At 65.1% G+C, this 56,904-nt stretch carries 53 protein-coding genes (2 of these 53 running past the window's edge); 25 read left to right on the forward strand and 28 right to left on the reverse strand.

Annotation, left to right across the window (positions count from 1 at the left end; genetic code table 11):
• On the reverse strand, positions 1 to 117 hold the beginning of the coding sequence (locus tag ABB29_RS01785; protein WP_057656907.1) for a molybdopterin molybdotransferase MoeA. It extends 1,152 nt beyond the left edge of the window; 117 of the gene's 1,269 nt are visible here — the first part of the coding sequence; the start codon lies at positions 115 to 117; its stop codon lies off the left edge, out of view.
• 233 nt (positions 118 to 350) lie between these two features.
• Between ABB29_RS01785 and ABB29_RS01790 the strand changes: the two genes are divergently transcribed.
• Positions 351 to 1,358, forward strand: a complete 1,008-nt coding sequence (locus ABB29_RS01790) for an NAD(P)-dependent oxidoreductase (protein WP_057656908.1) — start codon at positions 351 to 353, stop codon at positions 1,356 to 1,358.
• A 69-nt stretch (positions 1,359 to 1,427) separates the two neighbouring features.
• Here the strand turns inward: ABB29_RS01790 and ABB29_RS01795 are convergent, their stop codons facing one another.
• Positions 1,428 to 2,879, reverse strand: coding sequence for a glycoside hydrolase family 30 protein (locus ABB29_RS01795; RefSeq protein WP_057656909.1), 1,452 nt, complete (start codon positions 2,877 to 2,879; stop codon positions 1,428 to 1,430).
• Between the two features lie 306 nt (positions 2,880 to 3,185).
• On the opposite strand from ABB29_RS01795, the gene ABB29_RS01800 reads away from it, so the two are divergent.
• The gene (locus ABB29_RS01800; RefSeq protein WP_057656910.1) at positions 3,186 to 3,611 is read left to right on the forward strand and encodes an organic hydroperoxide resistance protein; all 426 of its coding nucleotides are present in this window, start codon (positions 3,186 to 3,188) and stop codon (positions 3,609 to 3,611) included.
• 84 nt (positions 3,612 to 3,695) lie between these two features.
• On the opposite strand, the gene ABB29_RS01805 is transcribed toward ABB29_RS01800, so the two are convergent.
• From ABB29_RS01805 to ABB29_RS01815, 3 genes are all read right to left on the reverse strand, one after another.
• On the reverse strand, positions 3,696 to 5,354 hold the full coding sequence (locus ABB29_RS01805) for a prealbumin-like fold domain-containing protein (RefSeq protein ID WP_170185832.1): 1,659 nt from the start codon (positions 5,352 to 5,354) through the stop codon (positions 3,696 to 3,698).
• Positions 5,355 to 5,635: 281 nt separating this feature from the next.
• Positions 5,636 to 6,256 carry a DUF4136 domain-containing protein gene (locus tag ABB29_RS01810; protein ID WP_083487342.1) on the reverse strand — a complete coding sequence of 207 codons (621 nt, stop codon included), beginning with the start codon at positions 6,254 to 6,256 and terminating at the stop codon, positions 5,636 to 5,638.
• Between the two features lie 103 nt (positions 6,257 to 6,359).
• Positions 6,360 to 7,241 (reverse strand): LysR substrate-binding domain-containing protein, encoded by an 882-nt coding sequence (locus ABB29_RS01815; protein WP_057656913.1) that lies wholly within the window; start codon positions 7,239 to 7,241, stop codon positions 6,360 to 6,362.
• A gap of 84 nt (positions 7,242 to 7,325) precedes the next feature.
• Between ABB29_RS01815 and ABB29_RS01820 the strand changes: the two genes are divergently transcribed.
• The 4 genes from ABB29_RS01820 (at position 7,326) to ABB29_RS01835 (ending at position 9,349) form a co-directional block, all read left to right on the forward strand.
• A complete protein-coding gene (locus ABB29_RS01820) occupies positions 7,326 to 7,916 on the forward strand; it encodes a LysE family translocator (RefSeq protein WP_057656914.1) in 591 nt (196 codons plus the stop codon).
• Between the two features lie 5 nt (positions 7,917 to 7,921).
• A complete protein-coding gene (locus ABB29_RS01825) occupies positions 7,922 to 8,464 on the forward strand; it encodes an NADPH-dependent FMN reductase (protein ID WP_170185833.1) in 543 nt (180 codons plus the stop codon).
• 149 nt (positions 8,465 to 8,613) lie between these two features.
• Positions 8,614 to 8,841 (forward strand): putative cation transport regulator ChaB, encoded by a 228-nt coding sequence (gene chaB, locus ABB29_RS01830; RefSeq protein ID WP_057656916.1) that lies wholly within the window; start codon positions 8,614 to 8,616, stop codon positions 8,839 to 8,841.
• A gap of 91 nt (positions 8,842 to 8,932) precedes the next feature.
• Positions 8,933 to 9,349: a CBS domain-containing protein gene (locus ABB29_RS01835; RefSeq protein ID WP_057656917.1), complete on the forward strand. Its 417-nt coding sequence runs from the start codon at positions 8,933 to 8,935 to the stop codon at positions 9,347 to 9,349.
• A gap of 80 nt (positions 9,350 to 9,429) precedes the next feature.
• Here the strand turns inward: ABB29_RS01835 and ABB29_RS01840 are convergent, their stop codons facing one another.
• The 3 genes from ABB29_RS01840 to ABB29_RS01850 all read right to left on the reverse strand — a co-directional run bounded on the left by ABB29_RS01840 (position 9,430) and on the right by ABB29_RS01850 (position 13,458).
• Complete coding sequence (locus tag ABB29_RS01840) at positions 9,430 to 10,257, reverse strand: LPS-assembly protein LptD (RefSeq protein WP_157062453.1); 828 nt, start codon at positions 10,255 to 10,257, stop codon at positions 9,430 to 9,432.
• Between the two features lie 303 nt (positions 10,258 to 10,560).
• On the reverse strand, positions 10,561 to 12,879 hold the full coding sequence (locus tag ABB29_RS01845; RefSeq protein ID WP_057657105.1) for a GH92 family glycosyl hydrolase: 2,319 nt from the start codon (positions 12,877 to 12,879) through the stop codon (positions 10,561 to 10,563).
• Positions 12,880 to 13,095: 216 nt separating this feature from the next.
• The gene (locus tag ABB29_RS01850; RefSeq protein ID WP_057656919.1) at positions 13,096 to 13,458 is read right to left on the reverse strand and encodes a hypothetical protein; all 363 of its coding nucleotides are present in this window, start codon (positions 13,456 to 13,458) and stop codon (positions 13,096 to 13,098) included.
• Between the two features lie 301 nt (positions 13,459 to 13,759).
• Between ABB29_RS01850 and ABB29_RS01855 the strand changes: the two genes are divergently transcribed.
• On the forward strand, positions 13,760 to 16,696 hold the full coding sequence (locus ABB29_RS01855; protein ID WP_057656920.1) for a sensor histidine kinase: 2,937 nt from the start codon (positions 13,760 to 13,762) through the stop codon (positions 16,694 to 16,696).
• A gap of 2 nt (positions 16,697 to 16,698) precedes the next feature.
• Entirely contained in the window at positions 16,699 to 17,331 is a 633-nt protein-coding gene (locus ABB29_RS01860) for a response regulator (RefSeq protein WP_057656921.1), read from the forward strand.
• Positions 17,332 to 17,345: 14 nt separating this feature from the next.
• On the opposite strand, the gene ABB29_RS01865 is transcribed toward ABB29_RS01860, so the two are convergent.
• Positions 17,346 to 17,846 carry a hypothetical protein gene (locus ABB29_RS01865; protein WP_057656922.1) on the reverse strand — a complete coding sequence of 167 codons (501 nt, stop codon included), beginning with the start codon at positions 17,844 to 17,846 and terminating at the stop codon, positions 17,346 to 17,348.
• A gap of 413 nt (positions 17,847 to 18,259) precedes the next feature.
• On the opposite strand from ABB29_RS01865, the gene ABB29_RS01870 reads away from it, so the two are divergent.
• From ABB29_RS01870 to ABB29_RS01880, 3 genes are all read left to right on the forward strand, one after another.
• Positions 18,260 to 19,090, forward strand: a complete 831-nt coding sequence (locus ABB29_RS01870) for an alpha/beta fold hydrolase (RefSeq protein WP_057657106.1) — start codon at positions 18,260 to 18,262, stop codon at positions 19,088 to 19,090.
• 99 nt (positions 19,091 to 19,189) lie between these two features.
• Complete coding sequence (gene wrbA, locus ABB29_RS01875) at positions 19,190 to 19,789, forward strand: NAD(P)H:quinone oxidoreductase (protein ID WP_057656923.1); 600 nt, start codon at positions 19,190 to 19,192, stop codon at positions 19,787 to 19,789.
• A gap of 443 nt (positions 19,790 to 20,232) precedes the next feature.
• Entirely contained in the window at positions 20,233 to 21,390 is a 1,158-nt protein-coding gene (locus tag ABB29_RS01880; RefSeq protein WP_057656924.1) for a low temperature requirement protein A, read from the forward strand.
• Positions 21,391 to 22,043: 653 nt separating this feature from the next.
• Here the strand turns inward: ABB29_RS01880 and ABB29_RS01885 are convergent.
• The 11 genes from ABB29_RS01885 to ABB29_RS01930 all read right to left on the reverse strand — a co-directional run bounded on the left by ABB29_RS01885 (position 22,044) and on the right by ABB29_RS01930 (position 33,130).
• Positions 22,044 to 22,703 (reverse strand): hypothetical protein, encoded by a 660-nt coding sequence (locus ABB29_RS01885; RefSeq protein ID WP_057656925.1) that lies wholly within the window; start codon positions 22,701 to 22,703, stop codon positions 22,044 to 22,046.
• Positions 22,704 to 22,770: 67 nt separating this feature from the next.
• A complete protein-coding gene (locus tag ABB29_RS01890) occupies positions 22,771 to 23,322 on the reverse strand; it encodes a hypothetical protein (protein ID WP_057656926.1) in 552 nt (183 codons plus the stop codon).
• Between the two features lie 43 nt (positions 23,323 to 23,365).
• The gene (locus ABB29_RS01895; protein ID WP_083487344.1) at positions 23,366 to 23,854 is read right to left on the reverse strand and encodes a YciI family protein; all 489 of its coding nucleotides are present in this window, start codon (positions 23,852 to 23,854) and stop codon (positions 23,366 to 23,368) included.
• 107 nt (positions 23,855 to 23,961) lie between these two features.
• Positions 23,962 to 24,531: a cupin domain-containing protein gene (locus tag ABB29_RS01900; protein ID WP_083487345.1), complete on the reverse strand. Its 570-nt coding sequence runs from the start codon at positions 24,529 to 24,531 to the stop codon at positions 23,962 to 23,964.
• Between the two features lie 302 nt (positions 24,532 to 24,833).
• Positions 24,834 to 25,340 (reverse strand): REP-associated tyrosine transposase, encoded by a 507-nt coding sequence (locus ABB29_RS01905; protein WP_057656929.1) that lies wholly within the window; start codon positions 25,338 to 25,340, stop codon positions 24,834 to 24,836.
• A gap of 127 nt (positions 25,341 to 25,467) precedes the next feature.
• The gene (locus tag ABB29_RS01910; protein WP_057656930.1) at positions 25,468 to 26,136 is read right to left on the reverse strand and encodes a hypothetical protein; all 669 of its coding nucleotides are present in this window, start codon (positions 26,134 to 26,136) and stop codon (positions 25,468 to 25,470) included.
• A gap of 72 nt (positions 26,137 to 26,208) precedes the next feature.
• Entirely contained in the window at positions 26,209 to 26,775 is a 567-nt protein-coding gene (locus ABB29_RS01915; RefSeq protein ID WP_157062454.1) for a DUF4410 domain-containing protein, read from the reverse strand.
• A gap of 1,021 nt (positions 26,776 to 27,796) precedes the next feature.
• Complete coding sequence (locus tag ABB29_RS16000) at positions 27,797 to 29,077, reverse strand: AAA family ATPase (RefSeq protein WP_083487346.1); 1,281 nt, start codon at positions 29,075 to 29,077, stop codon at positions 27,797 to 27,799.
• Positions 29,078 to 29,250: 173 nt separating this feature from the next.
• Complete coding sequence (locus tag ABB29_RS01920; protein WP_057656932.1) at positions 29,251 to 30,042, reverse strand: TSCPD domain-containing protein; 792 nt, start codon at positions 30,040 to 30,042, stop codon at positions 29,251 to 29,253.
• A gap of 129 nt (positions 30,043 to 30,171) precedes the next feature.
• Positions 30,172 to 30,798, reverse strand: coding sequence for a hypothetical protein (locus tag ABB29_RS01925; RefSeq protein ID WP_057656933.1), 627 nt, complete (start codon positions 30,796 to 30,798; stop codon positions 30,172 to 30,174).
• 178 nt (positions 30,799 to 30,976) lie between these two features.
• Positions 30,977 to 33,130 carry an adenosylcobalamin-dependent ribonucleoside-diphosphate reductase gene (locus ABB29_RS01930; protein WP_057656934.1) on the reverse strand — a complete coding sequence of 718 codons (2,154 nt, stop codon included), beginning with the start codon at positions 33,128 to 33,130 and terminating at the stop codon, positions 30,977 to 30,979.
• A 514-nt stretch (positions 33,131 to 33,644) separates the two neighbouring features.
• Between ABB29_RS01930 and ABB29_RS01935 the strand changes: the two genes are divergently transcribed.
• Positions 33,645 to 35,084 (forward strand): Do family serine endopeptidase, encoded by a 1,440-nt coding sequence (locus tag ABB29_RS01935; protein WP_057657107.1) that lies wholly within the window; start codon positions 33,645 to 33,647, stop codon positions 35,082 to 35,084.
• Positions 35,085 to 35,636: 552 nt separating this feature from the next.
• Here the strand turns inward: ABB29_RS01935 and ABB29_RS01940 are convergent.
• On the reverse strand, positions 35,637 to 37,067 hold the full coding sequence (locus ABB29_RS01940) for a sugar porter family MFS transporter (RefSeq protein ID WP_057656935.1): 1,431 nt from the start codon (positions 37,065 to 37,067) through the stop codon (positions 35,637 to 35,639).
• A gap of 635 nt (positions 37,068 to 37,702) precedes the next feature.
• Here ABB29_RS01940 and ABB29_RS01945 point away from each other — a divergent pair.
• The 7 genes from ABB29_RS01945 (at position 37,703) to ABB29_RS01975 (ending at position 43,067) form a co-directional block, all read left to right on the forward strand.
• Positions 37,703 to 38,104: a hypothetical protein gene (locus tag ABB29_RS01945; RefSeq protein ID WP_057656936.1), complete on the forward strand. Its 402-nt coding sequence runs from the start codon at positions 37,703 to 37,705 to the stop codon at positions 38,102 to 38,104.
• 12 nt (positions 38,105 to 38,116) lie between these two features.
• Positions 38,117 to 38,644 carry a hypothetical protein gene (locus ABB29_RS01950; RefSeq protein ID WP_057657108.1) on the forward strand — a complete coding sequence of 176 codons (528 nt, stop codon included), beginning with the start codon at positions 38,117 to 38,119 and terminating at the stop codon, positions 38,642 to 38,644.
• On the forward strand, positions 38,641 to 39,063 hold the full coding sequence (locus ABB29_RS01955) for a hypothetical protein (protein WP_057656937.1): 423 nt from the start codon (positions 38,641 to 38,643) through the stop codon (positions 39,061 to 39,063). The genes ABB29_RS01950 and ABB29_RS01955 overlap by 4 nt, the downstream gene beginning before the upstream one ends.
• 213 nt (positions 39,064 to 39,276) lie before the next feature.
• Complete coding sequence (locus ABB29_RS01960; protein WP_057656938.1) at positions 39,277 to 40,398, forward strand: AI-2E family transporter; 1,122 nt, start codon at positions 39,277 to 39,279, stop codon at positions 40,396 to 40,398.
• 67 nt (positions 40,399 to 40,465) lie between these two features.
• Positions 40,466 to 41,215: an HAD family hydrolase gene (locus tag ABB29_RS01965; RefSeq protein ID WP_057656939.1), complete on the forward strand. Its 750-nt coding sequence runs from the start codon at positions 40,466 to 40,468 to the stop codon at positions 41,213 to 41,215.
• The gene (locus ABB29_RS01970) at positions 41,212 to 42,588 is read left to right on the forward strand and encodes a leucyl aminopeptidase family protein (RefSeq protein ID WP_057656940.1); all 1,377 of its coding nucleotides are present in this window, start codon (positions 41,212 to 41,214) and stop codon (positions 42,586 to 42,588) included. Before ABB29_RS01965 ends, ABB29_RS01970 begins: the two co-directional genes overlap by 4 nt.
• Positions 42,589 to 42,689: 101 nt before the next feature.
• Complete coding sequence (locus ABB29_RS01975; RefSeq protein ID WP_057656941.1) at positions 42,690 to 43,067, forward strand: nuclear transport factor 2 family protein; 378 nt, start codon at positions 42,690 to 42,692, stop codon at positions 43,065 to 43,067.
• Between the two features lie 13 nt (positions 43,068 to 43,080).
• On the opposite strand, the gene ABB29_RS01980 is transcribed toward ABB29_RS01975, so the two are convergent.
• The 3 genes from ABB29_RS01980 to ABB29_RS01990 form a co-directional block, all read right to left on the reverse strand.
• Entirely contained in the window at positions 43,081 to 43,935 is an 855-nt protein-coding gene (locus ABB29_RS01980) for a bile acid:sodium symporter family protein (RefSeq protein WP_057656942.1), read from the reverse strand.
• A 326-nt stretch (positions 43,936 to 44,261) separates the two neighbouring features.
• Entirely contained in the window at positions 44,262 to 44,864 is a 603-nt protein-coding gene (locus ABB29_RS01985; RefSeq protein WP_057656943.1) for a response regulator transcription factor, read from the reverse strand.
• Positions 44,865 to 44,931: 67 nt separating this feature from the next.
• Positions 44,932 to 46,107, reverse strand: coding sequence for a sensor histidine kinase (locus ABB29_RS01990; protein ID WP_057656944.1), 1,176 nt, complete (start codon positions 46,105 to 46,107; stop codon positions 44,932 to 44,934).
• A 276-nt stretch (positions 46,108 to 46,383) separates the two neighbouring features.
• Between ABB29_RS01990 and ABB29_RS01995 the strand changes: the two genes are divergently transcribed.
• The 6 genes from ABB29_RS01995 to ABB29_RS02020 all read left to right on the forward strand — a co-directional run bounded on the left by ABB29_RS01995 (position 46,384) and on the right by ABB29_RS02020 (position 53,484).
• Complete coding sequence (locus ABB29_RS01995; protein ID WP_057656945.1) at positions 46,384 to 47,637, forward strand: efflux RND transporter periplasmic adaptor subunit; 1,254 nt, start codon at positions 46,384 to 46,386, stop codon at positions 47,635 to 47,637.
• 274 nt (positions 47,638 to 47,911) lie between these two features.
• Positions 47,912 to 48,601 carry an ABC transporter ATP-binding protein gene (locus ABB29_RS02000; RefSeq protein WP_057656946.1) on the forward strand — a complete coding sequence of 230 codons (690 nt, stop codon included), beginning with the start codon at positions 47,912 to 47,914 and terminating at the stop codon, positions 48,599 to 48,601.
• Between the two features lie 11 nt (positions 48,602 to 48,612).
• Positions 48,613 to 49,773: an ABC transporter permease gene (locus ABB29_RS02005; protein ID WP_057656947.1), complete on the forward strand. Its 1,161-nt coding sequence runs from the start codon at positions 48,613 to 48,615 to the stop codon at positions 49,771 to 49,773.
• 117 nt (positions 49,774 to 49,890) lie between these two features.
• Positions 49,891 to 51,204: an ABC transporter permease gene (locus ABB29_RS02010; RefSeq protein ID WP_057656948.1), complete on the forward strand. Its 1,314-nt coding sequence runs from the start codon at positions 49,891 to 49,893 to the stop codon at positions 51,202 to 51,204.
• Positions 51,205 to 51,206: 2 nt separating this feature from the next.
• Positions 51,207 to 52,271, forward strand: a complete 1,065-nt coding sequence (locus ABB29_RS02015; protein ID WP_170185834.1) for an alpha/beta fold hydrolase — start codon at positions 51,207 to 51,209, stop codon at positions 52,269 to 52,271.
• A gap of 115 nt (positions 52,272 to 52,386) precedes the next feature.
• Positions 52,387 to 53,484, forward strand: coding sequence for an alpha/beta hydrolase (locus tag ABB29_RS02020; protein ID WP_057656950.1), 1,098 nt, complete (start codon positions 52,387 to 52,389; stop codon positions 53,482 to 53,484).
• A 21-nt stretch (positions 53,485 to 53,505) separates the two neighbouring features.
• Here ABB29_RS02020 and ABB29_RS02025 read toward each other — a convergent pair whose 3' ends face one another.
• The 4 genes in view from ABB29_RS02025 to yedA are tightly spaced (at most 46 nt apart) and all read right to left on the reverse strand, a layout consistent with a single transcriptional unit that may run on beyond the window.
• Entirely contained in the window at positions 53,506 to 54,117 is a 612-nt protein-coding gene (locus tag ABB29_RS02025; RefSeq protein ID WP_057656951.1) for a nucleotidyltransferase family protein, read from the reverse strand.
• Positions 54,114 to 55,076 carry an XdhC family protein gene (locus ABB29_RS02030; protein WP_083487352.1) on the reverse strand — a complete coding sequence of 321 codons (963 nt, stop codon included), beginning with the start codon at positions 55,074 to 55,076 and terminating at the stop codon, positions 54,114 to 54,116. The genes ABB29_RS02025 and ABB29_RS02030 overlap by 4 nt, the downstream gene beginning before the upstream one ends.
• A gap of 46 nt (positions 55,077 to 55,122) precedes the next feature.
• Positions 55,123 to 56,052 carry an EamA family transporter RarD gene (rarD, locus tag ABB29_RS02035; RefSeq protein ID WP_057656953.1) on the reverse strand — a complete coding sequence of 310 codons (930 nt, stop codon included), beginning with the start codon at positions 56,050 to 56,052 and terminating at the stop codon, positions 55,123 to 55,125.
• Positions 56,049 to 56,904: the 3' portion of a drug/metabolite exporter YedA gene (gene yedA / locus ABB29_RS02040; protein ID WP_057656954.1), read on the reverse strand. The gene runs 44 nt beyond the window's last position; 856 of the gene's 900 nt are visible here — the last part of the coding sequence; the start codon falls outside the window, past its right edge; its stop codon occupies positions 56,049 to 56,051. Before yedA ends, rarD begins: the two co-directional genes overlap by 4 nt.

Here is a 56,904-nt window from a genome sequence, read left to right on the forward strand (position 1 = left end):
GGCCCGGATCGATGTCGCCAGCAGTTGTCCAAGTCCATCACCGGTGGCGCATGTGCGCTCGTCCAGCAAGGTCGCGGCGGCCAGCAGCTGCGTTAGTGCTTGTGGGTAATCGATCACGGCAACCTGTCCTGATCCGCCAGCAGCCGATGGCGTTGGGCATGGACACGTCGCAACAGGATGGATCGAAAGATGCGATTGCGCGCCAAGAGCAGCAGCCTCGCTGGGGATGTTGCCGCCAAGTATCACACCTGGCCGGCTTGTTCGCGAATGCCGCGGTCGCGACTGTCAATCGGTTCGCATGTACATATCGCCATGTAATATCGCCAGCATCGAGATGCGCTGGAGCCGCCGTGAGCCTGTTTCCGCTGTTCGCCAATCTGCAGGACCGGCCGGTGCTGGTGGTCGGTGGTGGCGAGGTCGCCAGCCGCAAGATTGAAGGCCTGTTGCGGGCCGGCGCCAAGGTCCGCGTGCACGCCCATGAGCTGGCGGCGGAACTGCAGCAGTGGCTGCAGCAGGGGCGCCTGCAGCGACTAGAGGGCGCGTTCGATCCGGCCTGGATCGATGATGCCTGGCTGGTGGTGGCGGCGACCGATGATGCGGCTTTCAACCGGCAACTGGCGCATGAGGCCGAGCAGCGGCTGCGTATGATCAACGTGGTCGATGACGCCGCACTGTCGAGTTATCAACTGCCGTCGGTCGTCGACCGTGGCGCGCTGCAGATCGCGGTGTCGTCCGGCGGTGCGGCACCGATGCTGGCGCGGCAACTGCGCGAGCAGCTGGAAGCGCAGCTGGATCATTCACTGGCCGATTTCGCCGATCTGTTCGCCCGCCATCGCGCCGCCATCCGTGCGCGACTGCCGGATCTGGCGCGGCGCCGGCAATGGTTCGAGCACGTACTGCAGGGTCCGATGCAGGCGATGCTGGCGGCCGGCCGGACCGCGCAGGCCGAAGAAGCTTTTCTCGAGGCACTGCACAACCACCAGCAGCTGACCCGTCGCGAAGGCCGGGTGGTGGTGATCCCGATTCGCGATCCCGACCCCGGCCTGCTGACCCTGAAAGCCCTGCGTGCCCTCAATCAAGCCGACGCCTTGCTGGTCGATGCCGGCATCGCCGAACCGATCCAGTTGCTGGCACGGCGCGACGCACATCGCTTGCCGGTGCTGAGTGATCGACAGGCATTGGCTGCGCGGATGAGCCAGCAGGCGCAATCCGGCGATTGCGTGGTTTACCTGCATGATGCCGCCGCCGACCCGGGCGACAGCCGCGAACTGATCACCCGGCTCGCCGCCACCGGTGTGCCGTTGCAGGTCCTGCCGGCAGTCACGCCGTGGCGTGATCCGCCGGTTGCTGGACCGTAGTGGATCATCCCCGGTAGCGCGCAGCGGATTGGGCGCTACCGCCTATCTGCGCGAGCGCGCGATCCGCCGTTACTGGACCAGGGTCTGGATCGCGTGGGCGGGAATGGTGACCTGGGCCGAGCGCTCGCCGACGTAATAGTTGTAGGTAATCGCCTGATCGCTGGCATTCATGACCACCGTGCTCAGGCTGTTGTCGTCATTGAGGAACGACGTCGTCAGCAGGTTGCTGCGACTGGACACCGCGCTGACCCGCCGGGCTTCGGGGCGAATGAACTTGGAGAAATGGCCGATGTAGTAATAGCTGGGCGTGTAGATCAGTTCACCGCTGTCGGTATCGGCATGGATCGGCGAGAAGCAGAAGTTGCCGACATGGTTGGGACCACCGTGCTGATCCAGCAGGATGTTCCAGTCGGTCCATGCCACCGCGCCATGATTGAGGTCGTTGATGATCGCACTGCCATAGCGCTCGCCGTTGGGCCAGTACTGGTAGCGGGTCGGGTCGAACTTCTCGATCGCCGCCTCGGTCAGCATCAGCGGCTTGTCGGGATAGGCCTCGGCGACCGCGGCGACGTTTTCGTACATCGGTTCAAACCCGGCCCAGGTCTCGTACCAGTGGAAGCCCATGCCCCAGGCGTACTTGGCCGCTTCCGGGTCACCGAAGATGGTGTTGGCCCGGTGCACCATCATGTCGCGGTTGTGGTCCCAGACGATGATTTTCTTGTCCGCGTAGCCGGCCTTGTGCATGGTCGGGCCGAGGTGGTTCTTGAGGAAATCGCGCTCTTCCTCGGCGGTGTACAGCATCGACTCCCAGGTCTGGGTCGCCATCGGCTCGTTCTGCAGGGTGATGCCCCAGATCAGGATGCCTTCCTTTTCGTAGGCGGCGATGAACCTGGTGAAGTAGCGTGCCCACGCATCGGCATACTCCGGCAGCAGCGCGCCGCCCTTGAGCATGTTGTTGGTGGTCTTCATGAATGCCGGCGCGCTCCACGGGCTGGCATACAGGCGCAGGCTGCCACCGGCGGCGGCAATCGCATCCTTGATCATCGGGATCCGGTACTGGCGATCGTGGTCGATCGAGAAGGTCTTCAGATCCTTGTCGCCCTCTTCGATGTAGGTGTAGCTGGCGCTGGCGAAATCGGAGCTGTGGATGGTGGTGCGCGCAAGGGTGTAGCCGATGCCGTCCTTGCGGTCGTAATACGCCTTCATGAATTCGGCCTGCTTGGCCGGCGACAGGGTCGCGAACACCTCGGCGCTGGCATCGGTGATCGCGCCGCCGATGCCCATGAAGGTCTGGAACTGCTTGTGCGGATTGACGAAGATCGAATTCTCGACCTCGGTCAGCGGATGACCGGCGCGCAACTCGACGCTGCCGGTGCGGCTCAATCGCTGGTCGCTGCCTTCGGCGGTGGTGTAAATGGTCACGGCGTCCTTTGCGCTGGCCGGAGTGGCTGCATGCAACGCCGGCGTGGCGGTCAGTACGGCGCCGAGCAGCAGCGCCGGCAGGATGGTGGATTGCGTCATGGTTCCCCTCGCGTGTGTTCGAAAACAAGTGCATGCGTCACGGCGGGCAGCATCGAGCAACATCCGCCGTGTCACATTCTTGACAGCGCTGTCATATAGCGTGGTGGCAATGGCCTTGTCAAACCACCCGCGCCGCGCCCGCCGCATCCTCGCGCAGGCGCCGTCAGCGCGAGCGATGCGCGCCCGCGAAGGAGGACTTTTATTGCCCTGCAACGTGGCGATTGCGCATCCGCAAGCCATGCGGCTCGCCCGGCGGCCCCGCGACCGGCTACCCTTTGCGTCCACCCCGCATCGAAGGTATCCCACATGAGCCTGGAAAAAGTCCTGTACACCGCCACCGCAACCGCCACCGGTGGACGTACCGGCAGCGCCGAATCCTCCGATGGCGCATTGAAGGTCAACCTGTCGACCCCGCGCGAACTCGGCGGCGGCGGTGGCGACGGCACCAATCCGGAGCAGCTGTTCGCGGCCGGATATTCGGCCTGCTTCATCGGCGCGCTGAAGGCTGTTGCCGCGCAGCAGAAGATCAAGGTGCCGGACGATGTGTCGATCACCTCCGATGTCGGCATCGGTCCGATCCCGGGCGGTTTCGGCATCCAGGTCGCGATGAAGATCTCGCTGCCCGGCTTCGAACGCCAGGCCGCCGAGGAACTGGTCGCCGCCGCGCACCAGGTGTGCCCGTACTCGAACGCTACCCGCGGCAACATCGACGTCACCCTGACGGTGGTCTGAGCAGCGGCTACCGGTGACGGAAATGCCGCCCGCGGGCGGCATTTTTCTACCGATGGGAAAGCAGCGCCCACGCGACGAAGGGAATCACGGCAGCAGGCAGCTGTAGGTCAGCGTCACCGTCTCGTCGGCGTTCAATGTCCCCAGGGTCAGTCCCGCGCCCAGCAATGCGTCCACGGTGTACGGGCCGTTGCAGGCGTCACCGCTGCAGATCACCTCGTTCGGATTGCCCGCGCCGGGGCAGACCAGAGCGGCATCGGGCTGATCGGTGACCACTGCGTTGCTGACCGGATCCAGGCCGACGTTGCTGACTTCCAGCATGAAGCTGAGCGATTCACCGGGGCTGATGGTTTCGCTAGCGGCGCGCTTGATGATGTTCAGGTCGTTCACCACCGCGCGCTGGTTGATGAATATGCAGGTCAGGTCGTCATTGGCCTGCGGCGTTACCGTGAACGTCACGCCGCTGCCACTGAAGTCGGCGGTGCCGGTCGGCTCGGCGTTGGTGCAGGCATAGGTGCTGGTGTAATTACCCGCATCGGTAGCACCAGCGGCACTCTCGCTGAAGGTATAGGTCTCGCCGGCGGTGGCCGGCCCCAGCGTGGCCAGCCCCGATGCCACACTGCCTGCGCCGGTGGTGGTGGTCGAATCGGAACCGGTGCTGCCCTGGATACTCAGCAGGAACTGATCCGATTCGGCAAAACGGCCCGATGGCAGCTGTTTTTCCAGCCGTAACACCGGCAGCGAGGAATTGACGAACGTGCAGGTGATGATGTCGTTGTCGCCATAGCTCGGGCCCGCAATCGTCAACGTCTGAGCGGACAGCGTCGCCGGGATCGCTGCGCCGTCCTGGTCAACGCAGCTGGCTTCGCGCAGTTCGAACGAGGCAGCCACCGATTCGGTAATCGTTATCGCATCGCCGGGGCTGGTGACCTCGAACGTGGCCGACGTGGCTGGATTGGACGTGGTGGTATCCAGGCTGAAAGCACCGACACCGTTGCTGCCGCTGAAGGTGAACACGCCGGTGCCGGGATTGGATGACTTGGCGACCACCACCTGCGCACGGCAGTCCTGCAGCGCCGGCTCGCTCTGCAATGAGCTGATCTGGCTGAGCGGTACCGCGGTGAAGGCCGCGCCGTCGATGCTCCATTCCATCGATACGCCATAGTTGTCGCCACCATCGGAGGTGGCGATGGCAAAGCGCACCCACTTGCCGAAGTTGGTCGCCGCCACCGTGTAGATAGTGTTGACGCCAATGAACTGGCGCTGGTAGCCGACCTTGCGGTACGAGACCTGGCTGAGATCAGCCGCGTCACGGGTCAACAGGCTGCCGCTGGTTGCCAGATGCAGCGTATTGAACTGCTCGTAGGTATTCGGCGCGCCTACCCGCAGGCGAATGCTCTGGGCATCGCACGGCAACGCAAGATAGCCCTGGATGGTCTGGAACTGTCCGCTGTCATTGTCCAGATCGATCATCGAAAGGGCGCTGCCGGTATTCACCACTCCGCTGAACGTCGGTGGCCCGTTGTCCAGCGGGAAATCGCCGCTGAGCGCCGGACTGGTGCCGGCATCATTGCGATGCGCGGTGGTGCTGGTATAGAAGGCATCGCCGTTGGGCAGTTCCGGCAGGTCACGCTGCCACAGGTCATAGGCCCCATCGCCACCGCTTTGCGCCAGCGCGTTGCCGATGCCCACGAGCTGCAGCGACAGGCCAAGCAGCAGCATCCATGCCCAGTGGCCCGGAAGCATCCGCCTGCATTCAAAACAGCGCTTGCTCATATGCCGTTTACCTCGTCCTGAAGTGTCGCCAGTCACGGCGACGAGCTACGTCATTGCAGCGAATGCTGCAGATGTTTTTCCTGGCCATTCCCGGGGCGCGATGCGGGGCAGGAACAAGACTACAACAGCGCTGGCATCAGCCCAATGAAGATGACCGCCTGGCTGATGGCGACCACATCAAAAAGCCGTCGATGAAGACGGCTTCAGATGTTGCTGGATGCATCGGCAGGGGTGGCCGTGCACCGGACCACTCACGGCGTTGCCGGTGCCCTCGGCAACTCGACCAGGATTTCCCTGGCGACCCGGTCCAGCGACACGCGGCTGGCACGATTGGCCTTGGCGGTGCCTTCATCCATCGCCCGCCAGACCACCCGCAGTGAAGTCCGGTCGATCACTTCGACCATCAACCCGGCCTGGATTTCGTCCGAGCTCTTGACCTTCAACACCGGCTCGCCGTTGCCATTGCGGGTGACCAGCTGCGAGCAACCATCGCTGGTGCATTCCAGCGATGCCTGGCGGGTGTCCGCGGAACCGTAATCGTGGACCACCGGCTGCTGCACATCCCGCACCCCGGCGCGATAGGCGATCAGCACATCGGCTTCGCTGGCACCGACCAGCTGGTAGCCCTTGGCCTTCAACTCCGCATCCAGCGCCGCCTGCATTTTTTCGCGGAACTGCGGCGTGCTCACCCGCTCATCCTGCTCGGCGGCGGTGGTAGCGGGGCTGGTCACCCAGGCGTAGCGGCTGCCCGGCAGCGCGACCGCGGACTTCTCGACCGTGACCTGATCATGGCCTTCATGGGCCAGCAGCGGTGCCGACATGCCGGCGGCCAGCATCAGGACGAACAACGCGGAGGGGCGGATACCTGCCATGGGGGAAAGTCCTTGTCATCAATAGAGGGGCGAGATTATCACAGGCCCTGGCGACGCCTGTCCGGCGCTGCCGCGCCCAGCGGCCGCCCCGGCGAAGCCTGGTTCAGGCGCCCTGCTGGTCAAGCCACTGCAGGAAGCTGCGTACTGGCGGACGCCTGGCCGACGTCGGTCGGACCACTGTCCAGTAGGCCTGCGGCAACGGGATTGCATAACGTCCGAATGGCATGACCAGGGTGCCGGCATCCAGTTCACGCTGGGCCAGGCGGCGGCGCACCAGCGCGACTCCCAGGCCCTGCGCGGCCGCTTCAATCAACAGATGCGATGCCGGCAAGGATTGACCCCGCTGCACGTCCAGATCCGCCGGACCCAGTTCATCGCGCCAGCGGCCCCAGGTCGCATTCGGGTCCTGATCGTGCAACAGCGGCAACTCGCGCAGACGCTTCAACGGCCAGGGCAGACGCCCGCGCAGCAAGACCGGGCTGACCACCGGCACCAGCGCGTCGTCCATCCACGGCCGGGCATGCGGCCACGGGCCGTTGCCCATCCGCAACGCGACATCGACCGGATCCCGTTGCACATCCACCAGCGCACCGCGCACCGACACCGAGACAGCAATGCGCGGATGGCGCTGGCGAAAATCAACCAGCCGCGGCAACAGCCAGCGCGCGGCAAACGAGTCGGTCGTCGATACCAGCACTTCCGGCGACGCAACCTGGCGGCTGCGCACATCGAGTGCCGCCCGCAACTGTGCGAAGGAAGCCTCCACCACCCCGGCCAGATCCTGGCCACGCGCAGTCAGCCGCATCGGCGCGCCGGGATGCGCACGTGGCTCCAGCAGCGGCTTGCCGATTGCGCGTTCCAGTTCATCGATGCGCCGACTGACCGCGGAATGGGCGATGCCCAGCGCGCGCGCAGCCGCACGCACGCCACCGTTGCGCACCACGGCGTCGAAAGCGGCCAATGCCTGCAAGGGAAGTTTCTGCATGGTCTAGCCATTAGACCATGCCGGTACCGGCACGGCACCTGCGCCAGGCCGACACTGGTGCCCTGATGATCACTCCGAGCCACCATGAGCGCCGTTGCCGCCCTTGTCCTGATTGCCACCATCACCCCCGGGCCGAACAATCTGGTGCTGCTGCACAGCGGCCTCAATCGCCCGTTTACCGCTGGCGTACCGCTGATGCTGGGCACCATCGCCGGCGGCTGCGGCATGTTGTTGCTGGTGTCGCTGGCGATGTCGCTGGCCGGTCCTTCGCTGCAACCGTTACTGCCGTGGCTGAGTCTCCCCGGGGCCTGCTTCCTGCTGTTCATGGCCTGGCGTCTGTGGACCGCGTCGACCGCGTCAACCGCCACCGCCAGCGACGACATCGCGACAACGGCCACTGGCTTCTGGTCGATGGCGGGTCTGCAACTGGTCAATCCCAAGGGCTGGGCGTTCCTCGCCTCGCTTGCTGCAATGAGCGTTGGCGCCGTCAGCATGAGCATGACCATCGCCGTGTTCGCGATCATCAGCCTGCTGTCATCACTGACCTGGCTGCTGGCGGGGCGATTGCTGCAGCGCCTGTTCGCCTCGCCACCCGCGGCGCGTCTTCTGAACCGCCTGATGGCCGCATCGTTGCTGGCCATGGCACTCCTGCTTCTCCTCCATCACAGGAACTGATGACCATGCGAATCCTTGCCGTCTCTGGCAGCAGCCGCCACGACTCGTTCAATAGCCGCCTGCTGCAGGCCGCCGCCAACTGCATCGACGAAAACGCGGAAGTGCAACAGGCGCCAGCACTGGCGAGCTTGCCCCATTTCAACGAGGACGAAGAACCGGCGATGCTGCAATCGGCCAGCGTGCGTGCGTGGATTGATGCGGTCACCAGCAGTGACGCGCTGATGATCGCAACGCCCGAGTACAACCAGTCGATTCCCGGCATGCTCAAGAACGCACTGGACTGGCTGTCGCGTACCCCACAGACGCGTCAGCTGGAAGGCAAACCGGTGGCGTTGATGGGAGCGACGGTCGGCCCCTGGGGTACCCGGCTGGCGCAGGCCCATCTGCGCCACGTGCTCGGTGTCATCGGCATGCAGGTGGTCGGCCGGCCGCTGTACCTGGCCCATGCCGGAAGCCGGCATGATGCCGACAGCGGGCAATGGGACGCGCCACTGCAGGCGCAGGTGGCGCAATGGTCCGCTGACTTGCTGACGGCGATAGCGCGTTAACAGGGCGTCGTTAACCTTGCAGATGGTTGCCGCCGGTGGGGCGCGGTCAGCTGGAATCCGCTGCTGTTGAACCAAACCTTCATCGCGGTTTGCCGCCGCCTTAATGCCGCCGGGTCCATGGTGGAGTTCCCGCCAACAGGAGGAGCGCCATGCCGTACGAGCGCATCAGCGACCTGCCCGACTCGGTCCGCGACAACGTGCCCCGGCACGCCCAGGACATCTACAAGGAAGCGTTCAACAGTGCCTGGCAGCAATACAAGGATCCGGACGACCGTCGCGACGATGCCAGCCGCGAGGAAGTCGCCCACCGCGTCGCCTGGTCCGCGGTCAAGGAGAAATACCAGAAAGGCGACGACGGCCACTGGCACGCCAAGTAGCACGCAGCCAAGTAGCAGGCCAGCTAGAACGCAAAAGAATTCCCACCCACACCGCAGCGGGCCGACCGCTGCAACCGACCAAGGAGTCGCAATGAAAATCGCTGAAATCATGAGTGTTGATGTCGCCCTGGCGTCGCCCGAGCAGAGCCTCAAGCAGGCCGCTGACATCATGTTGTCCAAGGACGTCGGCTCGTTGCCGGTCGGCAGCAACGGCAAACTGGTCGGCATGCTGACCGATCGCGACATCGTCATCCGCGGTGTGGCCCAGGGGCTGGGGGCCGACGCCAGGGTCAGCGAGGCGATGAATGGCCAGGTGCGCTATTGCTACCAGGATCAGGACGTTGACGAAGTCGCCCGCAACATGGCCGAGCTGCAATTGCGCAGGATGCCGGTGGTCAACCGCGAAAAAGATCTGGTCGGCATCGTCTCGCTGGCCGATTTCGCCCACAGCGGGCAGAACGCATCGGCGGAGGATCTGATGAAAGGGGTGGCCGTCCCGCATCATTGAACACGGCCTACGCGGTGCTGGGCGCGGCAGCAAAAAAAGGCGGGCCATGGCCCGCCTTTTTCATCGCTCATCCGACCGCCTCAGAAGCGGTAGACAGCCCCAATCCGGGCGCCTTCCTGGGTGAAGTCAAGGCTGCCGGTGAAGTCGTTCTTGCGCAGATCGGCGTTGACCTTGTTGGCCATCACATCGACCCAGAAGCCGAAGCGTTGCCACGGGAACCATTCAACCCCGACCCGGCCATAGGTGACGTCGGCATCGACATCGTTGATATCGGCCTGGAAATAACCGACATCGGCGGAAATGCGCCAGTCTTCGGCCGGGGTCCAGCGCCAGCCAGCGCCGATCGCCGGTGCCGGCACGTCGCCGGACACGCTGCGATCGAATCCGGCACCGGCACTGTTGCCGTTGGCATCCAGTTGCAGGTCGATGCCCAGATCCAGGCTGTACCAGACCACGCCCAGTCGCGGGCCCAGCGCCCAGGTGTCGTGCGATGCCGCCCACCAGACGTAGTACAGCTCGTAGATATCCACATCGCGGTGGGCGCGCACGGTCGCGCTGGCCTGGTAGGTCACGCCATCGAAGGTGATGTCGCGATCAAGCTGCTTGCTGGCACTGACATCGTCGCGGTAATAGGCGGCGCCGAACTCGTGGTGCTCGAATGGCCGCCAGGTGACCCCGATCAGGTTCAGGGTGTTGTCCTGGTCCAGGCCCAGATCACTGTCCAGATTGATGCGGGTGCCTTCGCGGCCATCACCGGCCACCGCTACATCGGTATCGAAACGGCTGGCGTAGCCGCCCAGCTTGACGCTGAACGTATCCAGCGGTTCCACCGCCAGTGCAGGCAGCGTGCTCGACAGCAGGGTCGCGGCCAGCGCCGCGCGCAACATGTTTGATTCCAGTATCGACATGGCATCTTCCTTTTAGTGGTCCTGGCGCCCATGCCGCCGGCGGCGCCGGCGGAGGCATTCCCTTGCTGTCGATAAAGTAGCACCGAAACCGCGCCGGCGCATGGGCTGGCGAGGACTGCGCGGACGCTGCGACAGCTCGGTCGGGCAGCAGCCCGGAATCGCTGCGCATGGCCAGCAGTTGCCTGGCTGCCGGGCACCGGCTTGTCGTTACCGGTGCGGACGAAACCGGTCAGCCTCGCCGGGCAGCACCCGCCGCGGCAGCCCGGGCGGATCTCTGTTTGCCCGCTCCAGCACGTGCATGCCTCAGCGCGACATCGAATACGGACGCTCGCCGCCATCGCTGGCCCATTGCCTGTCCGGCTGCGCCTGCATGCTGAAATGCAACTCGCCGCCGGCCATGATTTCCTCATGCCGCAGGTACGCGCGGGTCAGCGGCTTGCCATTGAGCATTGCCTTGCCGATATACGGATGGGCATCGTCGAGGCCTTCGGCCACCACCGTGAAGTGCTTGCCATTGGGCAGGTTGAGGGTCGCCCGTGGCAGGAATGGCCGGCCGATCACGTACTGGTTGCTGGCCGGCGTCACCGGATAGAAACCGAGCGCGGTGAACACGTACCAGGCCGACATCTGGCCCAGATCGTCATTGCCGGCCAGTCCATCCGGGCGCGCCGCGTACTGGCTGGCCATGATCTGGCCCAGCCGTTCCTGGGTCCGCCATGGCTGGCCCGCATACGCATACAGATAGGCGACATGGTGGCTGGGTTCGTTGCCGTGCGCGTACCAGCCAATCAGGCCGGTGATGTCTTCCATGTGTTCGAACACCGCCGGATCGACCTTGGCATCGAACACCTGGTCCAGCCGCGCGATCAGCTTGTCCTCGCCACCGTGCGCGGCGGCCAGTCCGGCCACGTCCTGCGGCACGTACCACGAATACTGCCAGGCATTGCCTTCGGTGTAGTCGCTGCCGTAGCCGCTGGCGTCGGGATCAAACGGCTCGCGGAAAGCGCCATCGCGCAGGCGCGCGCGCATGAAACCGGTGCCAGGATCAAATGCATGCTTCCAGTTGCCGGCGCGCTTTTCGAAAGCCGCGGCAACCTCGTCGCGACCCATCGCCTGCGCCATCCGGGCGATGGTCCAGTCGTCGAAGGCGTACTCGAGCGTCTTCGATGCGGCCTCGCCTTCCTCGTCAATCGGCACGTAACCCAGTTGCATGTACTGGGCGATGCCATCGTACGGACCGTAGCTGGCGCTGGCCACCATCGCCTCCAGCGCGGCGTCGGCGTCGTAACCGCGGATGCCTTTCATGTAGGCATCGGCAATCACCGGCACCGCGTGGTAGCCGATCATGCACCAGGTTTCCAGGCCGTGGAACGACCACACCGGCAACACGCCGTAGGGGCTCTGCTGGCGCGAGGCGATCAGCGAATTGATGAAGTCGTTGTTGCGTTGTGCCGGCTGCACCAGGGTCAGCAGCGGATGCAGCGCACGGTAGGTGTCCCACAGCGAAAACGTCGAGTAGTTGGTATAGCCCTTGGCCTGGTGCACCGCATTGTCCGGACCGCGATAACGGCCGTCGCTGTCCATGAACAGGCTGGGCCCCATGAACGTGTGATACAGCGCGGTGTAGAACCTGCGGCGATCATCGGCTGGCGCGTCGACGTCTACCGCAGCCAGCGCCTGACTCCACTGCGCCTTGGCGTCGGCACGCACGCGGTCGAAGTCCCAGTCCGGCATTTCCGCATCGAGGTTGGCGATTGCGCTGTCTTCGCTGACTGGCGAAATCGCCACCTTGACCAGCAACTCGCGCTGGCCGCCGGCGAAATCCGCATCGGCGAAATCGAATGCGCCGACCAGCTGCCGGCCTTCGATCTGCGCACGTTGCCTTGGATCTTTTTCGCCCGGCGGCGGGAAGCCCTTGTACGCCACGTCCTGCTCGGTGTCGTGGAACTGGTGGCCCTGCGGTGCATGCGAAAACCGCATCGCGAAGTACAGCTGCCGGCCCGGCGCCCAGCCACGGGTTTCGCGGAATCCGGTGACAGTGCCATCCTCGCGCAGGCGCAGCCGCGACCACTGCACCTTGCCCGGATAGTCGTACATGCTGGTCCGCAGATCGACCAGCACGTGCGCCGGCTTGCCCTGCGGGAAACGGTAACGGTGCACGCCGACGCGGGCGCTGGCGGTCAATTCGGCGCGGATGCCGTAGTCCTGCAGGGTCACTGCGTAGTAGCCAGGCTGCGCTACTTCATCATCGTGGCTGAAACGCGACATGTAACCACTGCCGGGTTTGCCGGCTTCGCCGCGCTCCAGCCGCACCTCACCGGCGATCGGCATCACCAGCACGTCGCCCAGATCCGAATGCCCGGTGCCGGAGAAATGGGTATGCGAAAACCCGGTGATCGTGGTGTCTTCATAACGATAGCCGGCGGCCCAGTCGTAGCCTTCCTTGCGCGATTTGATCTGGGTATCCGGACTCAGCTGGATCATCCCGAACGGCACCACCGCGCCGGGGAACGTATGGCCTTCGCCGCCGGTGCCGATGAACGGATCGACCGCCGCATAGGCGCTGTCGCCGGTTGCCTGCACCGCGACCGGCGCCGCATGGGCATTGCCGGCCAGGCTCATGCCGCACAGCGTGGCGAACAGCCACGCGCCACCGGCGGACAGGGATGGAAACTGCTTGGTCAGGACGGCAGGCGGCATGGGTACTCCCGGGATCGCGAACTGGAACCCGGGACTGTAGCCGGTCAGGCGGCGCACGACCATGCATCGATCGGCAGGGTTGCGCGCGTGGATGTCGATCAAAACAACAGCAGCACGATGCAACGCGCCTGGCCGGCATCAACGCGGACGCCCCAGCACCCGGCGTCCGAACAGGCGGGCATCGATCGAATAGGCGCCCGGGCCGAGTAACGCCAACGCCAACGCCGACAACGCCAGTGCCAGCGCCGGCAATACGCTGCCGGCGTCCGCACCATGCATGACCCGCAGCGCCAGCACGCAGCACGTGGCCGCCGTCGTCCGCGTCAGCAGGCCAATCAGCAGCAGCGCCGCCAACACGGCTGTGGCAAGATCCATCGCATCGGCATACGCGCCCGCCACTGGCGGATCCTGCAGCAACAGGCAGGCCATCACCGCCAGTCGCAACAGGATCAGGCCGGCGCCGGGTCCGCCTTCGGGGAACAGGACAATGAGTCGGTGCACCAGTGCAGACTAGAACGGGCACGGCGTCTGGCCTATCCGTGATCGGGGGTGGTCGCGACTGCCACTTCCGGGGGATGGCACGGCCAGCGCATGGCCAGGTGGCAACACTCTGCGCTGCCAACAGCACAGCCACCACGGCGCGGGTGGGATGCGCGTGATCGGTTCGCCTGCTGACATCCCGCCTTCGCGGCATCGCTGCCCTGCCGCGATGTTTACCCTGCTGTGCTGGCTGTGCCTGTGCATACCAGCCAAAGCGGGGACGGCGACAATCACGCCGCAATACCACCAGAGCAGCTGGTCCATGGAGCAAGGTGCGCCAGCCGATATCTGGGCCCTGGCCCAGGGTCGCGACGGTTATCTGTGGCTGGGCACCGGCAGTGGCCTGTATCGTTTCGACGGCATCCGCTTCGAAGCCTTCGTGCCACCCGCGCAGGCGGCGTTCGCCTCCAACAACATCACCAGTCTGTATGCGGCCTCCGACGGCGCGCTGTGGATCGGCTTCCTGATGGGCGGCATCAGCGTGCTGCGCGATGGCCACCTGCGCCACTATCCGGCCGGTCCTGGCGTGCCGGCGGACTTGCTGCTGGCGTTTGCCGAAGATCGCGATGGCACGCTATGGGCCGCTGCTCGCGACGGCTTCAGCCGCTTCGATGGACAGGCCTGGCACGCGGTCGGTGCCGACTGGGGCTACCCGGCCAAGCGCGCCCATGCACTGCTGCTGGATTCGCGCGGCACGCTGTGGGTGGCCACTGGCGAAACCCTCGTATATCTGCCACGTGGCGACCGTCGTTTCATCGACAGCGGGCAAGCAGTCGGCCCGCTCGCGGTACTGGCCGAAACCGGTGACGGCCGCCTGTGGGTCTCCGATGGCCTGCACGGTACCCGCGCGTTGCCTGCCGGCGCTGGCAGCAGCCGGCGGCAACCGCAGGCAACCCGCGGCTTCCCGTGGCTGGCCAACATGCGCATCGACCGCGCCGGCACCCTGTGGGGAACCGAACGCAGCGAAGGTGGCCTGGTCCGGGTCACCGGCCTGTCGCGTTTCAACGATGGCCGCAGCCTGCAGCGTGGCGACCTGGAGGCAATCCTGCGCAAGCGCGATGGACTGTTGTCAGACCGTGCCATTCCCGTGCTGAGGGACCGCGAGGACAACATCTGGATTGGCACCAATCTGGGCCTGCACCGCTTTCGCTACAACAACGTCCGCGTCGTGCGCGATGCACGGCTGACCCAGCATGCGACCTATGGCATCGCCAGTTCGGCACGATTGGGGCCGTTGGTCTCCAGCGGCCGGCGCCTGTACCAGCTGCGCGACGGGCATCCGCAACTACTGGCCGAAGCCGATGCCGGCACCATCTCGGCACTGGTCGCCAATGCCGACGGCAGCGTCTGGGCAAAAACCGAAACCGGACTGGCGCGCCTGCACGCTGGCCGGCTGCAGACGGTCAGGCTTGGCGACGGCGACGTGGACAATGCAGCACTGGGCGTGATCAGCGCCGACGGCGGCGGTGGCGTGCTGGTGATGCGCGATGGTGAAGGCCTGTTCCAGATTGATGATCAGCGCGTGCGCCGGATCGGTAGCGGCATCATCGACAGCGAGCACGCCACTGCCCTGGTCCGGCAGGCCGACGGCACCCTGTGGATTGGCTACACCGGCAGCCGGCTGGCGCGCTGGGATGGCCGCAGTCAAAAACTGTACACGCGCGCCGACGGGCTGCAACTGGGCACCATCGTGGCCCTGATGCCCACGCCGTCCGGTTTGCTGGTGGCTGGCGAAACCGGCATGGCGATACTGCGCGATGGCCGCATCCAACGCCTGCACGCCCGCGATCCGCAAGTGTTGCAGGGGGTCACCGGTATCGTCCGCAGCGACAACGGCGATCTATGGCTCAATGGCATGCGCGGGGTGGTACGCATCCAGGCCGCCGACCTGGCCAGTGCCATCGCAGCGCCGGCGCGGGCCATGCCGGTTCGGCTGTTCGATTTTGGCGATGGCCTGCCCGGCGTGGCCCAGCAGTACGCACCGACCGCCACCGCGCTGGCCGACACCGACGGCGTGTTGTGGTTTGCCACCAGCCAGGGGCTGGCATCGATCGACCCACGCCAGCTGAGCGAGAACACTGTGGTGCCGCCGGTGCACATCCGCGCGTTGACCGCCGGCGGCCAACGGCATCGACCGCGACCCGGCATGCGGCTGCCGGCCGGCACTCGCGCGCTGCGGCTGGATTACACCGCGCTCAGCCTGTCGGTGCCCGAACATGTCCGCTTCCGCTACCAGCTGCTGGGCGTGGACGCCGGTTGGCAGGATGGCGGTGGCCAGCGCCACGCCACCTACACCAACCTGGCGCCGGGTGAGTACCGGTTCCGGGTGATTGCGGCCAACGACAGCGGATTGTGGAATAACCAAGGCGATACGCTGGCGTTCTCGATCGCGCCGCTGTTCACCCAGACCTGGTGGTTTGCCGCCCTCTGCGTGCTGGCGATGGGCGGCCTGTTGCTGCTGGTGTACCTGCTGCGCCTGCGACAGATGGGCGAACGCCTGCGCATGCGCCTGGAAGAGCGCCACAGTGAACGCGAACGCATCGCCCGCGAGTTGCACGACACCCTGCTGCAGAGCGTGCAGGGGCTGGTATTGCGGTTCCAGGCGGTGGCCAACCGGCTGGACTACGGCGACCCGGTCCGCGATGCACTGGAACAGGCCCTGGATCGCGCCGACGATGTCATCAGCGAAGGGCGTGAACGGGTACTGGATCTGCGTGCGGATATCCCGGCCGTCGCGGTCGATCTGGCCGGCGCGTTTGTCGAACTTGGTGCGCAGCTGGATGATGGCCATGGCCCCGCCATCCGGGTCGTGGTGGAAGGACGACTGCCGCCGATGGAGCCTTCCGTGCGCGATGAGATCTACTGGATCGGCCACGAAATCCTGAGCAACGCCTATCGCCATGCGCAGGCCAGCCGCATCGAGGTGGAGATCGCCTGCAGCCGGCGCCAGCTGTCACTGCGTTTCCGCGACAATGGCCGGGGCCTGGCCGACGATGTCCTGCGCCAGGGCCACAAGCCGGGCCATTGGGGGCTGACCGGCATCCGCGAACGCGCGCGTCTTATCCCGGCACGCTTGGCGATACGCAGCGCGCCGGGACGCGGCACCGAAATCGAGCTGCTGGTGCCGACGAACGCGCTATCCTTGCGCGCCCGGCCAGAGCGATGGCGACAACGCATGCAACAGTGGTGGAAACGGTGAACATGGCGACGACCGACAAGCCGATCCGCATCCTGGTGGTCGATGATCACCCGCTGCTGCGCGAAGGCATTGCCGGGGTCATTGCCGGTGAAACCGACATGCAGGTGGTCGCCGAAGCCAGCGATGGCGAACAGGCACTGGATGCATTCCGCGCCTGCCTGCCGGACATCACCCTGATGGATCTGCAGATGCCGCATCGCAATGGCGTCGATGCGATCATCGCCATCCGCCAGCAGTTCCCGGCCGCGCGGATTATCGTCCTGACCACTTACAGCGGTGATGCCCAGGCGATGCGTGCGTTGAAAGCCGGCGCCCAGGGCTACCTGCTGAAGAGCACGCTGCGCAAGGAACTGCTGGGCGCGATCCGCGAGGTGATGGCCGGCCGTCGGCGGATCCCGGCCGACGTCGCCGGCGCCATCGCCGAACATGCGATGGATGCCGACCTGACAGCGCGCGAGATTGAAATCCTCGGCAGCGTCGCCGCTGGCAACTCCAACAAACGCATCGCCGCACAACTGTCGATTTCGGAAGAGACGGTCAAGACCCACATGAAGAGCGTGTTGTCCAAGCTCGACGCCAACGACCGCACCCATGCGGTGACCATCGCCATCCGCCGCGGCATCCTCAGCCTGTAAGCCAGCGCCCGGGGTCAGGCCGGCAGCGGCAGCCGGCGCGATTGGCGGATGCGGATGGCCTGCAGCGTGGCGCCCAGCAGATAGACCACGAAGCCGGCGCCGACCAACGCTTTCAGCAGCGGATCTTCCGGGCCGCTGAACGCCGGTGCGCCAAGCGGAATACGGGTGCCGGTTTCGGTCAGGCCTGGAATCAGGTGGAAGAACAAGGTCAGCGAATAACCCAGCACCGCCACATAGCGCCAGATGCCGGCGTCGGCGGGACGGCGTTCGCCAAACCAAGCCAGTGCCAATACCAGCAGGGTGACGATGGACAGCACATGCGGTGCGCCGAAGCCACCGTGATGGAAGATGAAAAGACCGGTGATGCAGGTGCCGACGGTAAACCCGATATAGGTCTGGCCGGCGCGGCTGCGGCTGCCGATCTCGCCACCGCGCAGCAGCGCGATGATGCCGGCAATCACCGCCACCAACGCCAGCGCGGTATGGAACATCCCGAAAGCGCTCATGTTCAACATGCGACAACCTCCACCAGTCAGGTGCTTGCAGGGCCGACCGCGCAACGCCAGTGCTCGCGGCTGGCGTTGCGCGGTCACTTGGATCGCGTGGACGCCAGCAGATTGCGCCAGCGACGCGCGCCCTGCGCCCCCCAAATGAGGGGTGCGGCCACGCCCAAACCGGGGCTGCGCGATCAGCGCCCCCACAGCGCCTAATGAAGCGGTCGGCCCGCAGGGGCATTGTCCCGCTCGCCGCGCGCCGCCTTCCACAGGAACCCTCCATGACCGGCATCCACGACTTCCCCGAACAGCCGATGCGACGCGATCTGCTGATCGCCTTCGCCAGCATGGCCGCGGTCGGCAGCCTTGGCCTGCCAGCGCTGGCAGCGCCCTCGCCCTCCCCTTCCCATCCACGCTCCGATACGAGGCCCCCCATGACCCACATCACCACCGCCGACGGCACCACCATCTTCTACAAGGACTGGGGCCCGCGCGATGCCCAGCCGATCGTCTTCCATCATGGTTGGCCGCTGAGCGCGGACGACTGGGACAACCAGATGATGTATTTCCTCGGCCACGGTTACCGCGTGATCGCCCACGACCGTCGCGGCCACGGCCGCTCCACCCAGACTGCCGGTGGCCACGAGATGGACACCTATGCCGCCGACGTCGCCGCATTGACCGACGCGCTGGATCTGAAGAACGCCGTGCACATCGGCCACTCCACCGGCGGCGGCGAAGTCACCCGCTACGTCGCCCGCGCCAAAGCCGGCCGCGTCGCCAAGGCGATCCTGGTCGGCGCGGTACCGCCGGTCATGGTCAAATCCGCCAGCAATCCCGGTGGCCTGCCGATCGATGTGTTCGATGGCCTGCGCAGCGCGCTGCTGGCCAACCGCGCGCAGTTCTTCATCGACGTGCCAACCGGTCCGTTCTACGGCTTCAACCGCGAAGGCGCCAAGGTGTCGCAGGGATTGATCGACAACTGGTGGCGGCAGGGCATGATGGGCGCGGCCAATGCCCATTACGAATGCATCAAGGCCTTTTCCGAAACCGACTTCAGCGAAGACCTCAAGCAGATCCAGCAACCGGTGCTGGTCGCCCACGGCACCGATGATCAGATCGTGCCGATTGCCGATTCGGCCGAACTGGCGGTCAAGCTGCTGCCCAACGGCATCCTCAAGACCTACCCCGGCCTGCCACACGGCATGCTGTCGACCCACCCCGAGATCATCAACCCGGACATGCTGGCTTTCATCAAGGCCTAACCGGCTTCGCGTTTAAGTGGTGCAGGCGGCGACGCGCAGTCGCCCGCCTGCGCGACAGGCGACGGTTCGCGTTTTTCCTCTTGCAACTGGAGACTTCAGATGGCCCGTATCCTCGTCCTCTACTATTCGGCCTACGGCCACATCGAAACCATGGCCAACGCCATCGCCGAAGGCGCCCGCGGTGCCGGTGCCCAAGTCGACATCAAGCGCGTACCCGAGCTGGTGCCGCGCGAGGTTGCCGAAAAATCGCATTACAAACTCGATCAGCCCGCCCCCATCGCCACGATTGATGAGCTGGCCGACTACGACGCAATCATCGTCGGCACCGGCACCCGCTTCGGCCGGATGTCCTCGCAGATGGCCAACTTCCTCGACCAGGCCGGTGGCCTGTGGCAACGCGGTGCACTGCACGGCAAGGTCGGCGCGGCGTTCACCTCCACCGCCACCCAGCACGGCGGCCAGGAAACCACCTTGTTCTCCATCATCACCAACCTGCTGCACTTCGGCATGGTCATCGTCGGCCTGGACTACGGCTACGGCGGCCAGATGCGGCTGGACGAAGTGACAGGCGGTTCGCCTTACGGTTGCACCACCATCGCCGGCGGCGACGGCTCGCGCCAACCCAGCGACAACGAACTCGACGCCGCCCGCTACCAGGGCCGCACCGTCGCCGAAACCGCCGCACGCCTGGCCGGCTGAGGCAATCAGGCGGGGCCGTCCCGCTGGTCAGTCCCACCTGACTGGCCAGTCTTTATCGGGGAAGCTGAGGAAAAGGCAAAGGCAAAGGCAAAGGCAAAGGCTGGCAAACCCGAAGCCCCCATCGTCATCCCGGCGAAAGCCGGGCTTGCAACCGACGAACGTCGGGGCATCCCGCATGTCAGATCAGCTCCAGGCAACGCCTGGATGATCCGGACATCGTCAGCGCGAAGCCCGGCTTTCGCCGGATGACGATATTTAGCTGGCTGTCGCTTCGCCCTGCACTTCGCAGCAGCGCGAGGAAAATCGCCCACTGTTCTGGTTGCGTCGTTTACCCGCCCTCTGACCGATTAAAAGTGAGGCGCTAAACATAATAAACCGCTTGATTCAAAGGCCCGGAAACAGGAGAACGTGTACCCTGTTCGCTGTTTTGCCGAGGAGCCAAGATGTCCCTTCCGATTCTCTCCGCCCGCAACCCGGAACAGGCGCATCGGGCCGCTACCCCGCTTGAACTGCTGTTCGATCTGGTCAGCGTGATCGCCATCGCCAGTGCCACCGCCGAACTGCACCACGCGATCAGCAGCGGCCATGGCCTGGATGTATTGCCGCGCTTCGCTTTCCTGTTCTTCGCCATCTGGTGGACCTGGATCAATTTCACCTGGTTCGCCAGTGCATTCGACAGCGACGGTCCGCTGTACCGGCTGCTGGTGATGGTGGTGATGGGCGGCCAGTTGCTGTTTGCCGGCGGAGTCGAGCACATCATCCAGACCCTGAGTTTCGGCTGGGGCCTGGCCGGCTGGATCATCATGCGCGCGGGCATGATCGCCTTGTGGCTGCTGGCCTCGGGCAATCCCGAATACCGCACCACCGCGCTCCGCTATGCCGGCGGCATCGCGTTCGCGCAGCTGTGCTGGGTGGCGATGTATTTCATCACCCAGGCCCACCCCGGCTTGTTCTACATACTCGGCATCGTCGTGTTTGCGATCGAACTGGCAGTGCCTGCGTTTGCCGAACGCGCGCGGATGACCCCGTTCCATCGCCACCACATCATCGAACGCTACGGCCTGCTGACCATCATCTCGCTGGGTGAAATCGTCCTCGCCATCTCGCTTGCCTTCGCCCAGCTGTTCGACGGCGAAGGCCACGGCAACATGCTGCCGGCGCTAACCGGCGTGTCCGCACTGGTGATCGTGTTCGCTGCGTTCTGGGTTTATTTCACCGATGAAGATCACCTGCCCAGCTCGAAATTCAGCACGGTGTTCATGTGGGGCTACGGCCACGTCTTCCTGTTCGGTGCGCTGGCCGTCATGGGTGCCGGCGTGGCGGCCGAAGTCGACCTCGCCGCGCACACGGCGCATGGCGCCACCCAGGCCAGCGTCGCCTGGTGGCTGGGCATCCCGTTGGCGGTCTACTGGCTTTCGCTCAGCCTGCTCCGCGACCGCCATTTCCCACTTGGCCCACGCCAGTTCGCGTTGCCGCTGATGGCAGTGTTGGCAATCGTGGCGTCGCTGCTGGGAAGCTCGACGGCGGTATTCGCCGGCCTGTCGGTGATCGCAGTGCTGCTGCGGGTACCGATGCGCGGCGAAGCGATGAAAGCCTGCTGAGTGCGCGCAGCGATGCGGGGAGATTGCCTGTGGATTTGTTGCTGATGCCGATTGATCACCACCTTAGTTCGCCCCCACCCTGACCACCGTATCAGGTACGGGGCAGGCTCTCCCCCGTAAACGGAGGAGGGAGTTTCTCACCGGTGTTGTCGCGAACCAGGTGATGTTGATGAAGCGGGATCCGCCCCTTCCCCTGCTTGCGGAAGGCTGGGATGGGGGCAGGATGCGAAGAGATCTGTCAGCAAGCCCGTTAGAAGCCCATCGAAACTATGGCTTTATCTCTGACGCCGATTGATGGCTGGCTTCGTTCGCCGCCACCCGACCCCCGTATCAGGTACGGGGCAGGCTCTCCCCCGTAAACAGAGGAGGGAGCTTTTCATCGGTTTCGTCACGAATCAGGTGATGTTGATGAAGCAGGATCTGCCCCTTCCCCCGCTGGCGGGGGAAGGCTGGGATGGGGGCAGGACGCGAGGTGATCTGTCAGCAAGCCTGGTAGAAGCCCGTCGAAACTGTGGCTTTATCCCGATGGCGATTGACCACCGGCTTCGTTCGCCCCCACCCCATCCCCCGTATCAGGTACGGGGCAGGCTCTCCCCCGCAAACGGAGGAGGGAGCTACGGGGCAGGTTCTCCCCCCATCACCGGAGGAGGGAGTTACCCACCGGTGTCGTCGCGAGCCGCCGTGGTCTGCACCTGTAGCGCATTTGCCAGTGCCTGCCAGAGCCGCTCGCTCTCGTCGGCTTGCAGGCGGCCGTCGCCGTCTTCGTCGACATCGGTCAATCCGGCGGGATAGCGCGCGTCGGCGTTTTCCAGATAGAAGATGATGGCTTCGTGAAGGCCTGCGCTGTCGCTGACGCGGGCCAGGCGCGCGATGTGCCAGTAGCGCGGTGGTCGCAGTCCTTGCGCCTGCAGGGCGGCGCGGGTGCGTGCAGCCTCCAGCGCCGGCTCGCGGGTGGCCGCGGCGACATCGTCGTAGGCATAGCTGCCGGCGCGGTAGACGTGCGGCCCGAACTGGCGCGGTGGCCGCGGCGGAAAGCGGAAGCGGAAGTCGGAACCGGGCTGCACGGTTTCGAACTGCAGCACCAGCATGCGGGTGACCACCCCGTCCGCGCTTTCGACGAAGAGGCGACGCTCGACGTCGGTCTGGTCACGGATGGGAAATCGCAGCGGCGGCAGCGCTTCCAGCGCGGGCTCCACCTGGAAGCTGGCATCCGCCACCGCGGCCGAGGTTACCGTGTGTCCATCGCTCGCCGCGGCCAGCACGGGCACCATCAGCAGGCAGGCGCACGCGAACAGGGACCGCCAGCTTTTCATCGTCACGCACCTCCGGGATTCGCCAACGAGTCTGCGCACAACATCGACGGACCGAGCGTGCTGGAAGTCATCGCGCCAGCCGAGCCGCATGGAAGCGCCGGTGCCGTGCCCACACGCCCCAGGCGAAGGCGGTCGCGTAGCCCAGCAGCAGGCCGCCCACCGCCCACAAGCCGCCGCCCTGCACGAACAGTTGCCAGTCACCGGTCGCCGTTGCGGTGCCCGACGCACGCTGCCAGGCCCACCACATGCCGACCGCGATCCGCAGGCACACCAGTGCGGTCAAGGCCAGCACCAGCCAACGGTTGGGGGTGTAATGCAGGTGGCGGTCGCCGTGTTCGAAACGGGCCAGCCACAGGCCGATGATGCCCAGGCCGATGCCCGCGACCAGGCCGATGCCGGCATCGCGCAATGCGTCCACGCTCCACAACGTGCCCAGCCATGCCGCCAGCAGGAAGCACGGCACCGACACCAGCAGCAGCCACGCATTCAGCGCCACCAGCCAGCCCAGCGTCCGTCGTCGCGCCCGCCCGACCCGGTAGCGTTGCCACAGCGACAGCGGCAACAGCAGCAGCAACAGCACCGCCAACAGCAGCAGCACGGGGATCAGCAGCAGCGGCAAGCGGCCTCCTGCTGACCGGCAGGCCGGCGGTTGCGCCGGCGCATCACAAGGCCTTCCGCGCCAGCTTGCCGTGCAGGTCGTTGACCGTCATCAACGCGGCCGAGCCGTAATAGCTGTGGTATTCGGCGACCATCTCGCCTTCGCTGATCACCGGGTCGGTGGCGACGATCGCTTTCGCCGCCTCGACCCCGTCCACCGCCAACACGAACAAGCCGCGCCAGCCGTCAACGCCATCCAGCGGACCGGCCAGCACCAGCGTGCCGGCCTTGGCCAGCCGCTGCATGTTGGCGAAGTGGCCGCGGAACATCGCGTCGCGCCTGTCGCCCGCGGGCACCGGCGTGCCACTGCTCTTCAGGATCACCAGCACATACGAACGCATGCCGTAATCGTCGGCACCCAGCTGCTGCGCCAACGCGGCGTCATAGCCGGGCGGCGGCGCAGCTTCGGTCGTGACTGCTGTGTCCTGCGCCCACGCACCGGCCGTGACACATGCCAGGCCGGCCGCCATCGTCATGCTCCACCATCGTTTCATCGTCGCAGCCTCCACCCGGGGATCAGCGCCATCCTAACCGCCGCGTGTGCCTGTGGGTGCGAAGGCGGCGGTCGCTCGCGATTGGCCCGAGCTGCTGAAAGTCGACCCTATTCGGCGACCGGCAACTCGGCCGGCTGCAGCCAGTCGCCGTAGCGGCCGACGATCTCCATCATCCGCGGCTGGAAGTCGGGGTCGCCACGCCGGACCGTGCGCGCCAGCGCTACCCGGTCACTGAAGAACTGTTCGAACCCGGCTGGCGACAGCCAGGTCAGCATCCGCACCGGCCCGTCCGCAGTCGGGCCCTGCGCATGCGGCGTGCCCCGCGGGATGTGAACGAAGGAGCCGGCCGGCACCCGATGGACGCTGCCGGCAAGGTTGATTTCAAGCACGCCCTCGAGCACGTAGAAGCTTTCGTCCATCGACGGATGCACGTGCGCTGGGGTGAGATAACCCGGCATCTCCTTGAGTTCGAGCACCGCGAACGCATTGCCGGTCCGTGACCCGGGCACGATCACACGCAGCTCTCCGGCATCGTAGGCCTGCGCTGGCGCGTCAGACGGGCCAACCAGCAGCGGCAGCGATGCCGTGGCAGGCGCGGGCGCGGGCTCCGCGGCCCAGACCGCCGCGACGGCGAAGGAGACCACGACGAGAAAACCGAACCGCATGGAAACACGCATGAGCTGCTCCTCGATGGCGGTGCCGGATGCACCGACGATACAGGCCCAACGTGGCGGCCGGCGGCTAGCGGCCAGCGCGGATGGAAACGTGGATTACCGTAGCTTCGTAGCCCGGGTAAGGCCAAAGGCCGCACCCGGGGAAATGTCCCACCATGCGAAAAACCCCGGGTGCGCTGCGCTTACCCGGGCTACAGCGGCTCGTGATACCACGACATTACCGTAGCCCGGGTAAGGCCAAAGGCCGCACCCGGGGGCAATGTCCCACCATGCGAAAAACCCCGGGTGCGCTGCGCTTACCCGGGCTACAGCGGCTCCCCATGTGTACCTGACATTGGCAAGGCATCGCTTGCCCAATCCGGCGGCAAATGGCCACGTTGCACGTAGCGGTGGAACGTCGAGTGCGGCCAGTCGGCGACCGTGGTCACCAGGCCATGCTTCAATGGATTGATGTGGACATAATCCACCACCGCCTGCAATTCGGACTCGTCACGCACGGTGCGTTCCCAGTAACGCGATTGCCAGGCGGACGGTTTGCCGGGTTGCGACGTGCGACGGGTGAATCCTTTTTTGATGTCCTGCCACAGACGCGGATAGTTGGCAGTGGCATCGTCCATGCGCAGGACGGCGTGCAGATGGTCCGGCAGGACCACCGCCGCGATGACGGTATGCGGCACACGCGTGGCCGCCGCCTGCCACGCGGCGCGTAGCGCATCGATTTTCCGCACCAGCAGGTCACTGCTGCGGTCGCGCAACGTGACGGTAAAGAAGTACGTTGCGCCTGCAATCCGATTGCGGCGATATCCAACCATGCGCCAAGGTTACCCACGCCGTCCTCGCAATGCCAAGGGGTTCCCGTAGCCCGGGTAAGGCCAAAGGCCGCACCCGGGGCAATCTCCCACCATGCGAAAAGTCCCGGGTGCGCTGCGCTTACCCGGGCTACGCTGGCTTGCACTCAAGCGCCTCTTCGAGAAGAAAGGCATACAGATGAAGTCTTCGGGAGAACTCGGCAGCGACCCAGCCGATAAGCCACAGCACCGCCGCCATGACCCCCAGCATCGCCAACCACGAAGGCACGGCCAGCAAGTCCTTCCAGTTACGCAGCAGCACGAACAACGACACCAGCACCGGCAGCAGGCCAAGCCGCTCGATGCCACCGACCATCATGCCCAGTCGGGACTGCAAGCGGTCGTGGCCCATCCGCGCATAGCGCAGCGATGAAGCAAGCACGTCCCGTGGGTAGCTGGACAACCAGAGCGCCAGCGCGCGGAACTGTGCGACATCGTGATCGAACTGCAGGACGAAGCCGCGTCGGTGATGGCGGGCCTCCCGAGCGGTCACGACAAGGGAGCGGAAAATGCCTGGCACGAAGCCTGCAATGGTCATCACCAAACCGGCCCGCGCCACCCACAACATCCACATCTGCGGTGCCAGCCACTTCAGCAGAAGCGAGGGCAGGAACGCCACCGCCACGCCAACGACGCCCAGCAGTGCCAACCGGCGCATCCAGCGCGGCGAATTCAATGCCGCCACCGGACCTTCGGCGAGCGCCTCTATTTTTTCATCCAGCAAAGCGAACGTCAGTTCGGGTCGTAATCCAGCATCCATGGCATCCCCTCCTGCAATCGCGGATTCACTCTATTCGTCCAGATGAAAAGCACACGCTGCGCTCTGCACCCCTTAACGGATATTCGGTCGCCAGCTCATGTTGGGCGCCTGCTCGCTTGGATTGACGGCGGGCGGCAGACTGTTGCCGCTGCCGTCGCCGGACAACACGAAATCCGCGATCTCGTCAGCGTGTCTTTCAATCAGGCCCCCGGCCGAACTGAGCGCGGTCGGGTTACTGGATTCGACCGCTATCCGGCCATGTATGGCGCCGGTGGACGGATCGACAATCTCCACGCTGGTCTTGATGCTGTCGATACCCGCCATGATGCCCACAAGCGCCCGCGCCGCGCCTGGCCGCATGTAGTAGTTGTTGACCGCTATCTCGACATGCATCGCAGTCGGGGTGTCCTCGGCCACCAGTACCTCTTTCAGCCGTGAATCGAGCTGCGCCCGAAACACCTCCAGGCCCTTGGCCGACATGCTGCCCGGCTCAATCGTGTACCAGTAGGTCGCGGCCTTCGGCGCGGAATTGGCCTTGCTCACCGTACCGCCGGTGGATATGCAACCGGTAAGAAGCAGTACACACACCAAGGTAACTGCCCTGGTCAGAACCCCAGTCATCTTTCCAAACTTGTCCATGCGATCCCCCTTCGCTTGGTCCATCTTAACCCGATGCTGTTGCCATCGGAACGGGGAGCGGTATGGCATTGCCAACACGCGGAAGGGAAAGTTGACTCTAGCCCCTTGTTCGAAAGCCGAAACACCAAACATCGTCATCCCGCCGCTAAGCGGCGCGAAGCGATAAAGCTGGATCCCGGCTTTCGCCGGGATGACGAGATACGCGCTGCCGCTTCACCGTGCACCTTGGAGCGAGCCGGGCATCGCAGTGGGCGGCAGGGGAAAGGCGCGGTGACCGGACATTCGTCTGTTGAAAACGTTTGAGGGCCATGGATGGCCCGAGTCAAGCGCCGGCTGCTGACCGCGAGAAGCGCAGGGTACCGGGTGCAGCGCGATGAGCGGACGGTGCAAACGGTTTGACCAGACATGCGTCTGTTGAAGAGCGTTTGCTTCCTTTTGCCAAGACGCTTTCAACAGACGAATGTCTGGTCAAAGGAAGACGCCGTAAGGCGGAAGCTTTTGCTGTTGGCCTTACACGCGAAGGGAAACTGCAATCCCATTTCTCTTTTTCGCCAGCCATGCGGCACGCAGCGCATCGACTTCCCGGGCCAGCAGGTCACTGTTGCGGTCGTGCAACGTCACGGTGAAGAAACACGTTGCACCTGCAATCCGATTGCGGCGATATCCAACCATGGGCCAAGGTTACCCACGCCGCCCTGGCAATGCCAAGGATTCCCGTAGCCCGGGTAAGGCCGAAGGCCGCACCTGGGGAATGTTCCATCAGGCGAAAAGCCCCGGGTGCGCTGCGCTTACCCGAGCTACGCTGGCTGCTGCGATCGCGCAACGTGACGGTAAAGAAGTACGTTGCGCCTGCAATCCGATTGCGACGATATCCAACCATGCGCCAAGCTTACCCACGCCGCCCTGGCAACACCAAGGGATTCCCGTAGCCCGGGTAAGGCCAAAGGCCGCACCCGGGGGCAATGTCCCATCACGCGAAAAGCCCCGGATGCGCTGCGCTTACCCTGGCTACGCTGGCTGGCTAGCTCAAAGAGACACCATCATCAAAATCCCTAATAGAAAGAATCTCGGACGACTTTTCCTTATACAACATCCATCTCATTAGAATACGATGACGGGGATCTACAATCCGGTATGACGTTCCGTTTGGATTTTTTCGTATGAGTGCGATTTTTGCATCTGCGAGCTCTGACAAACCTTGTGACACATTGAGTTTGACACCCTCGCACGCAGCAGGAAATTCCTGCCTCACAATCTTCTCAATTTTGACGTAATCGAACTCAGAGTCTTTACACAATGCAATCGCATACAACAGCTGATTTTTTCTGCCTTTCTTTGTTGCTTTTGAGTTCAAATTGGAAGTTACTGCCGTTATCTCACTAACGATCGAACCCTTAACCCAAGCAGCAACTGCTCTCGTTAACAATTCCCTGGTTACTGTGCGCCCAGAAGCCTCCGAAGTTAATGCTATTTCAAGACAAAGTTCATGCATGTACTGTGGAATTCGATCTGAAAAATTGATGACTTGATGTACAAGCCAATCTTGCGTGCAATCTCCTGGAGAAACTCCAATCCCCAGAAGCTGAAACAAGCCGCGCTTGACGAAAGTTTCAGCTTGAGACTGAGTAAGACGCCCGACTTCCGGCACCTCTTTTATTCGATTTATAAGTGTGTTTGCAGCGCCTACGGATGACAGATATGTCCTGAAATTACTAGCTGTTGTAACGAGCACGATACGTATTTTATATTTGGCATAATCGCCATCATCAAGAAGCAGGAGTAAACCCTTCAATTCATTGACGGCCGACTCATCATTAAGGATATGCTCTAGGTTCTCGAACACAAGTGCAGCAGGTCGTTTGCTACCCGCCTGCGCTCTCATCTTTTGCAAAAGCAACTCAAATACATCACCTTGACGAACCGAGTACGTTTTCTGCGCCTCGAGGCCGGCCTCAAATAAAGACAAATTGACTCCAGCACCTTTTGTCTCGGCAATTTCAGTTAACTGTCGATTGTCAATCTTCGCGAGCACTTCAGCCAATAGACCATTTATTCCCTGAGTGCAGGCTCGCCCTAAATTTGCTGTCCTATAGTAGACGGAAGTATCTGCGAAGACTTTCTTATAGAGCCATGTTTTCCCACAACCACTCTCTCCATGCAACACGATATGCATGGATTGAGGAATATATTGACGCAGGCGATCCTCTAAACCGAAGCGCGCAATATACATTTCATTGATGGTATCACCCCGCGGGGTGAACACAGTGGACGGGTCTCTCGTCTTAGGATTAACTCTACTCATGACTCCGATCTTGTCAGCAAAAGGACATCCAACATCTAGTTGCTGCGTATCGCTCCTCAATGAACAGCTTGAAATCGTACGAACATGTTGACCCAAGCCAGGATCTCCCGGCCAGCTATTTTGCGGTTGTAGTATCTAACAACCTCTTCGTCTGGATCCGTCTTTATCGCCCCTCACCCGCACTTCGAATACCCACAATTCAAACACGTCGCACACCCATCCATGATCACCAGCGCCTTGGTGCTGCACTTGTGGCACATGGTGGCGCTGGGCGGGAAGCTGGTGCCGTCGCCGGTGACGGCGACGTCCTCGTCGCGGGCTTCGGCGACAGCGGGGGCGGCGGCCGGGGTTACCTCAGTGTTTTTTTTTGAGCGCTCTTCGTACTGCTTGCGCTTTTCGGCGATCAGGGCTTTCTGGTGGGCGCTCATTTCCGGGTCGTGGATCAGGCCGATCGACTTCATGTGTTCCTCGACGATGGCGCCGAGTTCGGCGACCAGCGAGGGCATGTAGACGCCACCGGACTTGAAGTAGCCACCACGCGGGTCGAACACGGCCTTCATCTCGTCGACCAGGAAGGTCACGTCGCCGCCCTTGCGGAACACGGCGGACATGATCCGGGTCAGGGCGACGATCCACTGGAAGTGTTCCATCGACTTGGAGTTGACGAAGATTTCGAACGGGCGGCGCAGTTCGTGCTCGGTGCCGGCGTTGAGCACGATGTCGTTGATGGTCACGTACATGGCGTGTTCCACCAGCGGCGATTTGATCTTGTAGGTGCTGCCGATCAGCACTTCCGGGCGCTCGATGCGCTCGTGCATGTGGATGACTTCGGCGCCCTGGGATTCCTGCTCGGCGATGTCACGACTGACCGACGCCACCGGGGTAGCCGGCGCGTTCTCGCGGGCCTTGTCTTCCGGGGTGAGGACGCTGTAGCCCTTGATTTTCTTGTCGATCTTGACAGCCATGATGTGTGGATCCTTTACGTGTATTGATTGACGCTGGGGCTGTGCCCCATCCAGAGCTTCCGGCGCAGGCGTGGAAGCGGTGTTGCGGTTGTGCCTTCCCCCGCAAGCGGGGGAAGGAGCGCAGCGGGATTACTTGCGTGCTGCTTTTTTGCTGGCTTTCTTCGGCGCGGTCTTCTTGACGGCCTTGCTGACGGCGGCTTTCTTCACCGCCTTCTTGGCGACGGCTTTCCTGGCGGCTTTCTTCACCGTCTTCTTGGCAACGGCCTTCTTGGCAACGGCTTTCTTGGCAACGGCTTTCTTGGCGGCTTTCTTCACCGTCTTCTTGGCGACGGCCTTCTTGGCAGCCTTCTTCACCGTCTTCTTGGCGGCGGCTTTCTTGGCGGCCTTCTTCACCGTCTTCTTGGCGGCGGCTTTCTTGGCGGCTTTCTTCACCGTCTTCTTGGCGGCGGCTTTCTTGGCGGTTTTCTTGGCCGCCTTCTTGCCGGTCTTCTTGCTCAGGGTCGCGGCTTCGGCCTTGGCGCTGGCGCTGGCGGCTTCGAGTTTCTTGCGCGCCTTGGCCACCGACTTCTTGACCGACTTGGCCGCGCTGGCCTGGCGCTTGGCCGCGGCCTTGCGCGCTTTCTTCACTGCTTTCCTGGCTTTTTCCAGGGTTTCGCTGGCGACCGCGGCGACGCTGCCGCCGATGTCGCTGGCTTTTGTCTTGACCGTTTCAGCGGCGTCGGAAAGCGTCGCCGTTACTCCATTACCATTGCTCATGACTGCCCTCCTGTGGGCATGTAGGTGTGTAACGCGCTGATGCTATACCGGTTGTTGCCTGCTGTGGAGATACCGCGATGGCGTGGCCGCGGGGGTGATCCCGCGGCTGCCATCGCACTGCCCGTGCCGCGTTGCCGGCACGCCAGTCCGGTGACCGGGACTGGCGCTGGCGGCGGCATCAGAACTTGCCGTAATAGCCTTCCTTGAGCGCGTCGAACAGATTGGCGGCGGTGTGCATTTCGCCGTCGTATTCGATCTGCTCGTTACCCTTGACCTCGACCACGCTGCCGTCTTCCAGCTCGAAGCGGTAGGTGGTGTTTTCCAGGTCGGCTTCCTTGACCAGCACGCCCTGGAAGGCGGCCGGGTTGAAGCGGAACGTGGTGCAGCCCTTCAGGCCCTGCTGGTGGGCGTAGCGGTAGATGTCCTTGAACTGCTCGTACGGGTAGTCGGTGGGGACGTTGGCGGTCTTGGAAATCGAGCTGTCGACCCACTTCTGCGCGGCGGCCTGCACGTCCACGTGCTGCTTGGGGTGGATGTCGTCGGCGGCGATGAAGTAGTCCGGCAGCTGCGCGGCCGGGTCGTCGGAGAACGGCATCGCCTTGGCGTTGACCAGCTCGCGGTAGGCCAGCAGTTCGAACGACCAGACGTCGACTTTTTCCTTCGACTTCTTGCCTTCGCGGATAACGTTGCGGCTGTAGTGGTGGGCGAAGCTGGGCTCGATGCCGTTGCTGGCGTTGTTGGCCAGCGACAGGCTGATGGTGCCGGTCGGGGCAATCGAGCTGTGGTGGGTGAAGCGGGCACCGACTTCGGCCAGTTCGTCGACCAGTTCCGGGGCCACGCCGGCGACCCGCTGCATGTAGCGGCTGTACCTGGCGTGCAGCACCTTGCCGGGGATCTGCTGGCCAACCTTCCAGCCGTCCCTGGCCATTTCCGGGCGCTGGCGCAGCATCGCGGCGGTGACTTCGAAGCGTTCTTCCATGATCGGTGCCGGGCCTTTTTCCTTGGCCAGGGCAAGGCCCATTTCCCAACCGGCCACGGCCATTTCGCGGGCGATGGATTCGGTGAATTCGCACGACTCGGCGCTGCCGTACTTGTGCTTGAGCATGGTCAGGGTCGAGCCCAGGCCGAGGAAGCCCATGCCGTGGCGGCGCTTGCGCAGGATTTCGGCGCGCTGCTGTTCCAGCGGCAGGCCGTTGACCTCGACCACGTTGTCGAGCATGCGGGTGAACACGCGCACCACTTCCTTGTATTCCTCCCAGTCGAAACGGGCCTGGTCGGTGAACGGATCGCGGACGAAGGTGGTCAGGTTGACCGAGCCCAGCAGGCAGGCGCCGTACGGCGGCAGCGGCTGCTCGCCGCAGGGATTGGTGGCGCGGATGTTTTCGCACCACCAGTTGTTGTTCATTTCATTGACCCGGTCGATCAGGATGAAACCCGGCTCGGCGTAGTCATAGGTGGAGACCATGATCATGTCCCACAGGTGGCGGGCACGGATCTGGCCGTAGACCTTGCAGGCCACCAGGCCGTCGTCGCGGCTGATGTAGTTCTTGTGGGTCGGCCAGTCGCGCCAGACCACCTTGTCGGCATCGGCCAGGTCGATGTCGCCTTCTTCCTTGCGGTTGACCGGGAACACCAGCGGCCAGTCGGCGTCGTTGTCGACCGCTTCCATGAAGCCGTCGGTGATCAGCAGCGACAGGTTGAACTGGCGCAGGCGGCCGTCTTCGCGCTTGGCGCGGATGAAGTCCTTGACGTCCGGGTGCGAGACATCGAACGTGCCCATCTGCGCGCCGCGGCGGCCGCCGGCGCTGGAGACGGTGAAGCACATCTTGTCGTAGATATCCATGAACGACATCGGCCCGGAGGTGTACGCGCCAGCACCGGCGACGAAGGCACCGCGCGGGCGCAGGGTCGAGAATTCGTAACCGATGCCGCAACCGGCCTTCAGGGTCAGCCCGGCTTCGTGGACCTTGTCGAGGATGCCGTCCATCGAATCCTCGATGGTGCCCGAGACGGTGCAGTTGATGGTGCTGGTGGCGGGCTTGTGTTCCAGCGCGCCGGCGTTGGAGGTGATGCGGCCGGCGGGGATGGCACCGCGGCGCAGCGCCCACAGGAAACGCTCATACCAGTAGGCACGCTTTTCGTCGCTGGTCTCGGCGTCGGCCAGGGCGCGGGCGACGCGCTGGTAGGTGCCGTCGATGTCGGCATCGATGGCCTGGCCGAGCTTGGTCTTGAGGCGGTACTTCTTGTCCCAGATGTCCTCGGATGCCGGTTGCATCGGAATCAGCCGGGGTTTGTCTTCTGTCTTGACCGCCTCGAGGCGCACCGTGCTCATGGTTTTTTCGTTCTCCCTATAAATGTCAAAAACAGATCATCTGTCCGCGCAAGCGCACAGCATTGTTCAACCGCTCACGCCCCGGCGTATCCCTGGATGACAGCGACAGGCCGACGCGCAGTCGCCGCGGCGCCGCATGTTCGGGAAGTCGTTGTCACCGGCTGGATCACCCCGTATGCCCTGCCCCGGCTGGCCGTCATGACGTCTGCCCCCGTTGTGGAAGGCCTGCCAGGAAAACACCATTGCTTGGGTTGGGCATGGGCAAAACCGCTATATGTAGTGGCTGTGCAAGAGAAGCAAACTACCGCTGCGTCCGCGGGCTGTCAACCGCGAATTTGCCATCGCCAGCAACGGCGGGCGATTGCGCCGAAGGCCGCCGACGACCGGTCGCCGCCGCCGCTTTACGACCAGTTTAGGGAGCCCGCGCACACTCGTTCATAATTGCGCGGCGGCAGTGCCGACGGTCGTCGCCGCTGCCCGCGTCCTTCCCGCCACCTGCCCGACGATGGAATCCATGCGCCCGTTGCCCACCCTGCTGTTGCTGACCGCCGCCGCCGCGTTCGGCGGCTTCGCCGCCATCGGCCTCAACGAAACCTTCAACCAGCGCGCCGATGCCGCGCCGGTGCCGGCCTCGACCACCCTGCCGCCGAACAGCAGCACGCTGCCGGCCACGGTCCAGGGCCAGCCGCTGCCGTCGCTGGCGCCGATGCTGAAGCGGGTGATGCCGGCGGTGGTCAGCGTCGCCACCAAGCAGGTGGTGCAGGTGCGCAACCCGTTCTTCAATGATCCGTTCTTCCGCCGGATGTTCCCGGACGTCCCGCAGGAGCGGATCAACCAGTCGCTGGGCTCGGGCGTCATCGTCGATGCGGCCAAGGGCTACATCCTGACCAACCACCATGTGATCGAAGACGCCGACGACGTGTCGGTGACGCTGGCCGACGGCCGCACGTTCAAGGCCGAGTTTATCGGCTCGGACGCCGACACCGACGTCGCCCTGATCCGGATCCCGGCCGAAAACCTGACCGCGATTCCACTGGCCGACAGCGGCCTGTTGAACGTCGGTGATTTCGTGGTCGCGATCGGCAATCCGTTCGGGCTGAGCCAGACGGTGACCTCGGGCATTGTCTCGGCGGTCGGCCGCAGCGGCATCCGCGGGCTGGGCTACCAGAACTTCATCCAGACCGATGCCTCGATCAACCCCGGCAACTCCGGCGGCGCGCTGGTCAACCTGCAGGGCCAGCTGATCGGCATCAATACCGCCAGCCTCAACCCGCAGGGCAGCATGGCCGGCAACATCGGCCTGGGCCTGGCGATCCCGACCAACCTGGCCCGCACCGTGGTCGACCAGCTGCTGGCCAATGACGGCGTGGTCATCCGCGGCACCCTCGGCGTGGAGGCGCAGGATGTCGATGCGCGGATGGCCCAGGCGCTGAAACTGGACAGCGCGCGCGGCGCCCTGGTCAGCCGGGTCTACGCCGATTCGGCCGCCACCGACGCCGGCCTGAAAGTCGGCGACGTGATCGTCTCGGTCAACGGCCAGCGCATCGACAACGCCGCGGCCTGGCACAACTTCGAAGGCCTGCAGGCGGTCGGCACCCGCTTCAAGCTGGAAGTCCGCCGCGACGGCAAACCGGTCACCCTCACCGCCGCACTGAAGCCGCAACCGCGTGCGCTGATCGGCAACAGCCTGGACAAACGCCTGGCCGGCGCCAGCTTCGCCGAGCTGTCCGAACAACTGCGCCAGTCCGGGGTCAGCGGCGTGCTGGTCAGCGACGTCACCGAAGGCAGCCGCGCCGCCAACAGCGGCCTGCAGGCCGGCGACGTGGTGGTGGCCGGCTCAATGGGCGAGTTCACCGACCTGGCCAGCTTCCGCGCCACCTTCGAAACCCCGCCCCGGCAACTGGTCCTGCGCATCCAGCGCGGCCGCCGCGGCGGCAATCTGCTGATGGAGTGAGTTGCGGAGCGGCGTCTTGCGCTGAGTGCATCGGGTGTTTGCCCCCATCCCCGCCCCGTATCAGGTACGGGGCAGGCTCTTCCCCCGCAAGCGGGGGAAGGGGCTGATCGCGAGCGTGGAAAGATCCAGACAGTGGTCGGAAGTTGCTTGCCGCAATAACGAATCAACACCAAATCATGCCATCGCACGTAGCATGCCCCCTCCTCCGTTTACGGGGGAGGGCTGGGGTGGGGGCAAACGAAGCCACCAGCAATGACAACCCCGGCAAACCCCATTACTTCGATGACATCCCGATACGGCTTCACGCCTGATGGGAGTACTGCATCGCGTCTTGCCCCCATCCCCGCCTTCCCCCGCTGGCGGGGGAAGGGGCTGATCGCGGACGTGGAAGGATCCACGCACGTAATGCAGATGCTCCTTGGTCACTGCAATAACCAGCGAACAATCGACTTATCTTAGGACGATCCGGGATAAAGCCCCCTCCCCCGTTTACGGGGGAGAGCCTGCCCCGTACCCGATACGGGGGTTGGGGTGGGGCAAACGACGCCACACTCAGCCTTCCATCTGCTCCAGTTCCTTGCCCTTGGTTTCCTGCACGTACTTGAGGACGAAGAAGATCGAGATGAAGGCGGCCAGGCAGTACAGGCCGTAGGCGCCGGCCAGGCCGATGCCGGCCAGCAGCATCGGGAAGGTCCAGGTGATCAGGAAGTTGGCGCCCCACTGGAACAGGCCGGCGACCGCCAGGCCGGAGCCGCGGATCTGGTTGGGGAACATCTCGCCCAGCATCACCCACATCACCGGGCCCCACGATGCGTTGAAGAAGATCACGTAGATGTTGGCAGCGACCAGGGCCAGCACACCCATCGAACCGGACAGCACCAGTTTGCCGCTGGCATCGAGCTGGCCGCTGGCGAAAGCCACCGTCACCAGCGCCAGGCTGATCGCCATGCCGACCGAGCCGACCCACAACAGCGGTTTGCGGCCAACTTTATCGACCAGCAGCATCGAGACGATGCAGGCGCCGATGCTGAGGGCGCCGGAGATGACGTTGATCAGCAGTGAATCGGATTCGGAAAAACCGACCGCCTGCCACAGCACCGCGCCGTAATAGAACACTACGTTGATGCCGACCAGTTGCTGGAACACCGCCAGGCCGATGCCGACCCAGACGATCGGGCGGACCCGGCCGGTGACCTTGCTGATCAGATCCGACAGGCGCGGACGGTGGTGATCGGCGGCCAGCGAGCGGTCGATGTCGACCAGCTTGCGCTCGCCTTCGCTGACGCCGTACAGGCGTTGCAGTACCTGCTTGGCGTGTTCCTTGCGGCCCTTGGCGACCAGGTAACGCGGGCTTTCCGGGATGAACAGCAGCGCCAGCAGGAACAGGCCGGCCGGGAACAGTTCGATCCAGAACATCCAGCGCCACGCTTCAAAACCCATCCACAAAGGTTGCAGCGAGGAACCGGCAACCTTGGCCAGCAGGTAGTTGCTGAGGAAGGCGGCGAACAGGCCGCCGATGATCGCGATCTGCTGCACCGTGGCCAGGCGGCCGCGGTAGCGCGCCGAGGACACTTCGCTGATGTAGGCCGGCGACATCACGCTGGCCGCACCGACCGCCAGGCCGCCGATGATGCGGTAGATCACGAACTCCAGCGAGCCGGTGGCGATGCCCGAACCCCAGGCCGAGACAATGAAGAACACCGCTGCCACGATCAGCACCGCGCGGCGACCGAAGAAGTCGGCCAGGCGGCCGGCGAAGTAGGCACCCACCGCGCAGCCGAGCAGCATCGAGGCGACGTTGAAACCGGTGCCGACCGAATCGGAATTGAACGCGGTCTGCAGGCCATCGACGGTGCCGTTGATGACGCCGCTGTCGAAACCGAACAGGAAGCCACCGATGGTGGCCACGCAACTGATGAGGATGATCAGGCGGGTGTTTTCGCCATTGAACGGCGGGGTGTCGCGGAGGGACGTCGTGCTCATGTGTTTCCTCGAGAATTCAGCATGCAACTAGGCATCAGGTTGTTGTTCGGTTCCCGGCGATACGCTGCCTGCGCCGCGTCGCCCGCTATCAAGCGCCCACTCCCGGACGCGTTCAAAACTCACTGCATCCGCAACTGCGCCTGCGCTGACGGCGCCGGCACGCGCAGGCACGCGGCCAACGCGCGACGCTGCAGGCATCGACGTTGCATCCTCAACACTGGCAGCCCCCGGACACTGCACCGTGGCAGCGTCCTGTGGGCGTTGCACGGCGGCGCCCAACATGCCAGCGTCGCCAGCGACATGCAAATTGTCAGCGCTACCTGCCAGCAGGAAGCGTTATCGCTGGTGCATTGGTGTCGGATTGGTGTCGTCGGTTAATGCTGCAGCGCGGTGGTGGTTGAGCGCACGTTGGTGGACTGGGCCAGCGCTCGATTTGTTACAGGGCCATGGCGCGACAAGAGTGATGCATGAGGCATCGTTGCCGCCGCCGCGCCGGCCGCGCTGCCCGGCGCGGATGGGGCGCTCGGCTATCATGGTCCGGGCGCCCGCACGCACCGCCGTCGTCCTAACGTGGCTTTCATCGCCACCTGTTATAGATAGGACTCTGTACGACAGCCCCTTCAAGGAGACATGAAATGAACCAGCCTACTGGCAGCAACCCCACCGCCGGCCTCAATCCGTCCACCGCCACCGACTCGCTCAAGACCAACCTGGGTGAAGCCGGTTCGCACCTCAAGTCCGCTGCCTCCGCCGCCGGCGTTGCGGTCAAGGGTGCCGCCGGTGCCGCTGGCGACGAACTGCGACTGGGCCGTGCCAACGTCAAGTCCGAGCTGGCCGACAGCGCCCTGGCCGGATTGGCCGCCGCCGAGTCCGGCAGCGCCGCCGCCCGCGAGCAGATGGATGCGCTGATGGACAAGAGCCGCGATCTGGTCGACAGCGCCGCCGAGCTGATCCGCGAGCGCCCGCTGGCCTCGTTCGGCGTCGCCTTCGCCGCTGGCTGGGTCATCGCCAAGCTGGCCCGCAGCGGTGACAAATAAGCCGGCCGCGTGATCGCTTCTTCCGATCAAACCGCGCCGCCACCCGGTTCGCCGCCGCCTGACGAAGCTGCCGCCGAGGCGGCGGCCAAAGCGGCCAAGCCCGGCATCGACGACAGCTTCCGCCAGGTCACCGCGGCGGGCAAGGAAACCCTGGGCGGTGCCCGCGACAGTGCGCGCGCGCTGCGCAAGCTGCTGTTCGCCGACATCGCGCTGGCCCGGGCGGCGCTGGGACGGGCGCTTATCTGGACCTGCGTGGCGATTGTGTTCGGTGCTTCCGGCTGGCTGCTCAGCGCGGCGGCGGCGATTGCGCTGCTGCGAAGTTCCGGCCTGAGCTGGACGCAGGCGATGACCGCCGCGGCGGTGTTCAGCCTGCTGGTCACCTGTTTCGGGGCCTGGCGGGTCAAGCATTATTTCGACCACGCCGGCCTGCAGGCCACGCGCCGGCAACTGGTGCGGATGGGACTGATGGATGAGGACGACGACGATGACGCCACAGCGCCACCGCCGGCGCCGTCATCGACACGCCAGGAGGGCCGATGAAATTCGAATCGCTGCAGCGCCGGGTACGGCGCGCCGAACACATCCTGGAAGGCCGGATCGAGCAGACCCGGACCAGCAGCCAATCGCTGCGCAGCGCCTGGCGCGAAGGCTGGACCCCGGGACGCATTGTCCTGGCCGGTCTGGTCAGCGGCTTCCTGACCGGACGCGCTGAACCGCTGCGTTCGCTCACCGGTGCCCGCTGGCTGCAGATGATCACCTCGGTCTCGGGGATGCTGGCCAGCCTGCAGGCGGCGGCCTCGGCCGAACAGGCCGAAACCGCCAGCGACGAAGCCCGTGCCGAAACCCAGGCCCAGGGCGCCGCTGCCAACAGCGCGCCGGCGCCGGCACAAACCCCGGATCCCTTCGCAGGCGTGGCACCGCGCCCGGCCGAAGCCGCCACCGAGATGTCCGAACACTAGCCTGGGTCGATCAGCGACTGCCGGCGTGGTACCGGCATCTCGCTGACGCCTGGCGCAGGGCTGCCGCCGTTGACGCCGCCCGCACACCGATGGCGCTAGCGTGGCTGGCAGCAACCGACGGATTGACGCCGCTGATGCGGCAACCGACGATGCGACACCGCCGCCCGGCCGGCGGCCGGCAAGACTGCCCGGCTGCACGGCCCCCGCCACCCGATGCGAGTATCGTCCTTGACCACGCCAGCCGTTGCCCCGCCACCGCCCGCCGCGCCCGTGCGCACGCCGTCCACATCACGGCCCCGACCGCGGGCTTCGATGGCCTTGCTGGTGCTGGCGGTGCTGGCGGTCGGCTACACCATGTGGATCGCCCAGGGCGTGCTGCTGCCGATCCTGCTGGCGATGTTCTTCGCCCTGATCGGCAACCCGATCATCCGTCTGCTCGGCAAGCTGTGGGTGCCGCGTTTCCTGGCCGCGCTGCTGGTACTGGTCGGTGGCCTGAGCGTGGCCGTGGTGCTGGCCAACCAGCTGACCACGCCGGCGATGGAGTGGTTTCGCGAAGCACCGCGCGAGATGCGCAACCTGGCGCCCAAGCTGCGCGAACTGACCAAACCCGTGCAGGATGCCAACCGCGCCGCCGAGAGTTTCGCCCGCGCCGCCGGTGGCGAATCGGATCGCAAGCTGCAGATCATCCGCACCTCGCTGGATGACCCCTACGCCAAGCTGATGGCGACCCCGCGGCTGCTGGCATCGGTGCTGGCGGTGGTGTTGCTGACGTTCTTCTTCATGGTCTACGGACAGAACCTGCAACGCCACGCAATCGCGCTGCTGCCCGGGCGCCAGCAGCAGAAATTCACCGTCGGCATCCTGCAATCGATCGAACGCGCGGTATCGCGCTACGTGCTGACCATCAGCATCATCAATGCCACCGTCGGACTGATATTCGCGGCCGCGTTGTGGGCGTTGGACTTCCCGGTATCCGAAGCGCTGCTGTGGGGGACGATGGCCGCGCTGCTCAATTTCGCCCCCTACGTCGGCCCGCTGATCGGGGTACTGGCGATGCTGCTGGTCGGCTTCGTGACCTTCGACGATCCGCTGCCGTCGATGCTGCCGGCGGCCTGCTATCTGCTGCTGCATACGCTGGAAGGCCAGATCATCACCCCGATCATCCTCGGCCGGCAGATGGCGCTGTCGCCGCTGATCCTGATCCTGGCGCTGATGGTGTTCGGCTCGCTATGGGGCATCATCGGCCTGTTGCTGGCGGTGCCGCTGCTGGTCTGCGTCAAGCTGGTGCTGGCCCGGGTCGAAGGCATGGAAGGCTGGGCGCGGCTGCTGGAATGAGCGCGCCGGCGGGCCCGGTTCACCACCGGTTCGCCGCGGCCAGCGTCATCGGCGTTACCATGGCACGGTGAGCTTTCCGATCCGCGCCATCACCCTCGACCTCGACGATACCCTGTGGCCGTTCGCGCCGATTGGGGCGCGCATCGAACAGGTACTGCATGACTGGCTGCTGCAGCACAGCCCGGCCACCGCCACGCTGTTCCCGCAGGCACGCATGCGCGAGCTGCGCGACGCGGTGTTTGCCGAACGTCCGGACCTTGTCCACGACCTCAGCATGCTGCGGCGGCTGACCATCGAGCGGGCCCTGCAGCAGAGCCAGGCCGACATGGCCCTGCTGGAACCGGCCTACGAAACCTTCTACGCCGCCCGCAACCAGGTCGAGTGCTATCCCGATAGCCTCGAAGCGCTGGCCCGGATCGCCGCGCGGGTGCCGGTGGCGGCGCTGACCAATGGCAATGCCGACCTGCAGCGGATCGGCCTGTCGCATCATTTCGTGTTCCAGCTGGGTGCGCGCGAACACGGCGCGGCCAAGCCCGATGCCAGCATCTTCCACGCCGCCTGCCAGCGTCTGGGCGTGGCCCCGGGCGAGGTACTGCACGTCGGCGACAACATCGACATGGACGTGCTCGGTGCCGCCCGCGCCGGCCTGCGCAGCTGCTGGCTCAACCGCGGCGACCTCGGCCATCAGCCGTCGCGATGGCCACATGCCGATATCCAGCCGGATCTGCAGTTCACCACCCTGGCCGAACTGGCCGACTGGCTGGACGCGCATCCGCTGTTCGCCTCTTCAGACAACCACGAGTCCGTCACCGCATGAATCCCGAGCACGCCTATACCGCCGCCTCCGACCGCGCCATCCCGCTGCATGTGCTGCAGCGCCAGCAGCTGCCCGGGTGGCTGCAGCAGCAGGGCGCCGAGGTACAGGCCTGGCTGCAGGCGCAGGCATTCAGCGCCGCTCCCGGCAGCGCGCTGCTGCTGCCCGGCGGCGACGGCATCGCCGCCGCGATCATCGGCATTGGCGATCCGCTGGATGCGTACTCCTACGCGCATGCGCCGTTTGCCTTGCCTCTGGGCGATTACGCCATGGCCGACGACAGTGCGCTGGACGCCGATGCGCGCACCGCACTGCAACTGGGCTGGGGCCTGGGCTGCTACCGCTTCGACCGCTACAAGCAACCGCTGCGCAAGCCGGCACGGCTGCTGCTGGAGCATGCCGACGCGGAAGCCAACGACATCCTGACCGCCAGCCTGCGGGTGCGCGACTGGGTCAACACGCCAACCCAGGACATGGGCCCGGAGCAACTGGAACAGGCCGCGCGCGAACTGGCTGCCGCGCACGGCGCCGAGATCAACGTCATCAGCGGTGACGCCCTGCTGGAGCAGAATTTCCCGACCATCCACGCGGTCGGTCGTGCCTCGCACCGCGCGCCCCGGCTGATCGAACTGCACTGGGGCGATGCCGCCCATCCGCAGCTGGCCGTGGTCGGCAAGGGCGTCTGCTTCGACACCGGCGGCCTCGACATCAAGCCCGCCGATGGCATGCGCAACATGAAGAAGGACATGGGCGGTGCCGCCCATGCGCTCGCGCTGTCCGGATTGATCATGGCGCGCCGGCTGCCGGTGCGGCTGCGCCTGCTGGTGCCGGCGGTGGAAAACAGCATCGGCCCGGACGCATTCCGTCCCGGCGAAGTCATCACCACCCGCCAGGGCGTCAGCGTGGAAATCGACAACACCGATGCCGAAGGCCGTTTGATCCTGTGCGATGCGCTGAGCTATGCCGGTGAAGGTTCACCGGATCTGCTGCTGGATTTCGCCACTCTGACCGGTGCCGCCCGCATCGCGCTGGGCCCGGATCTGCCGGCACTGTTCTGCAATGACGATGGCGTCGCCCAGGCCTGGCTGGATGCCGGCCAGCAACAGCGCGACCCGGTCTGGCGGATGCCGTTGTGGCGCCCGTACCTGCGCTATCTGACCAGCCAGATCGCCGACATGGCCAACGCCGGTTCGCGGATGGCCGGCTCGGTCACCGCCGCGTTGTACCTGGAACGGTTCGTCCCCGCCGACCGGCCCTGGGCGCACCTGGACGTCTATGCCTGGAACGACAGCGAACGCCCCGGCCGACCGGCTGGCGGCGAGGCCCTCGGCCTGCGCAGTGCCTGGGCGATGCTGAAGGCGCGCTACGGCGGCTGAGCGGAGGCCGGGCACGGCGCAGGCCGATCTCGCTGCGGCTGGCCAATGGCGTAGCGGATGTTGGCGTCGGATAATCCATCGACCCATCCCGGAGCGCCTGCATGGACACCCCAACCAATGCCCGCATTGCCAGCGAGTTCCTGACCATGGCGGCCTCCGGCCAGGTCCGCGAAGCCTATCAGCGTCATGTTGCCGATGGCTTCGTCCACCACAACGCCTATTTCCCCGCCGATCGCCAGTCGCTGCTGCTGGCGATGGAACAAAGCGCCCAGGGCGAACCGAACAAGTCGTTCACGGTCAGGCAGGTCATCGATGGCGGCGACCGGGTCGCGGTGCTTTCGCATCTGCAACGCGCGCAAAGTGACCAGCAGTATGCGGTGGTGCATATCCTCCGCTTCGAGAACAACCGCATCGTCGAGCTGTGGGATGTCGCCCAGCAAATTCCCGAAGAATTACCCAACCTGCTGGGCATGTTCTGAACCGACGATGCGATCAGCCGGGCGGCGCCTCGGCAACGGCGGCTTTCTTGCGCAGCTGCAGGTACGGCACCGACACCAGCGACGAGGCGACCACGTAGGCGGCCACCAGCACCGTGGTCTGGGTGCCCGGGAACGAGGTCGCGACCAGGATCGCCACGCCGATGTGGCGGGTCGCGCAGGCGACCGCCAGCGACGTCCGCTCGCCGGCACCGGGACCGCCGAGCAGGTGGCCAATCAGCAGTGCCAGCAGCAGCATCAGCAGCAGTGCGCCAAAGCCGGCGGCACCGACCTGCTGCAGAACCCGCCAGTGCAGGATCAGCAACAGCACCCCGTCCAGCATCAACACCAGCCCGCCAAGCGCAATCAGTTTGTCGGACAGGGCAATCGCCAGCGTCGGCCAGATCGCCCGCACCAGCATGCCGGCGACCAGCGGCAACAGGAACGAATGGGCGATGGTGATCGCGATGGCGCTGGCAGGCACATCCAGCGGCACGCCGAAATGCCGCGCCAGCCAATGGATCCACACGGGCACCCAGATGATGGCCAGCAGCGACGAGGTCACCACCAGGCTGAAGACGTATTGATCGCTGTGCACCGGCCCCAGCTTCTTCGGCAGCAACGGCGCCCCGGCCGACACCGCCAGTATCAGCAAGGCTGCCTTGACCGTCGGCTCCAGCGGCAGCAACCACACCAGCACGAAAGCGACCACCGGCACCAGCACATACATGCCCAGCAGCGAGCGCAGCAACAGCCCGGGCCTGCGCCACAACCAGCTCACGTCGGAGAACGTCGAGCCCATGCCGATCGAAAATATCAGCGCGGCAATCGACACCTTCAGCAACAGCAGCAACACCATCGTCATCGTCATCGCAAACTCCCTTGCTGGACTGTGCAGCGCGTGGTCGGCGCCGCCGGTTGCGGCTCAGGATACGCGGGTTTGTGCCCCAACGTGGAGCGGAGCGAGCTCCGCCGTTCCACCCACGGAGAGCGGAGCTTGCTCCGCTGCTCCATCCGCGTAGAGCGGAGCTTGCTCCGCTGTTCCACCCATGTAGAGCGGAGCTTGCTCCGCTGGGAACGTCCGCAGAGAACGCAGCGGAGCAAGCTCCGCTCTACCGGAGATGGGTTGGACTAGCGGAGCAAGCTCCGCTCTACGGGAGGTGGGCTGGACTAGCGGAGCAAGCTCCGCTCTACAACTCAGAGCCAGCCTTTCTGCCGTGCCAGCCGGTGCGCTTCGATGCGGTTGCCGACGCCGAGCTTGCCGATTGCTTCGGACAGGTAGTTGCGCACCGTGCCCTGTGAAAGATGCAGCCTGGCGGCGATCTCGGCGGCGGCCAGGCCCTCGCCGGCCAGGCGCAGCACCTGGCGTTCGCGATCGCTGAGCGGATCGGCATCCGACCAGGCCGCCAATGCCAGCTGCGGATCGATGGCACGGCCACCGGCATGGACCTGGCGGATTGCCTGGACCAGATCACTGGCCGGCGCATCCTTCAACAGGTAGCCGCTGACGCCGGCATCCAGTGCCCGGCGCAGGAAACCGGCGCGGGCGAAGGTGGTGACGATGATGACCCGGGTCGGCAACTGCTGGCGCTGGATCCGCTGGGCCAGTTCCAGCCCGGTCAGTCCGGGCATTTCGATGTCGGTGACCAGCACGTCCGGGCTCAGGCGCTGCAGATCGCGCCAGGCGGCTTCACCGTCGGCGGCGGCCGCGAGCACCTGCAGATCATCTTCCAGCCCCAGCAGCGCCGACAGCGCGCCGCGGACCATGGCCTGATCTTCGGCCAGCACGATGGTGATCATGGAGTCTGCGTTCCTGCGCGGCGCCGTGCGCGCACGGTAGCAAATCGCCACCGCCGGCGACCAGCGATCATTGCGGCAACGGCTGATCGGGTGCCCGAAGCCCGGCCGCCCGCAGTGACGACGAACCCGGCAACCACGCCCGCAGGCGCACGCCGCGGCCGGCCTGCGCGGTGAGCTGCAAACGACCGCCCTGGGTCGCCAGGCGCTCGCGCATGCCGGCTACGCCGTTGCCCGGGGTGATCGGCTGGCCGCGGCCGTCGTCCTCGACCAGCAATGCAACGCCATTGTCTTCGGCCGCCTGCAAGCTCACCCGTACCTGTCGTGCCCGCGCATGCCGCTGGATGTTGGTGACCGCCTCGCGCAGCACCAGCGCCAGTACGGTTTCGGCGGCGGCGTCCAGTTCGACTTCATCCATGCCTACCTGCAGCGCCACGCCATCGGTTTCCAGCAGTACCCGCGCCGACGCCAGTTCGGCCGCCAGTCCAGCCGCTCGGATGCCCGACACCGCCCGCCGGACCTGCGACAGCGCATCGCGCGCAACCCGGCTGACTTCGTCCATCTCACGGCGGGCAGCGGCCAGATCGCGGTCCAGCAGCTTGCCGGCCAGCTCCGACTTCAACGCCACCAGCGACAGCGTGTGGCCCAGCAGATCATGCAGGTCGCGGCCAATCCGCTCGCGCTCGGCGGTCGCGGCAAGCCGGCGGATCTCGTCATCGCTGAGCTTCAGCGCCGCCTGCTTGTGCCGGTTCTGCACATAGAAATGATTGCCGAAGAACGCCGATACCGAGATCAACAGAGTCAGTCCGAAGATGAACAACGGGTAGCCCAGCCACATCAGCTGCAACAGCATCACCACCAGCTGGCACAACATCAGCAACACGCCGCGCGACAACGGCATGCCGATATAAGGAATGAAGCTGGCCGCGTAAATCAAATAGGTGTTGGCGAAGGCGTTGTGCGGCATCAGCGTGTAGCCGATCAGCCCCATCGCCAGCACCCCGGCAAAACGCACGGCCGGATGGCCGCGATAGCTCATGAAATAGATCGGCAGGAACACCAGCACGCTCAGCAGCGTGTAGCCCAGGTTGAGCGGCCCCAGGTAACCATCGCGCTCGCCCAGCCAGGCAAACAACGCCGGCAGGAACAGGAACAGCAGATAGCCCAGGTTGTAGAACGGCATCCAGCCCAGTTGCAGTTCCTCGGGCAGCAGGCGTTGGCGCAGTTTCAACAGGGTGGCGATCATGACGGGAACTTCCTGGCGCGGGCACGCGGCAATGTCGCCACCATAGCCGGGCTGGCGGCGATTGTTGAGCCGCGCCGATCAGCCAAATCGCATGACAGTTGTCACTGGGCCGGGCCGGCGGCAGACGGCATGCTGTGCCGGCGGTTGCGACAGTGGCCGCGGCAGTGGGCCGGTTGCGCGACGGTCTGTCATCGGGCGAGACTGACGCGGCTGATGATTTGGCTTTGACAACGCTACTGGTCACACTTTGCCGCTTGACTCCGTCTGGAAGGGTGAATGAATACCTCTGCTGATCTGTTGAAGGAACTGCGCATCGACCGCAAGCCGGCGCCTGCGGAGCCACGCTCGCGCAAGCCGCTGTGGATAACCCTGGGCGTGATCGTCGCGCTGCTGGTGCTGGCGGTACTCGGCTGGCTGCTGTTTGGCCGCGACAAGGGCATTGAAGTCCGCACTGCGCCGACCGTGGCCCTTAGCAACGGCAGTGCCTCGGCGGCAGTGCTGGATGCCAGCGGCTATGTGGTTGCGCGGCGGATGGCGACGGTCTCGGCCAAGATCACCGGCAAGGTCAAGGAAGTGCTGATCGAAGAAGGCATGCAGGTCGAGGAAGGCCAGGTCATGGCCACTCTGGATCCGGTCGACGCCAATGCCACCCGCGATCTTTCGCTGGCCCAGCTGGCCGCCGCGCGCAGCCAGAGCGGCAGCCTGCAGGCGCAATTGCAGGAAGCCGAAGCCAACGTCAACCGGCTGACCAAGCTGGCCCGCGAACAACTGGTGTCCAAGGCCCAGTACGACCAGGCGGTGGCCCAGCGCGACACCCTGCGCGCACAACTGGTGACCGCGCAGCGCAACACCCAGGTGGCCTCCGACCAACTGCGCATTTCCGACAACGGCGTCGACAACACCATCGTCCGCGCACCGTTTGCCGGGGTGGTGATCGCCAAGGCCGCGCAGCCGGGCGAGATCGTGTCACCGCTGTCGGCCGGCGGCGGTTTCACCCGTACCGGCATCGGCACCATTGTCGACATGGATTCGCTGGAAGTGGAAGTGGAAGTCGGCGAAGCCTTCATCGGCCGGGTCCAGCCGAAGATGCCGATTGAAGCCACCCTCAACGCCTATCCGGACTGGAAGATCCCCGGCGAGGTGATCGCGATCATTCCCGCCGCCGACCGCAGCAAGGCCACGGTCAAGGTGCGGGTCGCGCTGAATTCCAAGGATCCGCGCATCGTCCCGGACATGGGCGTGCGGGTCAGTTTCCTCGAGAAAGCCAAACCGGCCAGCGCCGAGCAGCCCAAGGGCGTGCGCGCGCCGGGCGCGGCGATTGTCGAGCGTGATGGCGCCGACGTCGCCTTCGTCGTCGATGGCGAGGATCGCGTCGAGCAGCGTGCGCTGACATTGGCTGGCAAGCTCGGCGATGACCAGCATGTCAGTGCCGGTCTGTCGGCCGGTGAATCGGTGGTGCTGGATCCGCCGGCCGGGCTGAAGGATGGCGACAAGGTCAGGCTGGTCGAGGAATCGACCGACGCCGAATGAGTTTCAGCGGGTGCGCGGTCGTTGGCCGCGCATCATTGCCAGGTCCTGCTGCCAGCGCGCGGGGCCAGTGAGCGACATCACGACACGGCTGTCGATCCGCCAGCGCGGGCGACGTCGTGAAGATGCAAGTGCAACAGTTCGCGCGGCGTGCCGCGTGATCCCGGCAACCATGGGGCGCGAGGGGCGCGCCCGCCGGGATTGTTTCGTGTAGCGATTTTTTCCGTTCACCGTTCCAGCGGGGCCTGCTCCGCTCCACGCCAAAAGGAATGCAACGATGTCCGCACTGGTTTCCATCCGCAATCTGACCAAGACCTACCAACGTGGCCCGGAGAAAGTCCAGGTGCTGCACGGCATCGACCTGGACATCCCGCACGGCGATTTCGTTGCCCTGATGGGTCCGTCGGGCTCGGGCAAGACCACCCTGCTCAACCTGATTGGCGGGCTCGACAATCCCAGCGGCGGCGAAATCGAGATCGAGGGCGAACGCATCGACAGGATGAATGACGGCCAGCTGGCGCACTGGCGCAGCCACCACGTCGGCTTCGTGTTCCAGTTCTACAACCTGATGCCGACCCTGACCGCGCAGAAGAACGTCGAACTGCCGCTGCTGCTGACCAAGCTCAGCGCCAGCCAGCGCAAGCGCAATGCCGAAATCGCCCTGCAGCTGGTCGGCCTGGCCGACCGCAAGAGCCATCGCCCGAACGAACTGTCCGGCGGCCAGCAGCAACGCGTGGCGATCGCGCGCGCCATCGTGTCCGACCCTACCTTCCTGATCTGCGACGAACCGACCGGTGACCTGGACCGTCATTCGGCCGAGGAGATCCTCAACCTGCTGAAGCAGCTCAATCGTGATCACGGCAAGACCATCATCATGGTCACCCACGATCCGAAGGCGGCCGAATACGCCACCCACACCATCCATCTGGACAAGGGCGAACTGGCGGCCACGCCGGCCGCGCACTGAGCGAGGCGATCATGAAATATTTTTCGTTGATATGGGCCGCGCTGTTTCGCAGCAAGACCCGCACCTTCCTGACCCTGCTGTCGGTGATTGCCGCGTTCCTGCTGTTCGGCCTGCTCGATTCGGTGCGGGTGGCGTTCAATTCCGGCGGCAGCGTCGCCGGTGCCAACCGGATGGTGGTGGCGTCGCGACTGTCGATCACCCAGATGCTGCCGTACAGCCTGCTGAGCCAGATCGAAGCCGTGCCGGGAGTCAGGAAGGCCACCTATGCCGCCTGGTTCGGCGGTATCTACCGCGACCCGAAGAACTTCTTCCCCAACTTCTCGGTGAGCCCGGATTATTTCGAGATGTACCCCGAATACATCATCGATCCGGCGCAGCTGAAATCCTGGCAGGACGATCGCACCGGTGCCATCGTCGGTGAATCGCTGGCTAAGCGCTTTGGCTGGAAGATCGGCGACACCATTCCGCTGCAGGCGACGATATTCCCGCAGAAGGACGGCAGCAATGCCTGGCCGCTGCACCTGCGCGGCACCTTCAAGCTGGCCGACAGCAAGCGCAAGGGCGAAGAGAACCAGCTGGTGTTCCACTGGAAGTACTTCGACGAGGCCAACCAGTACACCAACGGCCAGGTCGGCTGGTACATGGTCAAGCTCGACAATCCCGACCACGCCAGCCGGGTGGCCAAGGCCATTGATGCGATTTCGCTGAACTCGTCGAACGAAACCAAGACCCAGACCGAACAGGCGTTCAACCAGTCCTTTGCCAAGCAGTTCGCCGACATCGGCCTGATTGTCACCGCGATCATGGGCGCGGTGTTCTTCACCCTGATCCTGCTGACCGGCAACACCATGGCCCAGGCGGTGCGTGATCGCATTCCCGAGCTGGCGGTGTTGAAGACCATCGGCTTCACCAATCGCAGCGTGCTGGCGCTGGTACTGGCCGAGGCGATCCTGCTGATCGTGCTGGGTGGCCTGCTGGGGCTGGCGATCTCGGCGATATTGATCCCGGGCATCAGCGCCGCCAGTGGCGGCATGATCTCACTCGGCAGCATGCCGGCCAGCACCTGGCTGATCGGGCTGGCGCTGATGATCGGCATCGGCGTGGTGGTCGGGCTGTTGCCGGCGATGCGGGCAATGCGGTTGAAGATCGTCGATGCACTGGCGGGGCGCTGACATGCCGACCCGACCCACCTCATCCGCTGTCGCCTGCCGTCGCCTGTTCCCGGCAACCGCCGGCCATGCGCGACTCCTCTTCGCTGATGCAGGCTTTGCCTGCGCGGGAGCAACCCGATGAAAAAGAAACTGTGGCTGTGGAACCTGTTGTCGATCCTGTTGCTGGCGATCGGCCTGGTCGTCTGGATCATGTTGCCCTGGTACGTGGTGCTGGGGCTGGCGGTACTGGTCGGCGCGTGGTTGCTGCTGACCCGTCCCGGTCGCCTGTCACTGGCGGCCGCGCGGGTCGGTATCGCCAGCCTGCCGCAACGCTGGGGCGCATCGTCGGTGATCATCGTCGGCATCGCCGGCGTGGTCGGGGTGCTGGTGGCGATGCTGGCGATGGGCGAAGGCTTCCAGGCCACGCTCAAGGGCACCGGCAGCGAGCAGACCGCGATCATCCTGCGCGGTGGATCGCAGGCTGAAACCAATTCCGTGATCACCCGCGATCAACTGCCGTTGATCTCGACCCTGGCCGGTGTTGCCAAGGATGCGCAGGGCCGCGCGGCGCTGTCGGCCGAGCTATCGCAGGTGGTCAACCTGCCGGTGGCCAGTACCGGCGAGGATGCCAACGCGCAGTTCCGCGGGGTCAGCGACGCGGCCTGGGGAGTGCGACCGCAGATCAGGATCATCGAGGGCCGCAAGTTCAACGTCGGCGTCCGTGAGATCGTGGTCGGCCAGGGTGCCAGGAACCAGTATCGCGGGCTGGAGGTCGGCAAGACCTTGCGCCTGGGCAACCAGGCATGGACCGTGGTCGGTGTGTTCGCCTCCGGAGATGCGTTTGATTCGGAGATCTGGACCGATATCGAAACCCTGGCTTCGGCCTATGACCGTCGCGCCTACCAGTCGGTCACGATCAAGCTGGATGGCAAGGATGGCTTCAAGCAATTGAAGGCGGCGCTGGATGCCGACCCACGACTGAAGCTGGACGTGCAGACCACCGTCGATTACTACTCCAAGCAGTCCGAGGGCCTGGCCAAGCTGATCAAGATCCTGGGCACGGTGATTGGCACCATCATGGCGATCGGCGCGGTATTCGGCGCACTCAACACCATGTACGCCGCGGTCGCCGGGCGTGCGCGCGAGATCGCGACCATGCGCGCGATTGGTTTCCGCGGCCTGCCAGTGGTGATGGCGGTGATGCTGGAAACCATGCTGCTGGCCTTGCTCGGCGGTGTCCTCGGCGGGCTGATCGCCTGGCTGGTGTTCAATGGGTACAGCGTCGCCACCCTGGGCTCCAACTTCAGCCAGGTGGTGTTCCAGTTCAAGGTCTCGCCGGATCTGTTGTGGACCGGCCTGAAATGGGCGCTGGGCATCGGCCTGGTCGGTGGCCTGTTCCCGGCCTTGCGCGCGGCACGGTTGCCGATCACCACCGCCCTGCGCGAGGTTTGATATTGAGCTGGATTGTGTCGCATGCGCGCGGGCCAGGGTTGGCGCTGGCCTGCGCCTTGGCTGCCAGCAGTTGCGCATCACTGGCCGATCGCATCGTCAACCCACCGGTCTCGGCCGCCACGTTGTCGGCCGCGGACATGCTGGAGCTGCCGCGTGATGAGATCCGCACCGTGCAGGGCAACCGGATCTCCTATTACACGGTCACCCCCGGCGACTACGCGATCAAGAACCGTTTTTCGCGGCAAGCCGACAGCTTCGAACTGAAGGTCAACATCGAGCGCCTGCAACCGGCGCGGGTCACGGCCACCCGCGGCACCGTCATTTACCTGCACGGCTGGGGCACGGATGCCAGCAGTCTGCTGCCGTGGTCGGTTGCGCTGTCGGAAAGCGGCTACCGCGGCATCGTCGTCGACCTGCGAAACCACGGCCATTCCGATCCGGCGCCACTGGGTTTCGGCCTGCGTGAAGCGCAGGATCTGGCGCAGCTGATACCGCAGTGGCGGCAACAGGGCCTGATCCAGGAACCGCTGTTCCTGTTCGGTCATTCGATGGGCGCGACCACCGCGCTGTTCCTGGCCGATCTCATCACGGCACAGCCGCCGGCTGGCGTGATCGCGTTTGCTCCGTATGCCAATGCCGGCCAGGCGGTGCCGCAGTTCCTCGAACGGACGCTGCAGGACCGTCACACGCCGGCGCTGGCGCGCTGGTGGTACGACCCGGCACGCATCCAACGCGGTCTGGTCGAAACCCAGCAACGCTTGGACCTGCAATTGTCCAGCGTCGACGTCAGCGATGCGGTGGCCACCACCCCGGTGTGCACGTTGATACTGCACGGTGCCGGGGACCTGCTGGTGCCAGCGGCCGAGTCGCAACCACTGGGCGCAGCCAATCCACGCGTGCAGCACATATCGTTGCCGCTGGACAATCACGTCAGCGCGATCGCGCGCATGGGCTGGCTGCGGGATCCTCTCGCCAGCTGGATGGCCGCTGCGGCACAGGACTCGGATTGCGCAGCGCTGGATGCCGGCCCCGACCCTTCACAACTGCCGGCCAACGCGGCGCCCTGATCCCCTCCGCATGAAGTTACGGCAACTGTCATCGTAGTGTCATCGTGGCGCGGTAGATGGGAGGGTTGGCCCGGGCTAACGTGGGCGCCCTTTTTTATCTGCCGTGGCTGCCCCGATGATGCGTGTGCTGTTATGCCTGTTCGCCTGTACCTGCCTGTGGCTGGCCAGCTGCATGGCGCCGGCGTCGGCCTCGCTCAGCAGCCTGCTGGTGGCGCCGTCGGGGGTGTCGCCACTGCTTCCCGTTGAGCGAATCGAAGCGATGACGGCGACCCTGCATAGTCGTAGCGGGCAGGTGCGCAGTCGCGACGGGGTAGCGATTTTCTGGCGGCTGCTGGACCCCGGCGATTATCACTTCCATTACCGCTATCGCCCGGCCGGCATCGCTGCGTCCGGCCAGCACGATGATGCCGTCCACGCCGATTTCGATATCGATTTCAGCGCGCCCAGCGGCCCGCCGCCGACCCCGCGTGGCACCGTGGTGCTGCTGCATGGCTGGATGATGGATGGCGGTTCGCTGCTGCCGTGGGCGCTGGATCTGGCCCAGGCCGGCTATCGCACGGTCAGCATCGACCTGCGCAACCATGGCCGCTCCGGCGCCGGCCTGTCCGGTTATGGCACCCGCGAGTCGGACGACGTCGCCAGCGTCATCCGCAGCCTGCGTGAGCAAGGTGAAATCAGTGGTCCGGTGTATCTGCTGGGGGTGTCGTACGGGGCGGCGACGGCGCTGTTCACCGCGCAATCGATGGGTGACGAAATCAGCGGGGTAATCGCGATGGAATCATTTGCCAATGCCGGTCGTGCAATCCGCGACATGGTCCCGCACATGCTGGCGCGGCAGCCGGATGACTGGCTTGGCCAAGCCCAGGCCAGGCTGCTGCGCTGGCATTACGGCGGCCAGGACATGGATGCGGTGATCGCCGAAGCCGACGCACGCCTGGGGCTGGATCTGGATCGGGTCGATGTCAGCCGGGTGGTGGCCTCGGCGCCGGCCTGCATCCTGCTGCTGCACGGCGATCAGGATCAGCACGTGCCGGTGGCGCACGGACGTTTGCTGGCGAAGTCGTCGGCGCGGGTGCGCTACATCGAAATGGCCGGCGAAAACCATCTCAGCCTGCCGCTGCGGGTGGATCGGCTTGCGCCAACGGTCAGCGACTGGCTGGCGCGCACCGCGCATCCGCGCAGCCACTGCCCGCAACCGAAACTACCGGCCTGAGAGGTCGGCGCGCGCAGCCGGTTATTGTGGATCCAGCAGGCCCAGCGCGATCGCTTCGGCCATCGCTTGCGGCGTATCCAGATCGCGCCACAGCTCCGGCGCATCCAGCCAGCCAACGCGGTCGGCCGGCAGCGCGTTGAGCTGATGGCGCAAACCTTTGTCAGCCCGCAATCCGGCCTGCCGCAGCAACATCGCCGGCACCACGGCCGGGATGCCCGCGCGGCGGGCTTGGCCATCCGTATGTGCGGTCGCCGCGCAGCCGGACTCGCTGGCGGCGGCCATTTGCAGCAATGCCTGCAGATGGCTGACCGTCAGCGCCGGCTGATCGGTGGTCAGCATCAGCACCGGGCCATCGTATTGCTGCAACTGCGTTGCCGCCCGTCGCACACTGCTGCCGAGGCCGTGCTGCCAATCAGGATGCGACAGGCAGTGCAGCGGCAGTCCCTGCAGCGCGGCACGGATGTCCGCTTCGAACGCACCACAGATCACCAGCACTTCGTCGGCATCGGTGGCCAGAGCCAGCCTGGCCACTCGCCGCACCAGCGGCTCGCCATCGCGCAACAACAGTTGCTTGGGCCGGCCCAGGCGCCGGCTGCCACCGGCGGCCAGCAATACCGCGCGATGCCGGCTCACTGGCGCTCGCCGGAATGCAGCAGTTGCAATTGCGCGGCGATGCTCAGCGCGATCGCTTGCGGGCCCTGTCCACCCAGCTTGATGCCCACCGGTGAATGCAGCCGTGGGGACAGGCGCGCCTGCAATGCGTCGGGGATCAACTTGAACAGATCATCATGACGCCGGCGCGGGCCGAGCAAGCCCAGGAACGGTATCGCGGTGGCGGCGAGCGCGGTCAGTGCCTCGCGATCCATGTCGAAATGATGGTGCATCACCAACGCTGCATCGAACCTGGCAGCGTGCGGCAGATCCTCGAAGCTGCCACGGATGAAGGCATCGGCATGCTGCGCCTGTGCCAGCCAGCGCGGTCGCCGTTCGATCAGCGTGCTCATCCAGCCCAGGGTGCGCAGCTGCGGCAGCAGGAAGCCGGTTTCCGGGCCGGCGCCCAGTACCAGCAGTGACGGCGGCGGCGGCAGTTGCAGCTCGACCGCGGCCAGCGCCGGTGCATCGTGGAACGACTCGACTTCGGCAAATTCCCAGCGCTGCCGGTGCAGGCCGAGGCTGGCATCGACAACCCCCTCGTCAACGAACTGCAGATGCAGCGTGCCCTGCCCGGCCTGCCACGCGGCGACCAGTTGCGGCCACTGCTGCAGCTGCCGCAGTGGCAACAATGCGATATGCAGTTTGCCGCGACAGCCGACCGCCGAACCGGCGAACAGATCTTCGTCATCGCGGGTGTCGATGCACATCCAGCCCAGCGCATTGCGTTGCGCCACTTCGGCGGCACAGCGGGCGATTTCCGGTTCCAGGCAACCGCCGCTGAGCCAGCCCACCGGCGTCGCGTCGGTGACGAACAGGGCCAGCGCGCCGGCGCGGACATAGGTCGAGCCTTCGGTCTGTACCACGATCGCCAGCGTGGCAGTCTGGTCGTGTCGATGCGCGACCAGGCTAGCGTCCATTACCGTGCGTAAAGCTGTCATGGCGACAGCATAAGCGGCAGGGCGACAAAGCCCAACCGCGGCGCTTTCAATCGATCGCGGTACCGGCGCTGCCAGCGACCACCGGCTGGCGCCGGCGCGAGCGCAGCCAGCTGTCGCTGGCGAATATCGCCAGGCCGACCCAGATGGCGGCGAAGCCCAGCATGCGTTCACTGCCGAAGGGCTCCTTGAACACCAGCACCCCGATCAGCAGTTGGATGGTCGGCGCGATGTACTGCAGCAGCCCGACCACCGACAGCGGAATGCGCTTGACCCCGTAGGCAAAGCCAATCAGCGGAATCGCGGTGACCACGCCGCCGAAGATCAGCAGCAGGTCCTGGGCCAGCGAGAACTGGTGCAGGAAGCCACCGCCGTGGCCGGCTTCGCACCAGATCAGATAGGCCAGCGCCGGCACGAACAGGTACAGGCTTTCCACCCCGAGGCCGGCAACCGCGTCCACCGCCACCAGCTTGCGCAGCAGCCCGTAAGTGGCGAACGACAATGCCAGCCCCAGCGCGATCCACGGCGGCGAACCGGCCTGCCAGGTCAGCCACGACACCCCAAGCAGGGCGAAGGCCACCGCGATCCACTGCGCCCGGCTCAGGCGCTCGTGCAGGATCAGCACGCCCATGACCACGTTGATCAACGGATTGATGAAGTAACCCAGACTGGTTTCCACTACATGACCGGCGTTGACCGCCCAGATGTACAGGCCCCAGTTGAAGGCAATCGCCAGGCCACTGAACAGCAGCGTCGGCAGCGCGCGCGGCTGCGCCTTGATCGTGCGCAGCCAGCCCAGTCCATCCTTCAGCAGCAGCCAGACCACCACCAGCAACCCGCTCCAGATCACCCGGTGGGCCATGATCTGGAACGAGGGCACCGCCTGCAGCAGATGCCAGTACAGCGGCACCACGCCCCACAGGACAAATGTCAGCGCGGTGATCAGCAGGCCGCGACGGTCCATCGCCGATGCGCTCATGCGCGCCGCGCCCTGGCCAGGGTGATGATCACCACGCCAGCCAGGATCACCACCATCGCGCCGAGGTCGTGGGCGCTGAAATGCTCGTGCCCCAGCCACACGCCCAGCGCCACCGCGATCACCGGATTGACGTAGGCATAGCTGCCGACCAGCACCGAGCGCACGTTGTGCAGCAGCCAGACATAGGCGGTGAAGGCGACGATCGAACCGAACAGCGCCAGATAGCCGATGGCCAGCGCGCCCTGCAAGGTCCCGTGACCGTCATAGCGCTCACCGCGCAGCAGACCGACCACCACCAGCATCACCCCGGCACACAGCATCTGCCCGGCAGCGGTCATGAACGGGGTCGGCAGATCACGTCCGCGCGACCACACCGAGCCGTAGGCCCAGCCGATCGGTGCAATCATCAGCAACACCAGCCCCAACGGCGACGCGGTCATGCTGCTGCCGGCGTTCAACCAGACCACGCCGGCGAATCCGACCGCGATGCCGATCCACTCGTTGCGGGTCGGATGCTGGCCGCGCATCGCGCCGAACAGGCCCATCCACAACGGCATCGACGCCACCGCCACCGCGGCCAGCCCGGACGACACGGTCTGTTCGGCCACCGTCACCAGGCCATTGCCCATCACCAGCAACAGCAGACCCATGATGGCCACATGCCGCCACTGCACGCGCGTGGGTGCGGCCACACCGCGCCAGCGCAGGAAGGCATACATCAAGGTGCCGGCGACGATGAACCGGCTGCCGGCAACCATCAGCATCGGCGGATAGCCGCCTTCCAGCGCCACCCGGATGCCGAAATAGGTAGAACCCCAGACCACGTAAACCAGGCCCAGGGCAATGGCAACG

Origin of the sequence: Pseudoxanthomonas dokdonensis (assembly GCF_001431405.1) — a bacterium.
GTDB lineage: Bacteria > Pseudomonadota > Gammaproteobacteria > Xanthomonadales > Xanthomonadaceae > Pseudoxanthomonas_A > Pseudoxanthomonas_A dokdonensis.

Bases quoted from the DNA above. Each gene is read 5' to 3' on its own strand.
- ABB29_RS02020 (WP_057656950.1), top strand. From the start codon at position 52,387: ATGATGCGTGTGCTGTTATGCCTGTTCGCCTGTACCTGCCTGTGGCTG.
- ABB29_RS01800 (WP_057656910.1), top strand. From the start codon at position 3,186: ATGAGCCTGGAAAAAGTCCTGTACACCGCCACCGCAACCGCCACCGGT.
- ABB29_RS01865 (WP_057656922.1), bottom strand. From the start codon at position 17,846: ATGTTGAACATGAGCGCTTTCGGGATGTTCCATACCGCGCTGGCGTTG.
- ABB29_RS01825 (WP_170185833.1), top strand. From the start codon at position 7,922: ATGCGAATCCTTGCCGTCTCTGGCAGCAGCCGCCACGACTCGTTCAAT.
- ABB29_RS01960 (WP_057656938.1), top strand. From the start codon at position 39,277: ATGCGAGTATCGTCCTTGACCACGCCAGCCGTTGCCCCGCCACCGCCC.
- ABB29_RS02030 (WP_083487352.1), bottom strand. From the start codon at position 55,076: ATGACAGCTTTACGCACGGTAATGGACGCTAGCCTGGTCGCGCATCGA.
- ABB29_RS01895 (WP_083487344.1), bottom strand. From the start codon at position 23,854: ATGAAACGATGGTGGAGCATGACGATGGCGGCCGGCCTGGCATGTGTC.
- ABB29_RS01870 (WP_057657106.1), top strand. From the start codon at position 18,260: ATGACCCACATCACCACCGCCGACGGCACCACCATCTTCTACAAGGAC.
- ABB29_RS01860 (WP_057656921.1), top strand. From the start codon at position 16,699: ATGGCGACGACCGACAAGCCGATCCGCATCCTGGTGGTCGATGATCAC.
- wrbA (WP_057656923.1), top strand. From the start codon at position 19,190: ATGGCCCGTATCCTCGTCCTCTACTATTCGGCCTACGGCCACATCGAA.
- ABB29_RS01845 (WP_057657105.1), bottom strand. From the start codon at position 12,879: ATGAGCCTGGCCGGCAATGCCCATGCGGCGCCGGTCGCGGTGCAGGCA.
- chaB (WP_057656916.1), top strand. From the start codon at position 8,614: ATGCCGTACGAGCGCATCAGCGACCTGCCCGACTCGGTCCGCGACAAC.
- ABB29_RS01855 (WP_057656920.1), top strand. From the start codon at position 13,760: ATGGAGCAAGGTGCGCCAGCCGATATCTGGGCCCTGGCCCAGGGTCGC.
- ABB29_RS01885 (WP_057656925.1), bottom strand. From the start codon at position 22,703: ATGAAAAGCTGGCGGTCCCTGTTCGCGTGCGCCTGCCTGCTGATGGTG.
- ABB29_RS16000 (WP_083487346.1), bottom strand. From the start codon at position 29,077: ATGAGTAGAGTTAATCCTAAGACGAGAGACCCGTCCACTGTGTTCACC.
- ABB29_RS01805 (WP_170185832.1), bottom strand. From the start codon at position 5,354: ATGCTTCCGGGCCACTGGGCATGGATGCTGCTGCTTGGCCTGTCGCTG.
- ABB29_RS01880 (WP_057656924.1), top strand. From the start codon at position 20,233: ATGTCCCTTCCGATTCTCTCCGCCCGCAACCCGGAACAGGCGCATCGG.
- ABB29_RS01980 (WP_057656942.1), bottom strand. From the start codon at position 43,935: ATGACGATGACGATGGTGTTGCTGCTGTTGCTGAAGGTGTCGATTGCC.
- ABB29_RS01905 (WP_057656929.1), bottom strand. From the start codon at position 25,340: ATGGTTGGATATCGCCGCAATCGGATTGCAGGCGCAACGTACTTCTTT.
- ABB29_RS01995 (WP_057656945.1), top strand. From the start codon at position 46,384: ATGAATACCTCTGCTGATCTGTTGAAGGAACTGCGCATCGACCGCAAG.
- ABB29_RS01840 (WP_157062453.1), bottom strand. From the start codon at position 10,257: ATGTCGATACTGGAATCAAACATGTTGCGCGCGGCGCTGGCCGCGACC.
- rarD (WP_057656953.1), bottom strand. From the start codon at position 56,052: ATGAGCGCATCGGCGATGGACCGTCGCGGCCTGCTGATCACCGCGCTG.
- ABB29_RS01985 (WP_057656943.1), bottom strand. From the start codon at position 44,864: ATGATCACCATCGTGCTGGCCGAAGATCAGGCCATGGTCCGCGGCGCG.
- ABB29_RS01940 (WP_057656935.1), bottom strand. From the start codon at position 37,067: ATGAGCACGACGTCCCTCCGCGACACCCCGCCGTTCAATGGCGAAAAC.
- ABB29_RS02005 (WP_057656947.1), top strand. From the start codon at position 48,613: ATGAAATATTTTTCGTTGATATGGGCCGCGCTGTTTCGCAGCAAGACC.
- ABB29_RS01930 (WP_057656934.1), bottom strand. From the start codon at position 33,130: ATGAGCACGGTGCGCCTCGAGGCGGTCAAGACAGAAGACAAACCCCGG.
- ABB29_RS01795 (WP_057656909.1), bottom strand. From the start codon at position 2,879: ATGACGCAATCCACCATCCTGCCGGCGCTGCTGCTCGGCGCCGTACTG.
- ABB29_RS01815 (WP_057656913.1), bottom strand. From the start codon at position 7,241: ATGCAGAAACTTCCCTTGCAGGCATTGGCCGCTTTCGACGCCGTGGTG.
- ABB29_RS01910 (WP_057656930.1), bottom strand. From the start codon at position 26,136: ATGGATGCTGGATTACGACCCGAACTGACGTTCGCTTTGCTGGATGAA.
- ABB29_RS01900 (WP_083487345.1), bottom strand. From the start codon at position 24,531: ATGCGTGTTTCCATGCGGTTCGGTTTTCTCGTCGTGGTCTCCTTCGCC.
- ABB29_RS01925 (WP_057656933.1), bottom strand. From the start codon at position 30,798: ATGAGCAATGGTAATGGAGTAACGGCGACGCTTTCCGACGCCGCTGAA.
- ABB29_RS02010 (WP_057656948.1), top strand. From the start codon at position 49,891: ATGAAAAAGAAACTGTGGCTGTGGAACCTGTTGTCGATCCTGTTGCTG.
- ABB29_RS01935 (WP_057657107.1), top strand. From the start codon at position 33,645: ATGCGCCCGTTGCCCACCCTGCTGTTGCTGACCGCCGCCGCCGCGTTC.
- ABB29_RS01970 (WP_057656940.1), top strand. From the start codon at position 41,212: ATGAATCCCGAGCACGCCTATACCGCCGCCTCCGACCGCGCCATCCCG.
- ABB29_RS01990 (WP_057656944.1), bottom strand. From the start codon at position 46,107: ATGATCGCCACCCTGTTGAAACTGCGCCAACGCCTGCTGCCCGAGGAA.
- ABB29_RS01820 (WP_057656914.1), top strand. From the start codon at position 7,326: ATGAGCGCCGTTGCCGCCCTTGTCCTGATTGCCACCATCACCCCCGGG.
- ABB29_RS02000 (WP_057656946.1), top strand. From the start codon at position 47,912: ATGTCCGCACTGGTTTCCATCCGCAATCTGACCAAGACCTACCAACGT.
- ABB29_RS01810 (WP_083487342.1), bottom strand. From the start codon at position 6,256: ATGGCAGGTATCCGCCCCTCCGCGTTGTTCGTCCTGATGCTGGCCGCC.
- ABB29_RS01835 (WP_057656917.1), top strand. From the start codon at position 8,933: ATGAAAATCGCTGAAATCATGAGTGTTGATGTCGCCCTGGCGTCGCCC.
- ABB29_RS01975 (WP_057656941.1), top strand. From the start codon at position 42,690: ATGGACACCCCAACCAATGCCCGCATTGCCAGCGAGTTCCTGACCATG.
- ABB29_RS01945 (WP_057656936.1), top strand. From the start codon at position 37,703: ATGAACCAGCCTACTGGCAGCAACCCCACCGCCGGCCTCAATCCGTCC.
- ABB29_RS01920 (WP_057656932.1), bottom strand. From the start codon at position 30,042: ATGGCTGTCAAGATCGACAAGAAAATCAAGGGCTACAGCGTCCTCACC.
- ABB29_RS01955 (WP_057656937.1), top strand. From the start codon at position 38,641: ATGAAATTCGAATCGCTGCAGCGCCGGGTACGGCGCGCCGAACACATC.
- ABB29_RS01915 (WP_157062454.1), bottom strand. From the start codon at position 26,775: ATGGACAAGTTTGGAAAGATGACTGGGGTTCTGACCAGGGCAGTTACC.